This is a genomic window from Streptomyces melanosporofaciens (genome assembly GCF_900105695.1).
Taxonomy (GTDB): Bacteria; Actinomycetota; Actinomycetes; order Streptomycetales; family Streptomycetaceae; genus Streptomyces; species Streptomyces antimycoticus.
The window spans coordinates 3,943,813-4,001,483 of record NZ_FNST01000002.1 but is presented as its reverse complement, the minus strand read 5'-3'; the positions used below and the strand labels follow the sequence as shown (position 1 = coordinate 4,001,483).

General features: G+C 69.8%; 49 protein-coding genes, 4 tRNA genes and 1 pseudogene (1 of these 54 running past the window's edge). 16 read left to right on the top strand and 38 right to left on the bottom strand.

Annotated features, from left to right (window positions below; genetic code table 11):
- Positions 1-278 precede the first annotated feature (278 nt).
- The 16 genes from BLV72_RS19890 to BLV72_RS19810 form a co-directional block, all read right to left on the bottom strand.
- Positions 279-1,409 carry an SRPBCC family protein gene (locus BLV72_RS19890; protein WP_093463848.1) on the bottom strand — a complete coding sequence of 377 codons (1,131 nt, stop codon included), beginning with the start codon at positions 1,407-1,409 and terminating at the stop codon, positions 279-281.
- The gene (locus tag BLV72_RS19885; protein ID WP_244320864.1) at positions 1,402-1,962 is read right to left on the bottom strand and encodes a hypothetical protein; all 561 of its coding nucleotides are present in this window, start codon (positions 1,960-1,962) and stop codon (positions 1,402-1,404) included. The genes BLV72_RS19890 and BLV72_RS19885 overlap by 8 nt, the downstream gene beginning before the upstream one ends.
- Positions 1,963-2,078: 116 nt before the next feature.
- Positions 2,079-3,272 (bottom strand): elongation factor Tu, encoded by a 1,194-nt coding sequence (gene tuf / locus BLV72_RS19880; protein ID WP_037952879.1) that lies wholly within the window; start codon positions 3,270-3,272, stop codon positions 2,079-2,081.
- Positions 3,273-3,499: 227 nt separating this feature from the next.
- Entirely contained in the window at positions 3,500-5,620 is a 2,121-nt protein-coding gene (gene fusA, locus BLV72_RS19875) for an elongation factor G (protein ID WP_059148978.1), read from the bottom strand.
- Between the two features lie 38 nt (positions 5,621-5,658).
- The gene (gene rpsG / locus BLV72_RS19870) at positions 5,659-6,129 is read right to left on the bottom strand and encodes a 30S ribosomal protein S7 (protein WP_014178748.1); all 471 of its coding nucleotides are present in this window, start codon (positions 6,127-6,129) and stop codon (positions 5,659-5,661) included.
- A gap of 2 nt (positions 6,130-6,131) precedes the next feature.
- On the bottom strand, positions 6,132-6,503 hold the full coding sequence (rpsL, locus tag BLV72_RS19865; RefSeq protein WP_014054153.1) for a 30S ribosomal protein S12: 372 nt from the start codon (positions 6,501-6,503) through the stop codon (positions 6,132-6,134).
- A gap of 376 nt (positions 6,504-6,879) precedes the next feature.
- A complete protein-coding gene (locus tag BLV72_RS19860) occupies positions 6,880-10,794 on the bottom strand; it encodes a DNA-directed RNA polymerase subunit beta' (RefSeq protein ID WP_093463845.1) in 3,915 nt (1,304 codons plus the stop codon).
- Positions 10,795-10,892: 98 nt separating this feature from the next.
- A complete protein-coding gene (gene rpoB, locus BLV72_RS19855) occupies positions 10,893-14,375 on the bottom strand; it encodes a DNA-directed RNA polymerase subunit beta (RefSeq protein WP_059148981.1) in 3,483 nt (1,160 codons plus the stop codon).
- A 588-nt stretch (positions 14,376-14,963) separates the two neighbouring features.
- Positions 14,964-15,353, bottom strand: coding sequence for a 50S ribosomal protein L7/L12 (gene rplL, locus BLV72_RS19845; protein WP_037952872.1), 390 nt, complete (start codon positions 15,351-15,353; stop codon positions 14,964-14,966).
- Positions 15,354-15,437: 84 nt separating this feature from the next.
- Positions 15,438-15,998, bottom strand: coding sequence for a 50S ribosomal protein L10 (rplJ, locus tag BLV72_RS19840; RefSeq protein WP_093463844.1), 561 nt, complete (start codon positions 15,996-15,998; stop codon positions 15,438-15,440).
- Positions 15,999-16,272: 274 nt separating this feature from the next.
- Positions 16,273-17,160 (bottom strand): SCO4651 family lipoprotein, encoded by an 888-nt coding sequence (locus BLV72_RS19835; protein WP_463314597.1) that lies wholly within the window; start codon positions 17,158-17,160, stop codon positions 16,273-16,275.
- Positions 17,161-17,309: 149 nt separating this feature from the next.
- Complete coding sequence (gene rplA / locus BLV72_RS19830) at positions 17,310-18,029, bottom strand: 50S ribosomal protein L1 (RefSeq protein WP_059148984.1); 720 nt, start codon at positions 18,027-18,029, stop codon at positions 17,310-17,312.
- 94 nt (positions 18,030-18,123) lie between these two features.
- Positions 18,124-18,558, bottom strand: a complete 435-nt coding sequence (rplK, locus tag BLV72_RS19825; RefSeq protein WP_044571693.1) for a 50S ribosomal protein L11 — start codon at positions 18,556-18,558, stop codon at positions 18,124-18,126.
- Positions 18,559-18,723: 165 nt separating this feature from the next.
- Complete coding sequence (nusG, locus tag BLV72_RS19820) at positions 18,724-19,572, bottom strand: transcription termination/antitermination protein NusG (RefSeq protein WP_093463842.1); 849 nt, start codon at positions 19,570-19,572, stop codon at positions 18,724-18,726.
- An 83-nt stretch (positions 19,573-19,655) separates the two neighbouring features.
- Positions 19,656-19,949 (bottom strand): preprotein translocase subunit SecE, encoded by a 294-nt coding sequence (gene secE / locus BLV72_RS19815; RefSeq protein ID WP_093463841.1) that lies wholly within the window; start codon positions 19,947-19,949, stop codon positions 19,656-19,658.
- Positions 19,950-20,056: 107 nt separating this feature from the next.
- A tRNA-Trp gene (locus BLV72_RS19810) sits at positions 20,057-20,129 on the bottom strand.
- Positions 20,130-20,306: 177 nt separating this feature from the next.
- Here BLV72_RS19810 and BLV72_RS19805 point away from each other — a divergent pair.
- Positions 20,307-21,548, top strand: coding sequence for an aminotransferase class I/II-fold pyridoxal phosphate-dependent enzyme (locus tag BLV72_RS19805; RefSeq protein ID WP_093463839.1), 1,242 nt, complete (start codon positions 20,307-20,309; stop codon positions 21,546-21,548).
- Between the two features lie 132 nt (positions 21,549-21,680).
- On the top strand, positions 21,681-22,712 hold the full coding sequence (locus BLV72_RS19800) for an adenosine deaminase (RefSeq protein ID WP_093463838.1): 1,032 nt from the start codon (positions 21,681-21,683) through the stop codon (positions 22,710-22,712).
- Positions 22,713-22,718: 6 nt separating this feature from the next.
- Here the strand turns inward: BLV72_RS19800 and BLV72_RS19795 are convergent, their stop codons facing one another.
- From BLV72_RS19795 to BLV72_RS19770, 6 genes are all read right to left on the bottom strand, one after another.
- Positions 22,719-23,774 carry a UDP-N-acetylmuramate dehydrogenase gene (locus tag BLV72_RS19795; RefSeq protein ID WP_093463836.1) on the bottom strand — a complete coding sequence of 352 codons (1,056 nt, stop codon included), beginning with the start codon at positions 23,772-23,774 and terminating at the stop codon, positions 22,719-22,721.
- Between the two features lie 164 nt (positions 23,775-23,938).
- Positions 23,939-24,376, bottom strand: a complete 438-nt coding sequence (locus tag BLV72_RS19790) for a MaoC family dehydratase (protein WP_093463835.1) — start codon at positions 24,374-24,376, stop codon at positions 23,939-23,941.
- Complete coding sequence (locus BLV72_RS19785; RefSeq protein ID WP_093463833.1) at positions 24,373-24,843, bottom strand: MaoC family dehydratase N-terminal domain-containing protein; 471 nt, start codon at positions 24,841-24,843, stop codon at positions 24,373-24,375. Before BLV72_RS19785 ends, BLV72_RS19790 begins: the two co-directional genes overlap by 4 nt.
- Before the next feature lie 84 nt (positions 24,844-24,927).
- Entirely contained in the window at positions 24,928-25,092 is a 165-nt protein-coding gene (rpmG, locus tag BLV72_RS19780) for a 50S ribosomal protein L33 (protein WP_009715907.1), read from the bottom strand.
- A gap of 86 nt (positions 25,093-25,178) precedes the next feature.
- Positions 25,179-25,251 (bottom strand) — tRNA-Met (locus BLV72_RS19775).
- Between the two features lie 60 nt (positions 25,252-25,311).
- Positions 25,312-25,384, bottom strand: a tRNA-Thr gene (locus BLV72_RS19770).
- A 324-nt stretch (positions 25,385-25,708) separates the two neighbouring features.
- On the opposite strand from BLV72_RS19770, the pseudogene BLV72_RS19765 reads away from it, so the two are divergent.
- Positions 25,709-26,994, top strand: a pseudogene (locus tag BLV72_RS19765) (amidohydrolase family protein).
- A 24-nt stretch (positions 26,995-27,018) separates the two neighbouring features.
- Complete coding sequence (locus tag BLV72_RS19760; RefSeq protein ID WP_093463832.1) at positions 27,019-27,687, top strand: NAD(P)H-binding protein; 669 nt, start codon at positions 27,019-27,021, stop codon at positions 27,685-27,687.
- 57 nt (positions 27,688-27,744) lie between these two features.
- Here BLV72_RS19760 and BLV72_RS19755 read toward each other — a convergent pair whose 3' ends face one another.
- Both BLV72_RS19755 and BLV72_RS19750 read right to left on the bottom strand, forming a co-directional pair.
- Complete coding sequence (locus tag BLV72_RS19755) at positions 27,745-28,257, bottom strand: DUF3574 domain-containing protein (RefSeq protein WP_244320860.1); 513 nt, start codon at positions 28,255-28,257, stop codon at positions 27,745-27,747.
- Between the two features lie 115 nt (positions 28,258-28,372).
- On the bottom strand, positions 28,373-29,242 hold the full coding sequence (locus tag BLV72_RS19750) for a DUF1206 domain-containing protein (RefSeq protein WP_093463830.1): 870 nt from the start codon (positions 29,240-29,242) through the stop codon (positions 28,373-28,375).
- Between the two features lie 142 nt (positions 29,243-29,384).
- Between BLV72_RS19750 and BLV72_RS19745 the strand changes: the two genes are divergently transcribed.
- A complete protein-coding gene (locus BLV72_RS19745) occupies positions 29,385-30,605 on the top strand; it encodes an amidohydrolase family protein (RefSeq protein WP_093463829.1) in 1,221 nt (406 codons plus the stop codon).
- A gap of 37 nt (positions 30,606-30,642) precedes the next feature.
- On the opposite strand, the gene BLV72_RS19740 is transcribed toward BLV72_RS19745, so the two are convergent.
- On the bottom strand, positions 30,643-31,071 hold the full coding sequence (locus tag BLV72_RS19740; RefSeq protein ID WP_093463827.1) for an MscL family protein: 429 nt from the start codon (positions 31,069-31,071) through the stop codon (positions 30,643-30,645).
- Between the two features lie 374 nt (positions 31,072-31,445).
- Between BLV72_RS19740 and BLV72_RS19735 the strand changes: the two genes are divergently transcribed.
- Entirely contained in the window at positions 31,446-32,960 is a 1,515-nt protein-coding gene (locus BLV72_RS19735) for a glycoside hydrolase family 30 protein (RefSeq protein WP_093463825.1), read from the top strand.
- Between the two features lie 88 nt (positions 32,961-33,048).
- Here the strand turns inward: BLV72_RS19735 and BLV72_RS19730 are convergent.
- Positions 33,049-33,130, bottom strand: a tRNA-Tyr gene (locus BLV72_RS19730).
- Between the two features lie 189 nt (positions 33,131-33,319).
- On the opposite strand from BLV72_RS19730, the gene BLV72_RS19725 reads away from it, so the two are divergent.
- Positions 33,320-33,808, top strand: coding sequence for a YajQ family cyclic di-GMP-binding protein (locus BLV72_RS19725; RefSeq protein ID WP_059148998.1), 489 nt, complete (start codon positions 33,320-33,322; stop codon positions 33,806-33,808).
- A 72-nt stretch (positions 33,809-33,880) separates the two neighbouring features.
- On the opposite strand, the gene BLV72_RS19720 is transcribed toward BLV72_RS19725, so the two are convergent.
- The 12 genes from BLV72_RS19720 to BLV72_RS19665 form a co-directional block, all read right to left on the bottom strand.
- Positions 33,881-34,273 carry a YccF domain-containing protein gene (locus BLV72_RS19720; protein WP_093463824.1) on the bottom strand — a complete coding sequence of 131 codons (393 nt, stop codon included), beginning with the start codon at positions 34,271-34,273 and terminating at the stop codon, positions 33,881-33,883.
- Complete coding sequence (gene htpX / locus BLV72_RS19715; protein WP_078642888.1) at positions 34,270-35,133, bottom strand: zinc metalloprotease HtpX; 864 nt, start codon at positions 35,131-35,133, stop codon at positions 34,270-34,272. Before htpX ends, BLV72_RS19720 begins: the two co-directional genes overlap by 4 nt.
- 243 nt (positions 35,134-35,376) lie before the next feature.
- Positions 35,377-36,936: an NADH-quinone oxidoreductase subunit N gene (locus tag BLV72_RS19710; protein ID WP_093463822.1), complete on the bottom strand. Its 1,560-nt coding sequence runs from the start codon at positions 36,934-36,936 to the stop codon at positions 35,377-35,379.
- Positions 36,933-38,522 carry a complex I subunit 4 family protein gene (locus BLV72_RS19705; protein ID WP_093463821.1) on the bottom strand — a complete coding sequence of 530 codons (1,590 nt, stop codon included), beginning with the start codon at positions 38,520-38,522 and terminating at the stop codon, positions 36,933-36,935. The genes BLV72_RS19710 and BLV72_RS19705 overlap by 4 nt, the downstream gene beginning before the upstream one ends.
- Positions 38,523-38,525: 3 nt before the next feature.
- Positions 38,526-40,544, bottom strand: a complete 2,019-nt coding sequence (locus BLV72_RS19700) for an NADH-quinone oxidoreductase subunit 5 family protein (RefSeq protein ID WP_093463819.1) — start codon at positions 40,542-40,544, stop codon at positions 38,526-38,528.
- Positions 40,541-40,942, bottom strand: coding sequence for an NADH-quinone oxidoreductase subunit NuoK (gene nuoK / locus BLV72_RS19695; RefSeq protein WP_059149004.1), 402 nt, complete (start codon positions 40,940-40,942; stop codon positions 40,541-40,543). The genes BLV72_RS19700 and nuoK overlap by 4 nt, the downstream gene beginning before the upstream one ends.
- The gene (locus tag BLV72_RS19690) at positions 40,942-41,526 is read right to left on the bottom strand and encodes an NADH-quinone oxidoreductase subunit J family protein (protein ID WP_093463818.1); all 585 of its coding nucleotides are present in this window, start codon (positions 41,524-41,526) and stop codon (positions 40,942-40,944) included. The genes nuoK and BLV72_RS19690 overlap by 1 nt, the downstream gene beginning before the upstream one ends.
- Complete coding sequence (locus tag BLV72_RS19685; RefSeq protein WP_093463817.1) at positions 41,523-42,155, bottom strand: NuoI/complex I 23 kDa subunit family protein; 633 nt, start codon at positions 42,153-42,155, stop codon at positions 41,523-41,525. The genes BLV72_RS19690 and BLV72_RS19685 overlap by 4 nt, the downstream gene beginning before the upstream one ends.
- Positions 42,155-43,120 (bottom strand): complex I subunit 1/NuoH family protein, encoded by a 966-nt coding sequence (locus BLV72_RS19680; RefSeq protein ID WP_093463815.1) that lies wholly within the window; start codon positions 43,118-43,120, stop codon positions 42,155-42,157. The genes BLV72_RS19685 and BLV72_RS19680 overlap by 1 nt, the downstream gene beginning before the upstream one ends.
- On the bottom strand, positions 43,117-44,511 hold the full coding sequence (locus tag BLV72_RS19675; protein WP_093463814.1) for an NADH-quinone oxidoreductase subunit C: 1,395 nt from the start codon (positions 44,509-44,511) through the stop codon (positions 43,117-43,119). Before BLV72_RS19675 ends, BLV72_RS19680 begins: the two co-directional genes overlap by 4 nt.
- Entirely contained in the window at positions 44,508-45,182 is a 675-nt protein-coding gene (locus BLV72_RS19670; RefSeq protein ID WP_244320859.1) for an NADH-quinone oxidoreductase subunit B, read from the bottom strand. Before BLV72_RS19670 ends, BLV72_RS19675 begins: the two co-directional genes overlap by 4 nt.
- A complete protein-coding gene (locus tag BLV72_RS19665) occupies positions 45,173-45,595 on the bottom strand; it encodes an NADH-quinone oxidoreductase subunit A (RefSeq protein WP_093463811.1) in 423 nt (140 codons plus the stop codon). Before BLV72_RS19665 ends, BLV72_RS19670 begins: the two co-directional genes overlap by 10 nt.
- A 179-nt stretch (positions 45,596-45,774) precedes the next feature.
- Between BLV72_RS19665 and BLV72_RS19660 the strand changes: the two genes are divergently transcribed.
- The 9 genes from BLV72_RS19660 to BLV72_RS19620 form a co-directional block, all read left to right on the top strand.
- A complete protein-coding gene (locus BLV72_RS19660; RefSeq protein WP_093463809.1) occupies positions 45,775-47,010 on the top strand; it encodes a sensor histidine kinase in 1,236 nt (411 codons plus the stop codon).
- A gap of 265 nt (positions 47,011-47,275) precedes the next feature.
- A complete protein-coding gene (locus BLV72_RS19655; RefSeq protein WP_093463808.1) occupies positions 47,276-48,619 on the top strand; it encodes a sensor histidine kinase in 1,344 nt (447 codons plus the stop codon).
- Between the two features lie 182 nt (positions 48,620-48,801).
- Positions 48,802-49,473, top strand: coding sequence for a response regulator transcription factor (locus BLV72_RS19650; RefSeq protein ID WP_014054096.1), 672 nt, complete (start codon positions 48,802-48,804; stop codon positions 49,471-49,473).
- A gap of 235 nt (positions 49,474-49,708) precedes the next feature.
- A complete protein-coding gene (locus tag BLV72_RS19645) occupies positions 49,709-51,661 on the top strand; it encodes a 2-oxoacid:acceptor oxidoreductase subunit alpha (RefSeq protein WP_093463806.1) in 1,953 nt (650 codons plus the stop codon).
- Complete coding sequence (locus tag BLV72_RS19640) at positions 51,654-52,736, top strand: 2-oxoacid:ferredoxin oxidoreductase subunit beta (RefSeq protein WP_093463805.1); 1,083 nt, start codon at positions 51,654-51,656, stop codon at positions 52,734-52,736. The genes BLV72_RS19645 and BLV72_RS19640 overlap by 8 nt, the downstream gene beginning before the upstream one ends.
- A gap of 132 nt (positions 52,737-52,868) precedes the next feature.
- On the top strand, positions 52,869-54,833 hold the full coding sequence (locus tag BLV72_RS19635; protein WP_093463803.1) for an APC family permease: 1,965 nt from the start codon (positions 52,869-52,871) through the stop codon (positions 54,831-54,833).
- Positions 54,834-54,972: 139 nt separating this feature from the next.
- Entirely contained in the window at positions 54,973-55,830 is an 858-nt protein-coding gene (locus BLV72_RS19630; RefSeq protein ID WP_093463802.1) for an SDR family oxidoreductase, read from the top strand.
- A gap of 137 nt (positions 55,831-55,967) precedes the next feature.
- Positions 55,968-57,101: an EamA family transporter RarD gene (gene rarD, locus BLV72_RS19625; protein ID WP_093463800.1), complete on the top strand. Its 1,134-nt coding sequence runs from the start codon at positions 55,968-55,970 to the stop codon at positions 57,099-57,101.
- A gap of 225 nt (positions 57,102-57,326) precedes the next feature.
- Positions 57,327-57,671 carry the 5' end (the start) of a M28 family metallopeptidase gene (locus tag BLV72_RS19620; protein ID WP_093463798.1) on the top strand. Its footprint extends 597 nt past the window's final position, so the window shows 345 of its 942 coding nt (coding positions 1-345); its start codon is at positions 57,327-57,329; its stop codon lies off the right edge, out of view.

The window sequence follows — 57,671 nt, the reverse complement described above, 5'->3', positions numbered from 1 at the left end:
ATCCCCGATCCGCGTCCGGCCCGCGCCTCCGCGCGACGTCCACGCGGCGCGGGATCGGCTCCAGCCCCCGGCCAGAGGCGTCGTCGCGGCCCTCGTCCCCACCGGCCTGGTGGCAGGGCGACGTGACCCGGCCGCGTCCCCCTGCCTCGCCGGATTCGCGTTCGCCGTCTGGTTTTGCCGATAGCCGTACGACATGACCGGGCCCCACCCGCCGTCTCCGGTCCGGGTGGGGCCCCGTCATATCCGGCCCTGGGCCGGGGGCGCGTTGGTGCGCGCGCTCAGCGCCGGGCCGCGGCGGCACGCCGTCGGGGGCGTGCGGCCTCGGGTTCCTCGACCTCTTCAGGCTCTTCGGACTCCTCGTATGCCTCGGCGTCCTCGGTGTCCTCCGGCTCCTCCTCGTCCTCCTCGAGACCGGATTCCGGCTCGGACCCGGCGTCTTCGGGTTCCTCCTCGTACTCCTCCTCCGGCGCCTCATCCGCATCCGCGGCCGCGCCGTCCTCGTCGTCGTACGCGTCCTCCGCCTCGTCCGCGCGCTCTTCCCCGGCGTCGCCTTCGTCGCCGGACTCGGACCGCGACTCATCGGCTTCTCCCCCGGCCTCGTCCTCGGCGTTGTCGCGCTCTTCCTCCTCCACGGCCGTCTCGTGGTCGCGTACGACCTCGCCGTCCCGGATCTCGCCGCGCCAGCCGTCCGTGGCCTCGCCGCGCATCATGATGAACTTGCGGTAGAGCTTCAGGTCGAGGCGCGCCCGTCGGCCCTGGGCCCGCCAGATGTTGCCGGTCTTCTCGAAGAGGCCCTTGGGGAAGTACTCCAGGACCAACAGCACCCGGGTGAGGTTGTCGCCGAGCGGATGGAAGGTGACGACGCCCTTCACGGTGCCCTTCGCACCCTCGGTGGTCCAGGTGATCCGCTCATCGGGCACCTGCTCGGTGACGTTCGCCCGCCAGCTACGGGTGGACTTGGCGACCTTCACCTTCCAGTTGCTGCTGGTGTCGTCGGCCTTCTCGACGCTGACGACCCCCTTGGCGAAGGTGCTGAACTCCTGGAACTGGGTCCACTGGTCGTACGCCTCGCGGACCGGCACCCCGACGTCGATGTCCTCGACGACCGTCACACTCTTCGACTTGCCGCCTCCGCTCTTCCCCCGGCCCTTGCCGAAGGCACCCTTGACCTTCTCCTTCAGCGATTCCTTGAGTGAATCCTTCAGCTGGGACGAGCCGGCCTTCATCAGCGCCTGCCCCGGCGACTTGCCCTCGGCGAGGGACTGCGCGCCCTTGGCGAGGCCCGTGCCGAGGCCGGAGATCGCATGTGTCGCCCGCGCCTGGACGTAGTTGCGCAGCTCGTCCTTGAGCCGGTCGGTGGCCGGGTTGCCGACGATGTCGTCCTTGAGCTTGCCCAGCGTGTCAGCCATTGCGGCCCCCCGCGGTCCTGGCGGTCTTCTTGGCCCGGGCGGCGCCCGAGGCGGCGGTCTTCTTCGCCTTGCCGGAGTCGGAGGCGGCCGTCTTCTTCGCCGGACGGGCCGGGGCCTTGGCCGCCGCCTTGCGGGCAGGCTTCGGCGGCTTCGGTTTCCGCTTCGGCTCGGAGTCCGCGTCGGCCTCCTCGCGCTCGGCGGGCTCCTCGTCCTCGGCGCGGTCCTCATCCCGGGCGTCCTCGTCCCGGCCGTCCTCGCTCTCACCGCGCAGCAACGCGGTGCGCTCATGCAGCGAATCGGCGAGGCCGCCCACCCGGTCGGACACGGCCTTGGTCGCGGCCTGCCGGGTGGCGTCGACGAGTTCCTGACGCACCTGTCCGTTGAGGCCGCTCAGCAGCGGCATCTCGGCGAGGGACTTCTTCAGCTGCTGCGGATCCAACGTGATCTTCTTACCGGCCAGCAACATGCCCAGCCCGAAGGCGAGTTTCGCCTTCTTGGTGCGCCCGAGGAGGTAGCCTCCCACGACCGCGACCGTGATCTTGCCATTTGTCATCATCTGTTCGCTCCCGAAGTCGAACGCGGCTTCGATGTGGACGGCCGGGTACCCACATACGAAAGAGCCCCACCCGCCAGTGGCGAATGGGGCTCTTTGCTCCGGGGAGCGTCAGGTCACTTGTTGATCTTGGTGACCTGGCCGGCGCCGACGGTCCGGCCACCCTCACGGATGGCGAACTTCAGGCCCTCCTCCATGGCGACCGGCTGGATCAGCTGGACGGACATCTCGGTGTTGTCGCCCGGCATGACCATCTCGGTGCCCTCGGGGAGGGTCACAACGCCCGTCACGTCCGTGGTACGGAAGTAGAACTGCGGACGGTAGTTGTTGAAGAACGGCGTGTGGCGGCCACCCTCGTCCTTGGACAGGATGTACGCCTGGGCCTCGAACTCGGTGTGCGGAGTGACCGAACCCGGCTTGATGATGACCTGGCCGCGCTCGACGTCCTCGCGCTTGATGCCGCGGAGCAGCAGACCGACGTTCTCACCGGCCTGGCCCTCGTCGAGCAGCTTGCGGAACATCTCGATACCGGTGACGGTGGTCGAGGTCTTCTCCTGCTTGATGCCGATGATGTCGACGTTCTCGTTGACCTTCAGCACACCGCGCTCGATACGGCCGGTGACGACCGTACCGCGACCGGTGATGGTGAAGACGTCCTCGATCGGCATCAGGAACGGCTTGTCGACGTCACGCTCGGGCTGCGGGATCGACTCGTCGACGGCCTTCATCAGGTCGAGGACGGACTTGCCCCACTCGGCGTCACCCTCGAGCGCCTTGAGCGCCGAGACCTTGACGACCGGAACGTCGTCGCCCGGGAACTCGTACTCGGAGAGCAGCTCGCGGACCTCGAGCTCGACGAGCTCCAGGATCTCCTCGTCGTCCACCATGTCGGCCTTGTTCAGGGCGACAACGATGTACGGCACGCCGACCTGGCGGGCCAGGAGCACGTGCTCCTTGGTCTGCGGCATCGGGCCGTCGGTGGCGGCGACCACGAGGATGGCGCCGTCCATCTGCGCGGCACCGGTGATCATGTTCTTGATGTAGTCCGCGTGACCGGGGCAGTCAACGTGCGCGTAGTGACGCGACTCGGTCTGGTACTCGACGTGCGCGATGGAGATCGTAATACCGCGCTGGCGCTCCTCAGGAGCCTTGTCGATCTGGTCGAAGGCCGAGGCCTCGTTCAGGTCCGGGTACGCGTCGTGCAGCACCTTGGTGATCGCAGCGGTAAGCGTGGTCTTACCGTGGTCGATGTGACCGATGGTGCCGATGTTGACGTGCGGCTTAGTCCGCTCGAACTTCGCCTTCGCCACTGGGGTCCTCCTGTGGAGTGGTTCTGTAACGCATCCACGCTTTGCGGATGGGTTCAGGTTTTCTTACCGAACCGGCCAGGACCCCGAGGGGGATGCCCTTCGCCGTATTCGTCTGGGGGGCCGGCGCCAAGGGCCCCGTCATGGAACGCGGTGGACGCGCTCCACGACGAATGCCCCGATGCCTTGTGCTTCCAGCCTAAAGGGTGAGGAAAGCGGATGAACCCGCCTTACTCGCCCTTGGCCTTCGCGATGATCTCCTCGGCGACGTTCCGCGGAACCTCGGCGTAGGAGTCGAACTGCATGGAGTAGCTGGCGCGGCCGGACGTCTTGCTGCGCAGGTCGCCCACGTAGCCGAACATCTCCGACAGCGGAACCAGGCCGGTGACCAGCTTGGCGCCGCTCCGGTCCTCCATGGACTGGATCTGCCCGCGACGGGAGTTGATGTCGCCGATCACGTCACCCATGTAGTCCTCGGGCGTGGTGACCTCGACCTTCATCATCGGCTCGAGCAGGGCCGGGCTGGCCTTGCGGGCAGCCTCCTTGAAGGCCATCGAACCGGCGATCTTGAACGCCATCTCGGACGAGTCGACCTCGTGGTAGCCACCGTCGAGCAGGGTGACCTTCACACCGGTCAGCGGGTAGCCCGCGAGCACGCCGAACTCCATGGCCTCCTGGCAGCCCGCGTCCACGGACGGGATGTACTCCCGCGGGATACGGCCACCGGTGACCTTGTTCTCGAACTCGTAGCCGTCGCCCTCGAGCGGCTCCAGCGCGATCTGCACCTTCGCGAACTGGCCGGAACCACCAGTCTGCTTCTTGTGCGTGTAGTCGTACCGCTCGACCGCCTTGCGCAGCGTCTCGCGGTAGGCCACCTGCGGCTTACCGACGTTGGCCTCGACCTTGAACTCGCGGCGCATACGGTCGACCAGCACGTCCAGGTGCAGCTCGCCCATGCCGGAGATGATCGTCTGGCCGGTCTCCTCGTCGGTCTTGACGCGGAAGGACGGGTCCTCCTCGGCAAGCCGCTGGATCGCGACGGCGAGCTTCTCCTGGTCGCCCTTGGACTTCGGCTCGATGGCCACCTCGATGACCGGGGCCGGGAAGTCCATGGACTCCAGGATCACCGGGTTCGACGAGTCGGAGAGGGTCTCACCGGTGGTGGTCTGCTTCAGACCCATGACGGCGACGATGTCGCCGGCACCCACCGAGTCGATCTCCTCACGCTTGTTCGCGTGCATCCGGTAGATCTTGCCGATGCGCTCCTTCTTGCCCTTCACGGAGTTCAGCACCTGGGTGCCGGCGTCCATGCGGCCGGAGTACACACGGATGAAGGTGAGCTTGCCGAGGTGCGGGTCGCTCGCGATCTTGAACGCCAGAGCCGAGAGAGGCTCCTCCTCGGACGGACGACGCTTGATGACCTCGTCCGGGTCCTTGACCGAGTGCCCCTCGATCGCCTCGATGTCGATCGGCGACGGGAGGTACCGGACCACGGCGTCGAGCAGGGGCTGAACACCCTTGTTCTTGAACGCGGTGCCACAGAACACGGGGGTGACGGTGGTGCCGCCGCCCTTGCCGGAGGCGATGGTGATGCGGCGGATCGCCGCGTACAGCTGCTCCACGGTGGGCTCCTCGCCCTCCAGGTACAGCTCCATCATCTCTTCGTCGTTCTCGGCGACGCCCTCGAGCAGCTTGCCGCGCCACTCGTCGGCGGCCTCGGTGTGGGTGTCCGGGATGTCGACGGTGTCGTACATCTCGCCCTTGGTCGCCTCGGCGGACCAGACCAGCGCCTTCATGGTGACGAGGTCGACGACACCCTTGAAGTCGGCCTCGGTGCCGATCGGCAGCTGCATGACCAGCGGCACTGCACCCAGGCGGTCCGTGATCATGTCGACGCAGCGGTGGAACTCGGCACCGGTGCGGTCGAGCTTGTTGACGAAGCAGATACGCGGAACGCCGTAGCGGTCCGCCTGACGCCACACCGTCTCGGACTGCGGCTCCACACCGGCGACGCCATCGAACACGGTCACGGCACCGTCGAGCACGCGCAGCGAACGCTCCACCTCGACGGTGAAGTCGACGTGGCCCGGGGTGTCGATGATGTTGATGGTGTGATCGACGTTCTCAAGCGGCCAGTGACAGGTCGTCGCGGCCGACGTGATCGTGATGCCGCGCTCCTGCTCCTGCTCCATCCAGTCCATGGTGGCGGCGCCATCGTGGACTTCACCGATCTTGTAGCTCACGCCGGTGTAGAACAGAATCCGCTCGGTGGTGGTCGTCTTGCCCGCGTCGATGTGGGCCATGATCCCGATGTTGCGGACCTTGGCCAGGTCAAGTGAAGTGGTGGCCATCTGGCTCAGTCTTCTCTCGGTTCTCGATGGGGTAGCGACTACCAGCGGTAGTGCGCGAAGGCCTTGTTGGACTCGGCCATCTTGTGGGTGTCCTCACGCCGCTTGACGGAGGCGCCCAGACCGTTGCTGGCGTCCAGCAGCTCGTTCATGAGCCGCTCGGTCATGGTCTTCTCACGACGGGCGCGGGAGTAGCCCACGAGCCAGCGCAGGGCGAGGGTGGAGGAGCGGCCGGGACGGACCTCGACCGGCACCTGGTAGGTGGCGCCACCGACACGGCGGGAGCGGACCTCGAGGGTCGGCTTCACGTTCTCCAGCGCGCGCTTGAGCGTGATGACCGGGTCGTTGCCGGACTTCTCGCGCAGGCCCTCCATGGCGCCGTACACGATGCGCTCGGCGGTGGAGCGCTTGCCGTTCAGCAGCACCTTGTTGATGAGGGACGTCACCAGAGGAGAGTTGTAAACCGGGTCGATGATGACCGGGCGCTTCGGGGCGGGACCCTTACGAGGCATTCTTACTTCTCCTTCTTGGCGCCGTAGCGGCTGCGAGCCTGCTTGCGGTTCTTGACGCCCTGCGTGTCGAGGGAGCCGCGGATGATCTTGTAACGAACACCCGGCAGGTCCTTCACACGACCGCCACGCACGAGCACGATGGAGTGCTCCTGCAGGTTGTGCCCCTCACCCGGGACGTAGGCGGTGACCTCGATCCCACTGCTCAGCCGGACACGCGCGACCTTACGGAGCGCCGAGTTCGGCTTCTTCGGCGTCGTGGTGAACACGCGAGTGCATGTCCCACGGCGCTGCGGCGACCCCGCGAGGGCGGGGGTCTTGTTCTTCTCGACCTTGTCCTGGCGGCCCTTGCGGACCAGCTGCTGGATCGTAGGCACCGTTTCTCCGGTTTCTGTGTGCCAGTCTCGGTAAAGCTAACCTGGAGTTCCTCCGACCCACGCGGTCGGGTGTGTCGCGCACCGCAGCCCTCTGCGAAAGTTCGGAGAGTGCGAATTGTTGGTGTCGACACCTCGGCCCCTCGCATGCTGAGGCACCTCCCCGCCGAAGGCTGGGGGCGCACACGCAAGGACCCGGGCACACCCCAGGCACAAGGTCTGAGCGTACCTACCTCATCGACTTCGGTCAAAACAAATGCAGAGGGCCCCGACACGCCGGAAATGGGGTACTCGACTTTCACCCCGGCCGAGCCGTCCGAAAACGCCGCGGGGCGGCCACCCCACCATGGGGGTGACCGCCCTGCGAACGGATCGGGTCTTACTGGTTGTACGGACCGTAGTCGTAGTCCTCCAGCGGAACCGCCTGGCCGGAGCCCGTGCCGAAGGGCGAGTAGTCGATGTCGTCGTAACCGACGGCCGAGTACATCGCGGCCTTCGCCTCCTCGGTCGGCTCGACCCGGATGTTGCGGTAGCGGGACAGACCCGTACCGGCCGGGATGAGCTTACCGATGATCACGTTCTCCTTGAGGCCGATCAGGGAGTCCGACTTGGCGTTGATCGCCGCGTCGGTGAGCACCCGGGTCGTCTCCTGGAAGGACGCCGCCGACAGCCAGGACTCGGTCGCCAGCGAGGCCTTGGTGATACCCATCAGCTGCGGACGGCCGGAGGCCGGGTGGCCGCCTTCCTGGACCACACGACGGTTCTCCGACTCGAAGCGCGAGCGCTCCACGAGCTCGCCCGGCAGCAGCTCCGCGTCGCCGGACTCGATGATCGTCACCCGGCGCAGCATCTGCCGGATGATGATCTCGATGTGCTTGTCGTGGATCGACACACCCTGCGAGTTGTAGACCTTCTGGACCTCGCCCACCAGGTGCACCTGGACGGCGCGCTGGCCGAGGATGCGCAGCACGTCGTGCGGGTTGACGGCACCCACGGTCAGCGGCTGGCCGACGTCGACGCGGTCGCCCTCGCCCACCAGGAGACGGGCTCGCTTGGAGACGCCGAAGGCGGTCTCGTCGGAGCCGTCGTCCGGGGTGACGACGAGCTTCTTGGTCTTCTCGGTCTCCTCGATGCGGACGCGGCCGGCCGCCTCCGAAATCGGGGCGACACCCTTGGGCGTACGGGCCTCGAAGAGCTCGACGACACGCGGCAGACCCTGGGTGATGTCGTCACCGGCCACACCACCGGTGTGGAAGGTACGCATCGTCAGCTGGGTGCCGGGCTCACCGATGGACTGGGCGGCGATGATGCCGACCGCCTCGCCGATGTCCACCAGCTTGCCGGTCGCCAGCGAGCGGCCGTAGCACATGGCGCAGGTGCCGACGGCGGACTCGCAGGTGAGCACCGAACGGGTCTTGACCGTCTCCACGCCGTGGCGGACCAGCTCGTCGATGAGCACATCGCCCAGGTCGGTGCCGGCCGGGGCCAGAACCTTCCCCTCGACGACGATGTCCTCGGCGAGGCAGCGCGCGTACACGCTGGTCTCGACGTCCTCCGCCTTGCGCAGCACGCCGTCCGCACCCTTGGACGCGATCTCGAGCTTGAGGCCACGGTCGGTGCCGCAGTCCTCCTCGCGGATGATCACGTCCTGGGAGACGTCCACCAGACGTCGGGTCAGGTAACCCGAGTCGGCGGTACGCAGGGCGGTGTCGGCGAGACCCTTACGGGCACCGTGGGTGGAGATGAAGTACTCCAGCACGGAGAGACCCTCACGGAACGACGCCTTGATGGGCCGCGGGATGGTCTCGTTCTTCGCGTTGGACACCAGACCACGCATACCGGCGATCTGACGCATCTGCATCATGTTTCCGCGCGCGCCCGAGTCGACCATCATGAAGATCGGGTTGGTCTTCGGGAAGTTCGCGTTCATCGCCTCGGCGACCTCGTTGGTCGCCTTGGTCCAGATCGCGATCAGTTCCTGGGTGCGCTCGTCCTTGGTGATCAGACCACGCTCGTACTGCTTCTGGACCTTCTCGTCCTGCGCCTCGTACCCCTCGATGATGCCCTTCTTGGCCTCGGGCACGACCACGTCGGAGATGGCGACGGTGACACCGGAGCGGGTGGCCCAGTGGAAACCGGCCGCCTTCAGGTTGTCCAGCGTCGCCGCGACGATGACCTTGGGGTAACGCTCGGCGAGGTCGTTGACGATCTCGGAGAGCTGCTTCTTGCCCACCGAGTAGTCGACGAACGGGTAGTCCTCGGGCAGCAGCTCGTTGAAGAGCGCGCGGCCCAGCGTGGTGCGCAGCCGGAAGCTGTCACCGGGCTGCCAGGCCCCTCCCCCGACGCCGTCGTCCCCTGCCTCCGGAACCGGCGGGGTCCAGCCGCGGGGCGGGACGGTGCCGATCGGGAAGCGGATGTCGATCTTCGCCTGGAGCGAGAGCTCCCGGGCGTCGAACGCCATGGTCGCCTCGGCGGCCGAACCGAAGGCCCGGCCCTCGCCCTTGACCTCGCGCTCCTCCTCGTCGGTGGTGAGGAAGAACAGGCCCAGCACCATGTCCTGGGTCGGCATGGTCACCGGCCGGCCGTCGGCCGGCTTGAGGATGTTGTTCGAGGACAGCATCAGGATGCGGGCCTCGGCCTGCGCCTCCGCGGACAGCGGCAGGTGCACGGCCATCTGGTCACCGTCGAAGTCCGCGTTGAACGCGGTGCAGACGAGCGGGTGAATCTGAATGGCCTTGCCCTCGACCAGCTGCGGCTCGAAGGCCTGGATACCGAGACGGTGCAGGGTCGGCGCACGGTTCAGCAGCACCGGGTGCTCGGCGATGACCTCTTCGAGCACGTCGTACACGACCGTGCGGCCGCGCTCGACCATGCGCTTGGCCGACTTGATGTTCTGCGCGTGGTTCAGGTCCACCAGGCGCTTCATCACGAACGGCTTGAAGAGCTCCAGCGCCATGGCCTTGGGCAGACCGCACTGGTGCAGCTTGAGCTGCGGGCCGACGACGATGACCGAACGGGCCGAGTAGTCGACACGCTTACCGAGCAGGTTCTGACGGAACCGGCCCTGCTTACCCTTCAGCATGTCGCTGAGGGACTTCAGCGGACGGTTACCGGGACCGGTCACCGGGCGACCGCGGCGGCCGTTGTCGAACAGCGCGTCGACGGCCTCCTGCAGCATCCGCTTCTCGTTGTTCACGATGATCTCGGGGGCACCGAGGTCAAGGAGACGCTTGAGGCGGTTGTTCCGGTTGATCACACGGCGGTACAGGTCGTTCAGGTCGGAGGTCGCGAAGCGGCCACCGTCCAGCTGCACCATCGGACGCAGGTCCGGCGGGATCACCGGGATGCAGTCCAGCACCATGCCGTTGGGGCTGTTGCGGGTCTGCAGGAAGGCGGAGACGACCTTGAGGCGCTTGAGCGCACGGGTCTTCTTCTGGCCCTTGCCGGTCCGGATGATCTCGCGGAGCTTCTCGGCCTCCTCGTCGAGGTCGAAGGACTCCAGGCGCTTCTGCAGCGCCGCGGCGCCCATGCCGCCCATGAAGTACGTGCCGAAGCGGTCACGCAGCTCGCGGTAGAGCAGCTCGTCGCCCTCCAGGTCCTGGACCTTGAGGTTCTTGAAGCGGTTCCACACCTCGTCGAGACGGTCGATCTCGCGCTGGGCGCGGTCGCGCAGCTGCTTCATCTCACGCTCGGCGCCCTCGCGCACCTTACGGCGCACATCGGCCTTGGCGCCCTCGGCCTCGAGCTCGGCGAGGTCCGCCTCGAGCTTCTTGGCACGGGCCTCCAGGTCGGCGTCGCGGCGCTGCTCGATCTGCTGGCGCTCGACGGAGACATGGGCCTCCAGCGAGGGCAGATCGCGCGTGCGGCGCTCCTCGTCCACCCACGTGATCATGTAGGCGGCGAAGTAGATGACCTTCTCGAGGTCCTTCGGGGCGAGGTCGAGCAGGTAGCCCAGACGGCTGGGCACGCCCTTGAAGTACCAGATGTGGGTGACGGGAGCGGCCAGCTCAATGTGGCCCATCCGCTCACGGCGCACCTTGGCGCGGGTGACCTCGACGCCACAGCGCTCACAGATGATGCCCTTGAAGCGGACGCGCTTGTACTTGCCGCAGTAGCACTCCCAGTCCCGGGTCGGACCGAAGATCTTCTCGCAGAAGAGTCCGTCCTTTTCGGGCTTGAGGGTGCGGTAGTTGATGGTCTCCGGCTTCTTGACCTCACCGTGGGACCACTGACGGATGTCGTCAGCAGTGGCGAGGCCGATCCGCAGCTCGTCGAAGAAGTTGACGTCGAGCACTTGTCGTCAATCCCTCTTTCAGGGTCGTGTCTTCGGGTCTGACTGGGGGTCCGGGGAGAGGCCGGGGCTGAGCGTACGTACCGCCCCGGCCAGACCCGTCAGACCTCTTCGACGCTGCTCGGCTCGCGCCGGGACAGGTCGATACCGAGCTCCTCCGCAGCGCGGAAGACGTCCTCGTCGGTGTCGCGCATCTCGATGGACATGCCGTCGGACGACAGCACCTCCACGTTGAGGCACAGGGACTGCATCTCCTTGATGAGCACCTTGAAGGACTCGGGGATGCCGGGCTCGGGAATGTTCTCGCCCTTGACGATGGCCTCGTAGACCTTCACGCGGCCGGTCACGTCGTCGGACTTGATGGTCAGCAGCTCCTGGAGGGCGTACGCGGCGCCATAAGCCTCCAGCGCCCACACCTCCATTTCGCCGAAGCGCTGGCCACCGAACTGAGCCTTACCACCCAGCGGCTGCTGGGTGATCATCGAGTACGGACCGGTGGACCGGGCGTGCAGCTTGTCGTCCACCAGGTGGTGCAGCTTGAGGATGTACATGTAGCCGACCGAGATCGGCTCCGGGAACGGCTCGCCGGAGCGGCCGTCGAAGAGCCGGGCCTTGCCGGACGACTGGACCAGGCGGTCGCCGTCGCGGTTCGGGATCGTCGAGTCGAAGAGACCGGCGATCTCGTCCTCGCGGGCGCCGTCGAAGACCGGGGTCGCGACGTTGGTGCCGGGCTCGACCTCGTCGGCGCCGATGGCCTGGAGCCGCTGCATCCAGTCCTCGGAGCCCTCGACCTTCCAGCCGCGGGAGGCCAGCCAGCCGAGGTGGATCTCCAGGACCTGTCCCGGGTTCATTCGGGACGGGACACCCAGCGGGTTGAGGATGATGTCGACCGGGGTGCCGTCCTCCAGGAACGGCATGTCCTCGACCGGCAGGATCTTGGAGATGACGCCCTTGTTGCCGTGACGGCCGGCGAGCTTGTCACCATCGGTGATCTTGCGCTTCTGCGCCACGTAGACGCGGACCAGCTGGTTCACGCCCGGCGGCAGCTCGTCGCCCTCTTCGCGGTCGAAGACGCGGACGCCGATGACCTTGCCGATCTCACCGTGCGGCACCTTCAGCGAGGTGTCACGGACCTCACGGGCCTTCTCACCGAAGATGGCGCGCAGCAGCCGCTCCTCCGGGGTCAGCTCGGTCTCACCCTTCGGGGTGACCTTGCCGACCAGGATGTCGCCGGCGACGACCTCGGCACCGATCCGGATGATGCCGCGCTCGTCGAGGTCGGCGAGGACCTCCTCGGAGACGTTCGGGATGTCCCGGGTGATCTCCTCGGGGCCGAGCTTGGTGTCACGGGCGTCGACCTCGTGCTCCTCGATGTGGATCGAGGAGAGGACGTCGTCCTGCACCAGACGCTGGCTGAGGATGATCGCGTCCTCATAGTTGTGGCCCTCCCACGGCATGAACGCCACCAGGAGGTTCTTGCCGAGCGCCATCTCGCCGTCCTCGGTGGACGGGCCGTCGGCCAGCACCTGGCCGGCGATGACCCGCGCACCCTCGTCCACGACGACCTTCTGGTTGAAGGAGGTGCCCTGGTTGGAGCGGGAGAACTTGGCCACCCGGTAGGTGGTGTAGGTGCCGTCGTCGTTGGCCACCGTCACATAGTCGGCGGAGACCTCCTGGACGACACCGTCCTTCTCGGCCTTGATGACGTCGCCGGCGTCGACCGCACAGCGGTACTCCATACCGGTGCCGACCAGCGGGGACTCCGCCTTGATCAGCGGCACGGCCTGACGCATCATGTTCGAGCCCATGAGCGCGCGGTTGGCGTCGTCGTGCTCGAGGAAGGGGATCATCGCGGTCGCGACCGACACCATCTGGCGCGGCGAGACGTCCATGTAGTCGACGTCGTCGCCGGGGATGTAGTCGACCTCGCCGCCACGGCGGCGGACCAGGACGCGGTTCTCGGCGAAGCGCAGGTCGTCCGCGAGCGGGGCGTTGGCCTGCGCGATGACGAAGCGGTCCTCTTCATCGGCGGTCAGGTAGTCGACGTCGTCGGTGACGACACCGTCGACGACCTTGCGGTACGGGGTCTCGATGAAACCGAACGCGTTGACCCGGCCGTACGAGGCGAGCGAGCCGATCAGACCGATGTTCGGGCCTTCGGGCGTCTCGATCGGGCACATGCGGCCGTAGTGCGACGGGTGCACGTCACGGACCTCGAAGCCCGCCCGCTCACGCGAGAGACCACCGGGGCCGAGCGCGTTCAGACGGCGCTTGTGGGTCAGACCCGACAGCGGGTTCGTCTGGTCCATGAACTGCGACAGCTGGCTGGTGCCGAAGAACTCCTTGATGGAGGCGACGACCGGCCGGATGTTGATCAGGGTCTGCGGCGTGATCGCCTCGACGTCCTGAGTCGTCATGCGCTCGCGCACGACGCGCTCCATACGGGCCAGACCCGTGCGGACCTGGTTCTGGATCAGCTCGCCGACGTTACGGATACGGCGGTTGCCGAAGTGGTCGATGTCGTCGGTCTCGACGACCACGGACTGGCCGTTGTCCCCGACGGTCTCGGTCTCACCGGCGTGCAGCTTCACCAGGTACTTGATCGAGGCGATGACGTCCTCGACCGTCAGGACGCCCGCGTCCAGCGGAGCGGCCGAACCCAGCTTCTTGTTGACCTTGTAGCGGCCGACCTTCGCGAGGTCGTAGCGCTTGGGGTTGAAGTAGAGGTTCTCGAGCAGCGTCTGCGCGGCCTCACGCGTGGGGGGCTCGCCCGGACGCAGCTTGCGGTAGATGTCGAGCAGCGCGTCGTCCTGGCCCTGGGTGTGGTCCTTCTCCAGGGTGGCGCGCATCGACTCGTACTCGCCGAACTCCTCCAGGATCTGCTCGGTCGTCCAGCCGAGAGCCTTCAGGAGAACGGTGACGGACTGCTTGCGCTTGCGGTCGATGCGCACACCGACCATGTCGCGCTTGTCGATCTCCATCTCCAGCCAGGCACCCCGGGATGGGATGACCTTGACGGAGAAGATGTCCTTGTCGGACGTCTTGTCGATGGAGGAGTCGAAGTAGACACCCGGCGAGCGGACCAGCTGCGAGACGACGACACGCTCGGTGCCGTTGATGCAGAAGGTGCCCTTGTCGGTCATGAGCGGGAAGTCGCCCATGAAGACCGTCTGGGACTTGATCTCGCCGGTCTCGTTGTTGGTGAACTCGGCCGTGACGAAGAGCGGAGCGGCGTAGGTGAAGTCACGCTCCTTGCACTCGTCGATCGAGTTCTTCGGCGGCTCGAAACGGTGATCACGGAAAGTCAGGGACATCGACCCGGAGAAGTCCTCGATCGGGGAGATCTCCTCGAAGATCTCTTCCAGACCGGACTTGGTGGGGACGTCCTGACCGCTGTCCAGCGCAGCCTCGACGCGAGCCTTCCAGGCGGCATTGCCGAGCAGCCAATCGAAGCTCTCGGTCTGCAGCGCGAGGAGGTTCGGAACCTCGAGAGGCTCCCTGATCTTCGCAAAGGAGATGCGCAGCGGGGCGGTGCTGGCGCCATTGTTCGTATTGGCAGTCGAGGCGTTGCGCGAGGCGGCCAAGAGGGGGTCCTTCCGAGGGCTCGGACTCACTACGCGCGTACCGGTCCTACCGAGAGCCCATGGATGAAATCCCTGGTCAGGGTGTTTCCATCAGTAGTGCTCGAAGGTAGGTATGCCCCTGGTGACGGGCAGGGAGCAGCTAACAGGCAGCGCAAAGGGTCAGTGTAGCCACTTGGCACACTGATGTCCAGCGCCGAGTTTCTGAGACCGGCAGTGCCAATCTCTCCCTCCGGTGAGGGGCGCGCCCCTCGTTGTCTTCATCCGCCCTGTCGGCAGCCCGCGCGCTCGATGCGCATATCGATACTGCCCGCTTCGCCGACGATCCATGCCTCGGACTTTTGGATCGATGTGGCGTCGCGTCCTGAGAATTGCGCGCCGCGTGCCGTTCGTCAAGGCCCCCCACTCCGGCGAGATCGTCACAGGGCGTGGCGACAGGCAACGAAGATCACCCTACCTCCACAACCCCGTAAGACAATGTAGCCGTGACGGGAACGCCGAAGGGCGACCACCCGAACGGGTGATCGCCCTTGGCTGGAACCGGGCCGCGCCGCCGGACGTCCTACGGGCGTGTGGCGGCGGGCCGAGAGGTCACTTGACCTCGACGGAGGCGCCGGCGCCCTTGAGGGACTCGGCGGCCTTGTCGGCCTGCTCCTTGTTGACCTTCTCGAGGACCGGCTTCGGGGTGCCGTCGACGAGGTCCTTGGCCTCCTTCAGACCCAGGGAGGTCAGCTCACGCACGACCTTAATGACCTGGATCTTCTTGTCGCCGGCGCCGGTGAGGATGACGTCGAACTCGTCCTTCTCCTCCTCGGCCGGGGCAGCGGCACCCGGGGCGCCCGGGGCGGCGGCCACGACGGCGGCCGGGGCGGCGGCGGTGACGTCGAACTTCTCCTCGAAGGCCTTCACGAACTCGGAGAGCTCGATGAGGGTCATCTCCTCGAACTGCGCGAGCAGGTCGTCCTGGCTGAGCTTCGCCATGATGGCGGTCCTTCCACTAATTCGGCAGGTGGTGCCGGATGTACATGTCGGCGGGCTTCCCGGCCCGCTGCGACCGGAGCCTGATTACTCGGACTCGGCCTCGGCGGGAGCCGGGGATTCGGCACCGCCCTGCTCGGCCTGCTTCTGCCGGAGCGCCTCGGCGGTCCGGATGAACTTGGACAGCGGGGCCTGGAAGAGCGCGGCAGCCTGGGACTGCTTGGCCTTCATCGCACCCGCCAGCTTGGCGAGCAGCACCTCACGGGACTCGAGGTCCGCGAGCTTCTTGATCTCGTCGGCGGACAGCGCCTTGCCATCAAGGACACCGCCCTTGATGACGAGAGCGGGGTTCTCCTTGGCGAAGTCACGGAGACCCTTCGCCGCCTCGACCGGGTCACCGGTCACGAAGGCGACGGCCGACGAACCCGCGAACAGGTCGTCGAGCTGGTTGATCCCGGCCTCGTTGGCCGCGATCTTGGTCAGCGTGTTCTTCACCACACGGTACTGAACGTTCTCACCGAGCGAACGGCGCAGCTCCTTGAGCTGCGCAACGGTGAGACCGGTGTACGCGGTGACGACAGCCGCGTTGGAGTTGCGGAACTTCTCCCGCATCTCGTCAACGGCTGCGACCTTGTCAGGACTCGCCATGAGCCTCGGCCTCCTTCCGGGTGATGAGGACCGCTTCGGCCTGAAGGAAGGAGACTGGACAATGCGAAAACGCCCCGGCGCAGGCGCTCGGGGCGTAACTCGACCGGCAGGGCTCGCGGCCCGTTCGGGAGTTCAACCACATACACCTACGCAGGTCGCCCGCAGCTAGCGGATCCTTCAGCCACCGAACCCCTTACGGGGGCACAGCGACAACCAGCGGTCTTTGGCTTCTGTAGGAGATTACGCGAACGGGCCGCGGCCAGGCAAATCGGCTCTACTGCTGGAGCATGTCCTGGAAGTCCACGGTGTCCGAGGACGTCGGCTCCTCGACGGTGACGGCGGTGCCGTAGTCCGAGTAGTAGACGGTGGAGTCGTAGGACCCGTTGTTGCTCTGGGCCTGCTCACGCTTCTTGACCAGCAGGTTCTGGTCGTCGACCCACAGGTCGATGGTCTCGGTGTCCATGCCCGAGGTCTCCAGCTGCTTCTGCAGGGCGTCCAGATCCGACTGGCTGAGCTCCTTGGACTGCATCTTGGCGATCTCGGAGACCTTGACCGTGCCGGTGTAGTGCGTGGCCTTGACGCCCTTCACGTTCTCCGAGCCCACGCTCTTGACCTTGCCGGTGGCGAGCAGCAGCTCCACCGAGCGCGACGGGTTGTTGTTCTGCATCTGGTCCTTCAGGAAGGCGCCCGAGGGGCCCGCCTTCTGGGCCAGCACGTCGTAGTCGTACTTCACCCAGTGCTTACCGCTGCCGGCCTGCGCGGCGAACTCGTCGCCCATGTTCAGGAACATCGCGTCCGGGGTGTAGCGCGCGTCCATCGCCTTGCCCTCGATCGGGGAGGAGGCGATGGCACCGCCGCTCTGGGTGATGGACATGTTGGCCCGGATGCCGTTGGCCCAGTCCATGGAGCCGGACATCTGCGAGTTCTGCTCGCCCATCTTGGTGGTGCCCTCGACCTTGGCCGAGTTCTTCTGGTCCGTCCGCTGCGAGGCCAGCTTGAGCGCCGCCAGCGGGCTCATCGCGGACTGGCCGGACTTGTCGCCCGTCTTCTCACCGGCCTTGTCGTCGTCGGACTTCTCGCTCCCGCACGCGGTGAGGCCGACCATGAGAACGACGCTTCCAGCGGCTATAGCCCAACGCGCACCGACATGAGTACCGCGCACGGCTCCCCCTTATTTTTATGTCTCTTTTACGTCTGCAGAGTGACTTTAGCGGAGGGGGCCGACAACGGAAGACGCCGGGCCCCCGCACCTTCGACGCGGTGCGGGGGCCCGGCGGTTGCACACCGTGGTGCGCTGGGTCAAAGGCGGCCTCAGACGGCCTCTTCCTCGACCAGCAGGTTGCGGGTGCGGTTGGCGTCCAGCGGAATGCCGGGGCCCATCGTGGTGGTCAGGGTCGCCTTCTTGATGTAGCGGCCCTTCGCGGCGGACGGCTTGAGACGGTTGATCTCCTCGAGCGCCGCGGCGTAGTTCTCCACCAGCTTGGTCTCGTCGAACGAGAGCTTGCCGATGATGAAGTGCAGGTTGGAGTGCTTGTCGACGCGGAACTCGATCTTGCCGCCCTTGATGTCCGTGACGGCCTTGGCCACGTCCGGGGTGACGGTTCCGGTCTTCGGGTTCGGCATCAGACCACGCGGACCGAGCACCCGGCCGAGGCGGCCGACCTTGCCCATGAGGTCCGGGGTGGCGACGACGGCGTCGAAGTCCAGACGCCCCTTGGACACCTCGTCGATGAGCTCGTCGGAGCCGACGATGTCGGCGCCGGCGGCCTCCGCGGCCGCAGCACGGTCACCGGTCGCGAAGACCAGGACCCGGGCGGTCTTACCGGTGCCGTGCGGCAGGTTCACGGTGCCGCGGACCATCTGGTCGGCCTTGCGCGGGTCGACGCCCAGGCGCATGGCGACCTCGACGGTCGCGTCGAACTTGGTCGCGGAGGTGTCCTTCGCGAGACGGACGGCCTCGAGCGGGGCGTAGTTGCGCTCCCGGTCGATCTTGGCGTCCGCAGCGCGGAGAGTCTTGCTGCGCTTGCTCACTGTTGCTCCTGATGGTGTGGAGTTCGTGGTCCGGGCCAGCGCTTGGCCCTGCCACACGTGGCTGCGGGGGCTGTGGGCCCTCGCCGTGGAGGTGTCAGCCCTCGACCGTGATGCCCATGGAGCGGGCGGTGCCGGCGATGATCTTCTCGGCGGCGTCCAGGTCGTTGGCGTTCAGGTCGGGCATCTTGGTGGTGGCGATCTCACGCACCTGGTCGCGGCTGATCTTGGCGACCTTGGTCTTGTGAGGCTCACCGGAGCCCTTCTCCACGCCCGCGGCCTTGAGGATCAGCTTGGCGGCCGGCGGGGTCTTGGTCACGAAGGTGAAGGAGCGGTCCTCGTAGACCGTGATCTCCACCGGCACGACCATGCCGCGCTGCGACTCGGTCGCGGCGTTGTAGGCCTTGCAGAACTCCATGATGTTGACGCCGTGCTGGCCCAGTGCGGGGCCGACCGGCGGGGCCGGGTTCGCGGCGCCGGCCTGGATCTGGAGCTTGATCAGCCCCGTGACCTTCTTCTTCTTGGGAGGCATGCTCTCTCCGGGTCCTAGTGAGAGGTGGTTCGCCTCCGAACCGGATCATCCGGATGGAGGCATACCGCACAACGATAACGGGTATAGGTGTGCGCCTTAAAACCGAGCAGGTCAGACCGGCCGCGAAAGCCCGTCTGACCTGTTCGGAAGTTCCGTTGAGGAGACTCAGTTCTTCTGGATCTGGTCGAAGCTCAGCTCGACCGGGGTCTCCCGGCCGAAGATCTCCACCAGGCCCTTGACCTTCTTCGAGTCGGCGTTGATCTCGTTGATCGTCGCCTGCAGGGTCGCGAACGGGCCGTCGGTGACCGTGACCGAGTCGCCGACCTCGAAGTCCAGCACCTGGACCTCGACCTTGCGGCTCGGCGCCGGCATGCCGCTCTCCTCGGCGGCGGCCTTGGCGGCCTTCTCCTCGGCCTCGGGAGCGAGCATCTTGACGATCTCGTCCAAGGTCAGCGGGTACGGGTCGTAGGCGTTGCCCACGAAGCCGGTGACACCCGGCGTGTTGCGGACGACACCCCACGACTCGTTGGTCAGGTCCATGCGGACGAGCACATAGCCGGGCAGCTTGTTCTGCCGGACGTTCTTGCGCTCGCCGTTCTTGATCTGGACGATCTCTTCCTCGGGGACCTCGGCCTGATAGATGAAGTCCTCGACGTTCAGCGAGACGGCACGCTGCTCCAGGTTGGCCTTCACGCGCTTCTCGTAGCCCGCGTAGGTGTGGATCACGTACCACTCACCGGGCAGTCCGCGCAGCTCCTGGCGGAGCGCCTCGACCGGGTCGACGACCTCGGTCTCGGCCTCTGCCTCGGCCGCGTCTTCTGCCTCGTCCAGCCCGTCCGGCTCGGCCGCGGGGGCGTCCTCGCCCTCGACACGCAGCGCGTCCTCCTCGGCGGGCACGCCCGCCGCGGCGTCGGCTGCTTCAGCCTGGTCGGAGTCCGCCGCCTCAACGATGTCGAGCTCGTCCTCACGGGACTCGACGGGCTCGGCGGCGTCGTTCAGGTTCGGGTCAGACACTGTGGCTGCTTCTTCCTGGCTTCAAAGGGGTGGAACGTGCGAAAGAGGCGACGCCGGGACGGCGGCCGCCTTTCGCGTGGGTCTCAGCCAAAGACGTACTTGATGGCGTTATTGAACCCATAGTCAATCACGGTCACGATGCCGATCATGATGACGACGAAAACGATCACCACACTGGTGTACGTCGACAGCTGACTGCGGGTGGGCCAGACGACCTTCCGCAGCTCAGCGATGATCTGGCGGTAGAAGAGCGCGAGGCGGCCGAAGGGCCCCTTCTTCGCGCGCTTGCCACCACGGCGACCCCGCTTGGTCGCCACCTCGTCCTCGTCGGGACGACCGCTCTCAGGCGTCGCGGTGGAGCCAAGGGCTTCCGTCACTCGTCCTCACCTGAATCCGGGTCGTGGCCGTGCCGCGTCCGGCCCGGCCGCACAGCGGTGCTTGTCCTTGCGTACGCATGCACGCACCCTGATCAAAGTGCGTGTAGCAGGGCCGGAGGGACTTGAACCCCCAACCGCTGGTTTTGGAGACCAGTGCTCTACCAATTGAGCTACGACCCTTCGCGGCACCACCAACCTACCGCATACATCCGGCTGCACGGAGTGTGCGGTCGGATGCGGCTGTTGATCGGCCAACGACGGTTGAGTGTACGTGCTTGACGGCCGGGCGTCGAACGAGAAGCGCGCGAAGTCTCCGCAAACCCATGTGCCACCCATTTCGCCCGTCTGCGACGATGCATCTATGACCGCTGCTACTCCCCCGTACAGTCCCCGACCGACCGGCGGGTATCGGCCCGGATCGGCTCGATCTCCGAGTCCGCGACCCTCGCCGTCGACGCCAAGGCCAAGGCCCTCAAGGCCGCCGGCCGTCCGGTGATCGGCTTCGGCGCCGGTGAGCCCGACTTCCCCACGCCCGACTACGTCGTCGACGCCGCGGCGGCGGCCTGCCGCGACCCGAAGTACCACCGCTACACGCCGGCCGGCGGGCTCCCCGAGCTCAAGGCCGCGATCGCCGCGAAGACGCTGCGCGACAGCGGGTACGAGGTCGAGGCGGCCCAGGTCCTGGTGACCAACGGCGGCAAGCAGGCGATCTACGAGGCGTTCGCCGCGATCCTGGACCCGGGCGACGAGGTCATCGTCCCCGCGCCCTACTGGACCACCTACCCGGAGTCGATCCGGCTGGCCGGCGGTGTCCCGGTGGATGTCGTCGCCGACGAGACGACCGGCTACCGCGTCTCCGTCGAGCAGCTGGAGGCGGCCCGCACCGAGCACACCAAGGTGCTGCTCTTCGTCTCCCCCTCGAACCCCACCGGTGCGGTTTACAGCCGTGAGCAGATCGAGGAGATCGGCCGCTGGGCCGCCGAGCACGGGCTGTGGGTGCTGACCGACGAGATCTACGAGCACCTGGTCTACGGCGACGCGGAGTTCCACTCGCTGCCGGTCGTGGTGCCCGAGCTGCGCGACAAGTGCATCGTGGTCAACGGTGTCGCGAAGACGTACGCGATGACCGGCTGGCGGGTGGGTTGGGTCATCGGCCCCAAGGACGTCATCAAGGCCGCGACCAACCTGCAGTCGCACGCCACCTCGAATGTGAGCAATGTCGCTCAGGTCGCCGCGCTGACCGCCGTCTCGGGCGACCTGGCCGCCGTGGCCACGATGCGCGAGGCGTTCGACCGCCGCCGCCGCACCATCGTGCGGATGCTGAACGAGATCGACGGCGTCGAGTGCCCGGAGCCGGAGGGCGCCTTCTACGCCTACCCCTCGGTCAAGGGGCTGCTCGGCAGGGAGATCCGCGGCAAGCGGCCGCGGACCAGCGTCGAGCTGGCGGAGCTGATCCTGGAGGAGGCCGAGGTCGCGGTGGTGCCGGGTGAGGCCTTCGGCACCCCGGGCTATCTGCGGCTGTCGTACGCGCTGGGCGACGAGGACCTCGTCGAGGGCGTCTCCCGGCTGCAGAAGCTGCTGGGCGAGGCGAGCGCGTAAGGCGCACGGGTCGCACGCACGTAGGGAACGGGCCGGAATCCGCGGGAGCGGATCCGGCCCTTCCTCATGTGCGCACCTCCCCGTTCGGGGAAAGCGGTACCGGCGGGTCCGGTCGTCGGGCAGTATCTGCAGATGGCACGCGATGTACACCTGCTCCCCAAAGCGCATCTGCATCTTCACTTCACCGGCTCCATGCGCCCCGCGACCCTCCTGGAACTCGCCGACAAGTACGGCGTCCACCTGCCCGAGGCACTGAGCGGCGGTGAGCCGCCGAAGTTGCGGGCCACCGATGAGCGCGGCTGGTTCCGCTTCCAGCGGCTGTACGACATCGCACGATCCTGCCTGCGGGACGCCGACGACATCCGGCGGCTGGTGCGCGAGGCGGCCCAGGAGGACGTGCGGGACGGGGCCCAGTGGCTGGAGATCCAGGTCGACCCCACCTCGTACGCCCCGCGCCTGGGCGGGCTGATCCCGGCGATGGAGGTCATCCTGGACGCGGTCGAGAGCGCCTCCGCGGACACCGGTCTCGGGATCAGGGTGCTGGTCGCCGCCAACCGCATGAAGCATCCGCTGGAGGCGCGCACCCTGGCCCGGCTCGCGGTGCGCTACGCGGACCGCGGCGTGGTCGGCTTCGGCCTCTCCAACGACGAGCGGCGCGGATTCGCCCGCGACTTCGACCGGGCCTTCGCCATCGCCCGGGAGGGCGGGCTGCTCGCGGCGCCGCACGGCGGCGAGCTGTCGGGCGCAAGCAGCGTGCGGGACTGCCTGGACGACCTCGGCGCGGCCCGGGTCGGCCACGGGGTGCGCGCGGCGGAGGATCCACGGCTGCTCGCCAAGCTCGCCGAGCGCCAGGTGACCTGCGAGGTGTGTCCGTCGTCGAACGTGGCGCTCGGCGTCTACGAGAAGCCGGAGGACGTCCCGCTGCGGACGCTGTACGACGCGGGGGTGCCGATGGCGCTGGGGGCGGACGACCCGCTGCTCTTCGGCTCACGGCTGGCGGCGCAGTACGAGCTGGTGCGCGAGCACCACGGCTTCACGGACGCCGAGCTGGCCGAGCTGGCACGTCAGTCGGTGCGCGGGTCGGCCGCGCCGGAGGAGGTCCGGCAGCGGATGCTGACGGGGATCGACGACTGGCTGGCGGGCCCAGACTACTCACGTGAGTAGTCGGGCTCAGAGAGTCACGCCCACCGTCACCGGCTCGTTGACCAGCCGGATCCCGAACGCCCCCTCGACCCCCGCTACCACCTCGCGGGCCAGCGCCAGCAGATCCTCGGTCGTGGCCTCGCCCCGGTTGGTGAGGGCGAGCGTGTGCTTGGTGGAGATCCGGGCCGGGCCGGTGCCGTAGCCCTTGGTGAAGCCCGCCTTGTCGATCAGCCAGGCCGCGGAGGTCTTGATCAGGCCGTCGCCCGCCGGGAAGGCGGGCGCCGCGGTGGCCGGGCCCAGGCGGTCGGCGACGCGGGCCAGGAAGGCGGCGTAGGCGTCCTGGTCAAGCACCGGGTTGGTGAAGAACGACCCCGCGGACCAGGTGTCGTGGTCCTCGGGGTCGAGCACCATGCCTTTGCCCGCGCGCAGTCCCAGGACGGTTTCGCGGACGACGGCGGCCGGCACCCGGTCCCCCACCTCGACGCCGAGCACCCGCGCGGTCTCGGCGTACCGGACGGGCGCGGAGAGGCCGCCCGCGTCCTCCAGCTCGAAGCGGACCCGGAGCACCACATGGCGGTCGGGGTCGGCCTTGAAGCGGCTGTGGCGGTAGGAGAAGGCGCAGTCGGCGTTGGGGATCGTGACGACCTCGTCGGCGCGGCGGTCGTAGGCGATCACCTCGGTGATCGTGGCGGAGACCTCCTGGCCGTAGGCGCCGACGTTCTGTATCGGCGTGGCTCCCGCGGAGCCGGGGATTCCGGCGAGGCATTCGATGCCCGCGAGCCCCGCCCGGACCGTACGGGCCACGGCGTCCGACCAGTTCTCGCCCGCGGCGAGCTCCAGGCGGGTGCCGTCGAGCGTGAAGCCGCTGGTCGCGATCTGCAGGGCGGTGCCGTCGAAGCCCTTGTCGGCGATGACCAGATTGCTGCCGCCGCCGATCACCAGCAGCGGGGTCCCGGCCGCATCGGCCGCCCGGACCGCGGCGATGACCTCGTCGTCGGTCGTGGCCGTGATCAGCCGGTTGGCCGGTCCGCCGAGGCGGAAGGTGGTGAGGGGCGCGAGAGGGGCGTCGTGGAGTTCCTGCACGCGCTCAAGAGTACGGGGGCGCCCCCTGGGGCCCTGGGGTGGCCGCCCCCGGTGTGGGGAGTCCGGGGGCCGACGGGCGGGTGGCCCGTAAAGCGCTCAGACGGGCTTCACACGCGGTGGCGTGCTCTCATCCGCCTGGGGGCCGCTCGGGCGCGGTCGAGGGCTCAGGCGAGCCGTACCACGGCGCGGGCCCGGCCCAGCACCTTCTGGCCGGCGCTGGTCGCCATGATGTCGAGGCGCACCGTACGGGCCTCGTCGTCCAGTTTGGCGGTGACCTTGGCGCCGATCTCGATGAGCGCGCCCTTGTCGTCGTTGGGGACCACGACCGGCCTGGTGAAGCGGACGCCGTACTCGACGAGGGCGCCGGGGTCGCCGGCCCACTCGGTCACCACCCGGGCCGCCTGGGCCATGGTGTAGGCGCCGTGCGCGATGACGTCGGGGAGGCCGACCTCCTTGGCGAACTTCTCGTTCCAGTGGATCGGATTGAAGTCGCCCGACGCGCCCGCGTACCGCACGAGGTCGGCGCGGTTCACCCGGAACTCGCGCATCGGCACCTCGGTGCCGACCTCCACGGTGTCGTACGAGATCTTGGCCGTCGTCATCTGCTCTCCTCCACCTTCGCGTCGGCGGCGCGGGCCACCAGCGTCGTGAACGACGTCGCTACATGATCACCCGCCTTGTCGTGGACCTCGCCGCGGACGGACAGGATGTCGTTGCCGGCCAGCGACTTGATCGAGTCGATGATCGAGGTGACCGAGAGGTGGTCCCCCGCGCGAACCGGGCGGGTGTACTCGAACTGCTGGTCGCCGTGGACCACCCGGCTGTAGTCCAGCCCCAGTTGCGGGTCCTCGACAACCTGCTTCCCGGCCGCCTTGAAGGTGATCGTGAAAATGAACGTCGGCGGGGCGATCACGTCGGGGTAGCCGAGGGCCCTGGCCGCCTCGGGGTCGGTGTAGACCGGATTGGTGTCACCCAGGGACTCGGCGAATTCCCGGATCTTCTCCCGGCCGACCTCGTACGCCGCGGTGGGCGGGTAGGTCCGCCCCACGAAGGACTGGTCGAGCGCCATCGGCGCACACCTCCTGCGATTGAATTACCAACGAAACGAGGCCGCCCCCCGCGAGTGGGGGCGGCCTCGAATGAGAGCTTATTGCTATCGCGTCTCACGGTGCGCGGTGTGCGCGTTGCAACGCGGGCAGTGCTTCTTGATCTCAAGACGATCCGGGTCGTTGCGCCGGTTCTTCTTGGTGATGTAGTTCCGCTCCTTGCACTCCACGCAGGCCAGCGTGATCTTCGGGCGGACGTCGGTGGCAGCCACGTGAGTGCTCCTTGACGAACGGATAAAGGATTAACGCAGAAAGAGTAGCCGATCGAAGGACCGACCCCACAATCGGCTACTGTCAGTAGCGGTGACCGGACTTGAACCGGTGACACAGCGATTATGAGCCGCTTGCTCTACCGACTGAGCTACACCGCTGTGATGCGAGTGACTCCCCGCTCGACTCAGCGTAGCCGAACGGGAAACCTCACACATCAGAGCCCCAATACGGAATCGAACCGTAGACCTTCTCCTTACCATGGAGACGCTCTGCCGACTGAGCTATTGGGGCGAGCGATGAAGACATTACACGGTCGGCCGCCGAAGGTGAAATCCGTATCGACCCCCCGTCACCCTGGGCTCAGGCACCACACCGGTACGACTATTCGGCTCCTCCGCGAAGCCGCCCCCACCGCGTCCTAGGCTTCGGTTCGCACCCGCGTGATCTTGGCTGCGCACGCATCCGACGCGTGCCCGGCGCGTTGCTCGTCGCCTTACCCCTCGCGTGCCCGGCGCGTACCCGTGGCGCCCTGGCGTCACCGCCACCGCACCTCGTCACGCAACCGTCGCGCGCCCCTGTGCGCCCCGCGTACGCCCTGCGAATCCCAGGAGTGCGATGCCCGAGAGCCAGCAGCAGCCGCAGCAGCCTCAGCGGCCGCCCAGCAACGGCGGCGCGGCCCCCGAGCCCACCGCTCTGGTGCTCGGCGGCGTCCGGCTCGCCGACGGGCGCACCGTGGACGTCCGGCTCAGCGGCGGGCGGATCGAGGCCGTGGGCACGGCGGGCAGCCTCGTCCCCGGCACCCGGCTGGACCTCGGCGGCTATCTGCTGCTGCCCGCCCCCGCCGAACCCCACGCCCACTGCGACACCGCCCTTACGGCCGACATGGCGGGCCCGGTCCCGTACGCCCCCGGGACATCCAGCGCCGTACCGTCGAGGCCGCGCTGCTCCAGCTCGGCCACGGGGCGACCGCGCTGCGCACCCATGTCCGCATCGGCGGGGTGCACGGGCTGCGCTCCCTGGAGGCGGTCCTGGAGGCCGGCCGGACCCTGCGCGGGCTCACGGAGCTGAGCGCGGTGGCGGTGCCCCGGGTGCTGACCGGCGCCGCCGGGGCGGACGGTCTGGCGATGCTGCGGGACGCGGTGGGGATGGGCGCGTCGGTCATCGGCGGCTGCCCCGACCTCGACCCGGACCCGACCGGCCACGCCGAGGCCGTCCTCGACCTCGCCGCCCGCCATGGCTGCGCCGTCGATCTGCACACGGACGGTGACGACCCGGCCCGCCTCGCCCGGCTCGCGGCGATGGCCGGGGGCCTGCGGCCGGGGGTCACCATCGGCCCCTGCGGCGGGCTGTCCCGGCTGCCCCTGGAGAGCGCGGGGAGGATCGCCGAGCGGCTGGCGGCGGCCGGGGTGACCGTCGTCTGCCTCCCCCAGGGCGACTGCGCCGGGCTGGAGCACCACGGCAGGCGCGGAGCGCTCACCTGCGCCTGCGCGCCGGTGCGGCTGCTGCGCGCCGCGGGCGTCCGGGTGGCCGCGGGCAGCGGGGCGCTGCGGGACGCGGTCAATCCGGTGGGCCGGGGCGATCCCCTGGAGGCCGCCTTTCTGCTGGCGTCCCGGGGCGAGCTGCGGCCGGAGGAGGCGTACGAGGCGGTGTGCGGGCGGGCGCGGGCCGCGATGGGGCTCGCCGAGGTGCGGGTGGAGGCCGGTTTCCCGGCGGAGCTGCTCGCGGTACGCGGGGACGGGCTCGCGGGGGTGCTCTCGCTCGCGTACAGCAGGGTCGTGGTGCACCGGGGCCGGGTGGTGGCCCGTACCAGCGCGGTGCGGGAGTACTGCGACTCGGCGGCCGCGGTGGCGCTGGATCTGCCCCGGCAGGCGCGGTCGCAGAGCGGCGGCGAGCAACAGTAGGCCGCACGGCGTACGGTCGGGATCATGCGCATTGTCATCGCTGGTGGACATGGACAGATCGCACTGCGGCTGGAGCAGTTGCTCACCGCGCGCGGAGACGAAGTGGCGGGCATCATCCGCAAGCCGGAACAGGCGGGCGACCTGCTGGCGTCGGGCACCGAACCCGTCGTCTGCGACCTCGAGTCGGCCTCGCTGGAGGACGTGGTCAAGCATCTGGAGAACGCGGACGCGGCCGTCTTCGCGGCCGGCGCGGGCCCCGGCAGTGGTGCCGCCCGTAAGGACACCGTCGACCACCGGTCCGCGGTGCTCTTCGCTGACGCGGCCGAACGGGCGGGGGCCCGGCGGTTCCTGATCGTCTCCTCGACGGGTGCGTCCCACGAGCCGCCACCGGACACCGACCCGGTCTTCGCCGCCTATCTGCGCGCCAAGGCCGCGGCGGACGACGACATCCGCGCCCGGGACGGCCTCGACTGGACCGTGCTGCGCCCGGGCCGGCTGACGAACGACCCGGGCACCGGCCGGGTGAAGCTGGCCGACCGCACGGGCCGGGCCGAGATCACCCGCGACGATGTGGCGGCGGTCCTGGCGGCCCTCCTGGACGAGCCCCGTACGGCGGGCCGCACGCTGGAGCTGATCAACGGCGACGCGTCGGTGGCGGACGCGGTGGCGGCGGTCGCCGCCGAGCGGGGCTGAGGCGCGGGAGCGGCCGGGGTGGCCGGTAGCCGGTGAGCCGGTTGCCGGCCCGACGGTTCAGAAGTCCACCCGGGCCGGGGCGTCGGCCCGGGCCACGGACTCCTGGGCGTACTGCCGCTCGTACGCCGTCCGGATCCGTTCGATCCGCGGGTCCTGCGTCGGGGCCTCGGACGTCGGGTAGAGCAGGATCACCTCGTACGAGCGCTCCCGCTCGATCGTCCCGTTCTGGTCCCGCCACTGCCCCCGGCCGTCGTGGATCGTCAGACCGGCGGGGAAGCGCGGGGTGATCTGCCGGTCCACGAAGGCCAGAAACTCCTTCTCGGTGACGGGCGGCCCGCCGTCGGGGCGCTCGGTGCCGAAGAAGAGCCGGGTCTCGACGTAGGGCTTGCCCCGGTCCACGGCGCCGCCTGAGGTCGCGGCGGCGGGCGGGTCGTCCAGCGCGGCGTACGCGGCGACGGGGGTGGCGGCGGCGAGGGCGAAGGCCGCCCCGAGGGCGGCTATACGGGCGCGCGGCTTCATGGTCCGCACGCGGGGCCGCACGGTCGGCACGATGGGCTCGATGGTCGGCATCGTCCGATGGTCCCGGCGCCCGGAACCCCGGGGAAGACCGCCTTACGGGGCGCATCCGTGCGAGACGCGCGAGGCGCGGGGGCCGGGCCAAGGGGTACGTGAACAAGAATCGCGCTCAGACCCGGCGCCACCGGGCCATCGCGAACGAGAAGACCCCGAAGAGCGCCAGCCCCAGCGCCACCGCCCTCAGCAGCCACGGCCCCGCCGCCGTCCCGGCGAAGGTCCGCAGCGTGTCGTCGATGCCCTTCGCCTTGTCCGGGTCGTAGCGCACGGCGGCCGAGAGCGCGAAGCCGCCCGCCACCGCGAACACGGCCCCGCGGGCCACCCCGCCGCAGACCCCCAGCGCCTCCACGGCCCGCCGCGTCCGCCGGGACATCGCGCCCAGCTTGAGGTACTTGCGGAAGCCGCGCCGCAGCGCCCGTACGGCGATCCACACCCCGGCCGCGGCCACCGCGGCCCCGGCGGCGGCCACCAGCCACCGGCCGTACGGCAGGTCGAGCGCGCGGGCCGTCACGTCCTGGGACTGCCGGTCGCTGGAGCCGCTGCCCTGCTCGCCGGTGGCGAAGGAGAGCACGGAGTACGCGACGACGCCGTAGAAGACCGCGCGGGCCGCCCCGGCCAGCCGCTTGCGTGCCGCGCCCCCGTCCGGCCCCGCGGCCCCGAAGACCGCCTCGGACAGCCGCCACAGCGCCATGCAGACCAGCCCGATGCCAACCGCCCAGACCAGCGCCGCGCCGAACGGCTGCTGAGCGAGGACCTGGAGGGCCCCGCCCCGGTCGGCCTGCTCGCCGCGGTCGCCCAGGGCTATGCGCAGCGCCAGGGCGCCGATGAGCAGATAGAGCACCCCCCGGGTGGCCAGCCCCCAGCGGGCCGCCGCCTCGATGGCCCGGTTGCCCGCCTCGCGTGGGGTACGTGTGCGCGTTGCCGAACCCAGTCCGCGTGCGATCGACGATGCGTTCACCGTTTCCTCCCGGTTGTCGCACATCGTGTGCCCTGGACGTAGGCGCGGAAACGGGACTTTCTCTTGTTGGTTGAAGCGATCCGCCCTACTCTGCCGCCAGAATCTGACGGCCCGTCAGATCGAATGGAGCACAGGATCACCACGAGAAGACCGGGGAGATGGCGAGATGACCGACGAGACGAACGGCACGACCGAGCTGCCTCGGGTCATCAGCGTCGATGACCATGTGATCGAGCCCGCGCACCTCTTCGAGACCTGGCTCCCGGCCAAGTACCGGGACCGCGGCCCCAAGCCGCTGACGGCCGGGATCGGCGAACTCGCCTACGTCGGCGGCAAGTACAAGTTCACCACCGACCCGGACGGCCAGCTCACCGACTGGTGGAGTTACGAGGGCGATCTCTTCCCCTACAAGCGGATCATCGCCGCCGTCGGCTTCTCCCGCGACGAGATGACCCTCGACGGCATCACCCGCGAGCAGATGCGCCGCGGCTGCTGGGACCCCAAGGACCGCCTCGCCGACATGGACCTCAACCATGTCGAGGCGTCACTGTGCTTCCCGACCTTCCCCCGCTTCTGCGGCCAGACCTTCGCCGAAGCGAACGACAAGGAGGTCGGGCTGGCCTGCGTCCGCGCGTACAACGACTGGATGGTCGAGGAGTGGTGCGGCGACAGCGGCGGCCGCCTCATCCCGCTCTGCCTGATCCCCCTGTGGGACGTCGACCTCGCCGTCCAGGAGATCCGCCGCAACGCTGCCCGCGGCGTGCGCGCGGTGACCTTCAGCGAGATCCCCACCTACCTCGGGCTCCCCAGCATCCACAGCGGCTACTGGGACCCCTTCTTCGCCGAGTGCGAGGCCACGGGGACGGTCGTGTGCATGCACATCGGCTCCTCGTCCCAGATGCCCGCCGCCTCCCCCGACGCGCCGCCGGCCGTCCAGGCGGCCTTGAGCTTCAACAACGCCATGGCCTCGATGATGGACTTCCTCTTCAGCGGCGTCCTGGTCTCCTTCCCGCGCCTCAAGCTGGCCTACGCGGAGGGCCAGATGGGCTGGATTCCCTACGCCCTGGAGCGCGCCGACGACGTCTGGGAGGAGCACCGCGCCTGGGGCGGCGTCCGCGATCTCATCCCCGAACCGCCGTCCACGTACTACTACCGGCAGATCTACTGCTGCTTCTTCCGCGACAAGCACGGGGTCGCCTCGCTGGACACGATCGGCGTGGACAACGCCACCTTCGAGACCGACTACCCCCACGTCGACTCCACCTGGCCGGACACCCGCCGCATCGCCGCCGAGCATGTCGCCGGGCTCTCCCCCGAGGTCACGTACAAGATCCTCCGCGGCAACGCGATCCGCATGCTGGAGCTGGACCTCGACGGGGCGCGGTAGGCGGGGCGGGCGGCCAGGCGGCTGATCGACCCGGCGGCTACTCCATGCGTGGCTGGTCGGAGCCGCAGTAACGGCACTTGCGCGCCGCCTCGGGGATGTCGTCGGCGAGGCATTCCGGGCAGGTCTTGACCGGGCCCGGCTCGCCGAAGACCTCCGCGCCCCGGCGGGCCTGGGTGTACTTGTACGGCATGACGATCAGGAAGTAGATGACGGCCATGAAGATGATGAAGTAGATCAGGGCGCCGATGAACGACCCGATGTTGATGTAGGTCGCGTTGTTCCCCTCCTGGCCGAGCTGCCAGCCGAGCCCGACCGCCTTGCCGCCCTGGAGCCGGGCGATGATCGGGTTGATCACGGAGTCGGTGAACGCCTTGATCAGCGTCGAGAACGCCAGCGCCGTGACCAGGCCGATGGCGATAACAATGACATCACCGCGCATGAGGAAGTTCTTGAAGCCCCTGAGCACGATCCGCCCTCTCTGTCCTGATACGGGGGAATCACCACCCTAGGGGCGGTCCCACGGCGCCCAGGGCGCGCCACGACGACGGCCGCCCGTACGGCGGCAGGGGACGCACTTAATCCACGCCATGAGATAAGTCGTCCGCGAGGCTTGACGCCCGGCGGCGCGCCTCGGATCATCACAGTCACCGAGCACCGTGAACACACCGGTGTCTCGCTGTTCAGCCGCACCGCTGCTCAGCCGCTCAGCCGCTCAGCCGCACCGCTGCTCCGCCGCTCCGTTGCCGTGAACACACCGGTGACCGGAGTTCCCCCCATTCCTTCCCTCCGGCCGTGACCACACCGGCCCGAGCCTGCCCGCACAGGAAAGGCACCGGTTCCATGAGATCCCTCAGATCCGTGAGTTCCCCCCGCACGACGCGCACCGCCCTGGTGAGCGCCCTGGCCGCGGTCGCCGTGACCGTCGGCCCATGGCTGACCTCCCCGGCCGACGCCACGACCGCCGAGGCCGGCTCGGCCAAAGCCGGCGAGACCGTCAACGTCTATCTGACCACCACCTCCGGCTCCGACGGCCGCACCGTCGTGAAGGGCCTGGAGCAGCAGGCGCCCACCCGGTTCGGCTCGGGCGGGGGTGGCAGCGTCACCGTCGACGAGTCCAGGACGTACCAGGAGTTCTCGGGCGCCGGGGCGTCGTTCACGGACACCGCCGCATGGCTGTTGGGCAGCAGCGGCGCGCTGAGCCAGAGCACCCGCGACGAGGTGATGCGCAAGCTCTTCTCGCCCACGGACGGCATCGGGGTGAGCTTTCTGCGCAACCCGCTCGGCGGCTCCGACCTGGCCCGCTTCGGCTACACCTTCGACGATGTGCCGGCCGGGCAGACCGACCCCGGCCTCACCAGGTTCTCCATCAACCACGACCTGGCCGACGTCCTGCCGCTGACCAAGCAGGCCAAGCAGCTCAACCCGGCCCTGAAGGTCATGGCCTCGCCCTGGACCGCCCCGGCCTGGATGAAGGACAACGACCAGCTCAACCAGGGCTGGCTGGAGGCGCAGTACTACGGCACGTACGCGAACTACTTCGTGAAGTACATCCAGGAGTACCAGAGCCGGGGTGTGCCGATCGACTATGTGACCGTCCAGAACGAGCCCACCTGCTGCCCCGGCTACCCCTCGATGCAGTGGAACGGCTCCGGGCTCAACTACTTCACCAAGAGTGAGCTGCTGCCCAAACTGGCGAACGCGGGCCTGAAGACCAAGGTGCTCGCCCTCGACTGGAACTGGGATCAGTGGGCGGGCTTCGGCGCGCCCGTCGTGGACGACGCCGCCATCCGCAACCACCCGAACTTCGGCGGCATCGCCTGGCACGGCTACGGCGGCGACGTCGGCCAGCAGACGACCGTCCACAACCAGTACCCGAACGTGGACGCCTTCGACACCGAGCACTCCGGCGGCACCTGGATCGCCAATCAGCAGCAGGAGGACATGCACAACCTGATCGACTACACCCGCAACTGGGGCAAGAGCTGGATCAAGTGGAGCCTCGCCGTCGACCAGAACAAGGGCCCGCACAACGGCGGCTGCGGCACCTGCACCGGCCTGGTCACCGTGCACAACGGCGACGGCCAGAGCGGGCGGGTCGACTACACCGTCGAGTACTACACGATGGGCCACCTCACGAAGTTCGTGAAGCCCGGAGCCCGCCGCATCGACTCCAGCGCCAGTTCCACGGTGCCGAACGTGGCCTGGAAGAACCCGGACGGCTCCAAGGCGCTGATCGCCTACAACGACACCGGCAGCCAGCAGACCCTGAAGGTCAACTGGGGCAGCCAGTCCTTCAGCTACCAGCTCCCCGCCCGGGCCTCCGCCACCTTCACCTGGACCGGCACCCAGTCCTAGGCCCGGCGCGAGGCCGCGCCCCGCTCCCCCCTGACACAGCAAACGGCCCCTGGCTGCGTTTCCGCAGTTCAGGGGCCGTTTTCCACTGTGGCGGCGCCAGGATTCGAACCTGGGTAGGCTAAGCCGACGGATTTACAGTCCGCTCCCATTGGCCACTCGGGCACACCGCCTGGGATGTGGCCAGGTGCCCCGCTCTCGCGGTGCTGCTCCCTGGCAACGACGTAAACAATACCTGATGCGCGGGGGTGCTTCGCCACCCGGTTGATCGCCTCTGGATCATGGCCGAGATCGCTAGGCTGGCTGGAGCGGTCCGCTGGGCCGTGCCACTGACGGATCTACGTACGAGGAGCCAACTCAAGATGGCCGACTCCAGTTTCGACATCGTCTCGAAGGTCGAGCGGCAGGAGGTCGACAACGCTCTGAACCAGGCGAGCCGCGAGATCTCCCAGCGCTACGACTTCAAAAACGTCGGCGCCTCGATCGAGTGGTCGGGCGAGCGGATCGAGATGCGAGCCAACTCCGAGGAGCGGGTCAAGGCGATCCTCGACGTCTTCCAGTCCAAGCTGGTCAAGCGCGGGATCTCGCTGAAGGCCCTGGACGCGGGCGAGCCGCAGGCGTCGGGCAAGGAGTACAAGATCTTCGCCTCGCTGCAGGAGGGGATCTCGCAGGAGAACGCGAAGAAGGTCGCCAAGATCATCCGCGATGAGGGGCCCAAGGGCGTCAAGGCGCAGGTGCAGGGCGAGGAGCTGCGGGTGACCTCCAAGAGCCGGGATGACCTGCAGGCCGTGATCGCCCTGCTCAAGGGCAAGGACCTGGACTTCGCGGTGCAGTTCGTGAACTACCGGTAGGCGGCACTCGGACCGGTGCGGCAGGGGCGGTGCGGCGTGGCCGTGCCGCCCCTGGCGTTGTCTGCGGGCAGGTCAGCGGTGGCCGAAGGGCTGGTCGGTGGGGACGATGTCGACGCCGAGGGGGGCCAGGGAGATCGGGATGAGCTTGAAGTTGGCCAGGCCCAGCGGGATGCCGATGATCGTGATGCAGAGGGCGATGCCGGTGAGCAGATGGCCGAGCGCCAGCCACCAGCCCGCGAGGATGAGCCACAGGACGTTGCCGACGCAGGAGGGGGCTCCGGCGCCGGGGCGGGGGACGGCGGTGCGGCCGAAGGGCCACAGGGCGAAGCCGGCGATGCGCCAGGAGGCGAACGCGAGGGGGATGCCGATGATCGTGAGGAAGAGGAGCACCCCGGCGAAGACGTAGAGGATCGCCATCCAGAGGCCGGCGAAGAGCAGCCAGATGAGGTTCAGGAGGGTTTTCACGGCTGGTGTCCTGCCATCTGCTCGAGTCGGGCGATGCGCTCCCGCATGGGCGGGTGGGTGGAGAAGAGCTTGGCCATGCCCTCACCGGCCCGGAACGGGTTGGCGATCATCAGGTGGCTGGCGGTCTCCAGGCGGGGCTCGGGCGGCAGCGGAAGCTGCTTCGTACCCGCTTCCAGTTTGCGCAGGGCGCTGGCGAGGGCCAAGGGGTCGCCGGTGAGCTGGGCTCCGGAGGCGTCGGCCTCGTATTCGCGGGAGCGGCTCACGGCGAGCTGGATGATGGAGGCGGCGAGCGGGCCGAGCAGCATGATCAGCAGCATGCCGACGAAACCGGGGCCCTCGTCGTCGTCGGACCGGCCCATGGGGATCAGCCAGGCGAAGTTCACCAGGAACATGACGACGCTGGCGAGCGCGCCCGCGATCGAGGAGATCAGGATGTCGCGGTTGTAGACATGGCTGAGCTCATGGCCGAGGACCCCGCGCAGCTCGCGCTCGTCCAGCAGCCGCAGAATGCCGTCGGTGCAGCAGACCGCCGCGTTACGCGGGTTGCGGCCGGTCGCGAAGGCGTTGGGGGCCTCGGTCGGGGAGATGTAGAGACGGGGCATCGGCTGGCGCGCGGCCGTGGAGAGCTCGCGCACCATGCGGTACAGGCCGGGTGCCTCGAACTCGCTGACGGGGCGGGCGCGCATCGCGCGCAGGGCCAGCTTGTCACTGTTCCAGTAGGCGTACGCGTTGGTCCCGAGTGCGACGACGACCGCGATGATCAGCCCGGTACGGCCGAAGAGACTGCCGATGAGGATGATGATCGCGGACAGACCACCGAGGAGTACGGCGGTCTTCAGCCCGTTGTGCCGGCGGTGCACTGTGTGCCCTCCCGTTGTGCCGCAGGGGAACGCTTTGCCTGGTGTCTCCACCTTCCAGTGGACCTTCCTGAAAAAGTCAACGCCAGGCGAAGGGCACCAGTTCCCTTGTGCACACGGGTGCGGGCGCGCGGCCGGTGTTGAGGCCGATGGCGGCCGTGAGGCGGACGCGGGCGCGCGGCGGCGGTTACAGCGTCGCGGGAGCGGTTACAGCGTCGCGGGAGCGGTACAGCGTCGCGGGAGCGGTTACAGCAGGCTCTCCGAGGCGAACCGCAGGACGAGCTGCGGGGCGCCGGAGAGGGCGATGCCGACGACCGCGGTGAGGCCGATGGCGGCCGTAAGGGGAACGGCGCGCGGGCGGACGGCGGCCGCCCCGGCCGCGGGTGCGGGCTCCGCCCCGGCGGCGGGCTCGGGGGCGCGGAAGAGCACCGCCGTCCACTGGAGGTAGTAGTAGAGCGCCACGACCACGTTGAGCGCCATCACCACCGCGAGCCAGCCCAGCCCCGCGTCCACGGCCGCCGAGAAGACGGTCACCTTCGCGAAGAGCCCGATGACGCCTGGGGGCAGCCCGGCGAGGCACAGCAGGAAGAAGGCCAGGGCCAGGGCGGCGGCCGGGCGGGCCGCGTACAGCCCGCGGTAGTCGGTGAGGCGGTTGGCCGGGCTCGTACGGGCCACCAGGGCGGCCACGGCGAAGGCGCCGAGGTTCACGGCCGCGTACATCAGGGCGTACGCGACGGTGGAGCCGATGGCGCGGGAGGCGTCCTTGCCGGAGTCGGCGTAGCCGGCCGCGGCGATCGGGACCAGCAGATAGCCCGCCTGGGCGACGGAGGACCAGGCGAGCAGGCGTACGGCGCTGAAGGCGCGCTCCGGGCGCTGGCGCAGCGCCGCGGCGTTCCCCGCGGTCATGGTGAGAGCGGCCAGGACGGCGACGGCCGGGCCCCACACATCGGCGTACGAGGGGAAGGCGAGGACGGTCACCAGGATGAGGCCGGAGAACCCGACCGCCTTACCGACGACGGACAGATACGCCGCGACGGGCACGGGGGCGCCGACGTAGGTGTCGGGCACCCAGAAGTGGAAGGGCACGGCGGCGGTCTTGAACGCGAAGCCCACCAGGGTGAGCACCACCCCCGCCTGGGCGAGCGTGTCGAGCCGCGGGTCGACGTGGGTGAGTGCGTCGGCGACCCGGGACAGATGGAGGCTGCCGGTGGCGGCGTAGACGAAGCTGACGCCGAGCAGCATCACGGCGGTCGCGGTGACCGAGGAGAGGAAGAACTTCAGCGCGGCCTCGGAGGACAGGCGGTCGCCGCGGCGCAGGCCCACGAGGGCGAAGGCCGGGAGCGAGGCGACTTCGAGGGCGATGACCAGGGTCGCCAGATCGCGGGAGGCGGGCAGCAGGGCCGCTCCGGCGGCCGAGGACAGCAGCAGGAACCAGAATTCGCCCGCGGGAAGTTTGAGGTCGTCGAGGGCGCTGAAGGACAGCAGCCCGGTGAGCAGCGCCCCGCCGAGCACGAGGAACTGGATGACGAGGGCGAAGGTGTCGGCCGTATAGCTGCAGGCGTGGTTGCCCGTGGTCAGGCAGAAGGTGGAGCGTTCGCCGTCCAGCAGCGGCAGCAGGGCGAGCGCGGCCAGGCCCAGTCCCGCTATCGCGCCCCAGCCCAGCAGATGCTTCCTGCGCTCGGGCAGGAAGAGGTCCGCGACGAGGACGGCGAGGCCGGCCAGGGCCGCGATGGTGGGCGGTGCGACGGCGAGCCAGTCGACGGACTGGACGAGGCTGGTGGCCAGGCTCGTGGCGTTCGCAGTCATCGGTTGCCTCCCGCGAGGAGCTGCTGCACGGCCGGGTCGGTGAGGCCGAGGAGGGCCGCGGGCCACAGTCCGGCGAGGACGGTGAGGGCCACCAGGGGGCTCCAGGCGGCGAATTCATGGCCGTGGACATCGGCGAGGGCGGGCCGCTCGGGCTCGGTCCCGGTGCGGGGCTCGATCGGATGGTCGCCCATGCAGACGCGCCGTACGACGATGAGCATGTAGGCGGCGGTGAGCAGGGTGCCGAGGCCGGCGAACGCCATATAGGTGAGATATGCCGGGCGGCTGAGCCCGTCGGCGGGGTCGAAGGCGCCGAACATGGCGAGCATCTCGCCCCAGAACCCGGCGAGTCCGGGCAGCCCCAGGGAGGCCACGGCGCCGAAGGCGAGCAGTCCGCCCAGGCGGGGCGCCCTGCCGTACAGGGCGGCGCCGCTGGTGCCCGCGAGCTGGTCGAGGTCGGTGGTGCCGGAGCGGTCCTTGAGGGCGCCGACGAGGAAGAAGAGCAGCCCGGTGATCAGGCCGTGGGCGATGTTGGCGAAGAGCGCGCCGTTCACCCCGGTGGGGGTGAGGGTCGCGATGCCCAGCAGCACGAAGCCCATATGGCCGACGGAGGAGTAGGCGATCAGGCGCTTGAGGTCGCCCCTGGCGCCGGTGCGGGCCAGGGCGAGGCAGGCGAGCGATCCGTAGATGATGCCGACCACGGCGAACGCGGCGAGGTAGGGCGCGTAGGTGTGGGCCGCCCCGGGGGTCATCGGCAGCACGATGCGGACCAGCCCGTAGGTGCCCATCTTGAGCAGCACGCCCGCCAGCAGCACCGAGCCGACGGTGGGGGCGGCGGTGTGGGCGTCGGGCAGCCAGCTGTGCAGCGGCCACATGGGCGCCTTGACGGCAAGTCCGACGATGATGGCGAGGGCCGCGATCAGCTGGGTGGTGTGGCTGAGCCCGGCGCCTTTGTCCGTGGCGAGTGCCACCATGTCGAAGGTGCCGCCCCCCAGCCCGACGAGGAGGAGGCCGAGCAGCATGACGACGGAGCCGAGCAGCGTGTAGAGGATGAACCGCCAGGCGGCGCGCTCCCGTTCGCCGCTGCCCCACCGGTTGATGAGGAAGTACATCGGGATGAGGACCATCTCGAACGCCAGGAAGAACAGCATCAGGTCCAGCACCGCGAAGCTGGCCAGGGTGCCGGACTCCAGGAGCAGCAGCAGCGCGACGAAGGCCTTGGGGGACGGCCCGGAGGGCCGGTTGAAGTAGGCGTAGAGCGCGCTGAGGAAGGTCAGCAGCGCGGTCAGCACGAGCAGCGGCAGCGAGACGCCATCCACGCCGAGGTGGATGCGGATGTCCAGCGCCGGGATCCAGCCGATGTCCGTCTGAGCCTGCATCCTGGCCGGGTGGTCGTGGTCGAAACCGGCGGCCAGGGCGATGGCGGCGGCGAGCACCACTCCGGTGACGGTCACGCCGTGGCGCAGTACGGCCTGGTCCGGCCCGCGGCCGCGCAGCCCGGGCGGGGCCGGGAGCAGGGCGGCGGCGCTGCCGAGCAGGGGGAGCACGACCAGGGCGGCGAGGAGGAGTTGCTGGACGGTGTGGTTCACGGGTCAGGCTCCCGCTGCGACGAGGACGGCGGCCACGGCCAGGACGAGGGAGCCCGCGAGCAGCGCGCCGAGGTAGGTCTGCACATTGCCGGTCTGGGCGCGGCGGACGGCCGCGCCGAGCAGGCGGGGCGCACCGCCCGCGCCGCGTACGTACGTCTCGACGACCTCGCGGTCGAGGAAGCGGACGAGCCGGGCGGCGGCCCGCACGGGCCGGACGAACAGAGCGCCGTAGACGGCGTCGAGGTGGAAGCCGACGGCCGCGTGGCGGTGCAGCGGGCCCAGGAGCAGCCGCCCGGGGTCGGCGGGGTCGCTGGCGCCCGCGATGGAGCCGTAGGCCGCCTCGTGGGTGGCGATGGCCTCGGCCTCGGAGACGGCGTCGGCGGCTTCGGGGTGGGCGGCCACCGCGCCGAGCGGGACGCGGGCGGCCCGGGCCGAGCGGTGCCGCCAGGCGCCGTACATGACGAGGACGCCGACCAGGGCCAGCCCGGTGCCGAGGACGGAGGTGGTGAGGGTCGGGGTGAGCGTTTCGCCGTCGAACCAGTCGGGCAGCGTGCCGTAGGCGAGGCCGAGGGCGGCCGTGGGGATGAACAGCACCCACAGGACGACGTTCATGGCCACCGGCTGCTTGCCGTGGTCGGGGACGGGCTCGCCCCGGCCGCGGAAGGCGAGCAGCCACAGCCGGGCCGCGTATCCGGCGGTGAGGAGCGCGGTAAGGAGCCCGGCGAGGAGGACGGTCCAGCCGACGCCCGTCGGGACGCCGGGGGTGTGGCCGGTCGCCGCGTGCTCGGCGGTGCCGAGGACGGCCTCCTTGGAGAAGAAGCCCGCGAAGGGCGGGATGGCGGCGAGCGCGAGCAGCGCGACCGTCATCGTCCAGAAGGCGTCGGGGATGCGCCGGGAGAGGCCGCTCATCCGGGACATGGCGGCGAGGGAGTTGCTGCCCGCGGCGTGGATCACCACGCCCGCGCCGAGGAAGAGCAGCGCCTTGAACGCGCCGTGGGTGATGAGGTGGAAGACGGCGGCGCCGCGGTCGTCGACGGCCAGCGCGCCCGTCATATAGCCGAGTTGGCCGACGGTCGAGTAGGCGAGGACGCGTTTGATGTCGTCCTGGGCGAGCGCGGCCAGTGCCGAGCCGACCATCGTCACGGCCGCCATGGCGGCCAGTACGGCGAGCGCGGCGGCGGAGGAGGCGAAGACGGGCAGCAGCCGGGCGACGACGAAGACACCGGCGGCGACCATGGTGGCCGCGTGGATCAGCGCGGAGACCGGGGTGGGGCCGGCCATCGCGTCCGGCAGCCAGGTGTGCAGCGGGAACTGCGCGGACTTGCCCGCGACCCCGGCCAGCAGCAGCAGCGCGATCAGGGTGGGGTGGTCCAGCGGCACCCCGGCGGTCTCGGAGGTCAGCCGGGTGTGGATCTCGCTGATGCGGAACGTGCCGGTGTCGCCCGCGAGCGCGAAGATGCCGATCAGGAACGGGACGTCGCCGAGCTTGGTGACCAGGAACGCCTTCAGGGACGCCGAGCGGGCGGCCGCGGTCTCCCAGTAGTGGCCCACCAGGAAGTACGAGCAGATGCCCATGATCTCCCAGCCGACGAGCAGCACGATCAGGTCGTCGGCGTAGACGACCAGGAGCATCGCGGCGGTGAAGAGGGAGACGAGCGCGGCGTAGGAGGGGTAGCGGGGGTCGTCCCGCAGATAGCCGGTCGAGTAGATCTGCACACAGCAGGCGACGACGGCGACGAGGACCGCGACCAGGGCGGCGAAGCCGTCGACCTGAAGGGCGAGGTCGATGGGGACCGAGCCGGTGTCGGCGAGCCGGGTCGCGGCGGTGAGCGGGGCCGTACCGCCGCCCGCTCCTCCGCCCTGCCGTACGGCGACGAGCACGGCGAGCCCGGCCGCGGCGAGAGTCGGCAGCACCGCGAGGGGGCGGACGAAGCCGGGGGCGCGGCGGCCCAGCAGAAGCCCGGCGGCGGCGCCGAGGAAGGGCAGGAGGGGGACGAGAACGGCGGCGGTCGTGGTCGTCACGCGGTCTGCCTCCGGGCGCGTCGTGCCTGGTCGGCGTCGTTGTCAGTGGGGGCTGCCATGCTGTCGTCCATCGGGTCCTGGCCGTCCGACGGGGGGTCGGCCAGGTCCCGGAGCTTGTCGACGTCGGCGGTGCCGCGGTTGCGGTGGACGAGGAGGACGATGGCGAGGCCGATGCCGATCTCGGCGGCGGCGATGGCGATGGTGAAGAGGGTCAGGGCCTGGCCCGCGTGCAGGGTGTCGCGGAGCCAGACGTCGAAGGCGACGAGGTTGAGGTTGACGGCGTTGAGCATCAGCTCGACCGACATCAGCACCAGGATCGCGTTGCGGCGGGCGAGGACGCCGTACAGGCCGGTGCAGAAGAGGAGGACGGCGAGCACGGCGGGGTAGGCGAGATGCATCAGCGCTTCTCCTTGCCGCTCAGGGCGTCCCGCGGTTCGGCGGTCCTACGGGACAGGACGATCGCGCCCACGAGCGCGGCGAGGAGCAGCACGGACAGCGCCTCGAACGGCAGCACCCAGTGGCGGAAGAGGCTATCGCCGGAGACGGCGGTGGAGCCCTGGACGCCCTTGTCGAGCTCGATCCAGGTGGTCCGGAAGGCGTCCACGACCACCCACACCAGGACGCCCGCGGCGGCCACGGCCACCGCGAGCGCGGCCGCGCGGTTGCCCGAATCGGCGTCCGGGGAGGGGCCGATGGGCGCCTTGGTGAGCATCAGCCCGAAGAGGAGGAGGACGACGACGGAGCCGACGTAGATCAGCACCTGCACCCAGGCGATGAACTCCGCCGTGAGCAGGAGGTACTCCACGGCGATGCCGCCGAGCGCCACCACCAGCCAGAGGGCGGCGTGCACCAGTTGCTTGGTGGTGACGGTGAGGACGGCCGCGCCGAGGGTCGCGACGCCCACCAGCAGGAAGGCGATCTCGACGCCGGTCGGCGACAGGAACCCGTGGCCGGTGGCGGCCAGGTGAACCGCGGGACTCACGTGGCGGCTCCGTTTCCGTCGGATCCGTCGGTGGCGTTGGTGCCGTTGGTGCCGTTGGTGCCGTCGCTCGCGTCGGAGGTGCGCTCCGCCTCGGCGGCGGCCGCTGCCTCCGCGGCGGCGAGCTTGTCGGCGGCCTTACGGGCGGCGCCGATCTCCTTGGGCTCCTCCGCGCGCGGGTCCAGCGCGGGCGGCGCGGGCACCGTCCACATCCACTCGCGGAGCTTGTCCCGCTCATGGGTGAGATCGCGGATGTCCTCCTCCGCGTACTCGAACTCCGGCGACCAGAAGAGCGCGTCGAAAGGACACACCTCGATGCAGATACCGCAGTACATGCACAGGGCGAAGTCGATCGCGAACCGGTCCAGCACATTGCGGCTGCGCTCGCGCCCGCCCGGGGCGGCCGGGGGAACGGTCTCCTTGTGCGAGTCGATATAGATGCACCAGTCCGGGCATTCGCGGGCGCACAGCATGCAGACCGTGCAGTTCTCCTCGAACAGCCCGATCACCCCGCGGGTGCGGGGCGGCAGCTCGGGCTGCGCGTCCGGATACTGCGCGGTGTGCGACTTCCGGGTCATCGTGCGGAGGGTGACGGCCAGGCCCTTGGCCAGGCCGGATCCGGGGATGCCCATCAGGAGATCACCACCTTGACGACGCCGGTGAGGGCGATCTGGGCCAGTGAGAGCGGAATGAGGCAGGTCCAGGCGAACCGCTGAAGCTGGTCCTCGCGCAGCCGCGGATAGCTGACCCGCAGCCAGATCACGACGAAGGCGAGGACGGCCGTCTTCAGCAGCGTCCACAGCCAGCCAAGGCCGTCGGAGAACGGACCGTGCCAGCCACCGAGGAACAGGACGGTGGTCAGCCCGCACAGGATGACGATGCCCGCGTACTCGGCGAGCAGGAAGAGCGCGAACCGCAGCCCGGTGTACTCGGTGTACGCACCGAAGATGATCTCGGAGTCGGCGACCGGCGCGTCGAACGGCGGGCGCTGCAGCTCGGCGAGACCGGCGGTGAAGAACACCACCCCGCCGACGATCTGCCACGGCACCCACCACCACTCGAACGCCGCGAGGATGCCGGGCAGCGAGACCGTGCCCGCCGCCATCGCCACGGAGGCGGCGGTGAGCAGCATCGGCAGCTCGTACGCCATGAGCTGGGCGGCCGTGCGCAGGCCCCCGAGGAGGGAGAACTTGTTCGCCGAGGCCCAGCCCGCCATCAGCGAACCCAGCACCCCGACGCCCATCACGGCGAGCACGAAGAAGATGCCCGCGTCCACGACCTGGCCGACGGCGCCCTCGGCGGGGCCGACCGGGATCGCGACGAGGACGAGGAGATACGGCAGCAGGGCGACGGCGGGCGCGAGCTGGAAGATCCGCCGGTCGGCGCCGGTGGGTACGACGTCTTCCTTCTGCGCGAACTTCACCCCGTCCGCGACCAGCTGGGCCCACCCGTGGAACCCGCCCGCGTACATCGGCCCGAGGCGGCCCTGCATATGGGCCATGACCTTGTGCTCGGTCTGCCCCACGAGCAGGGGCAGTACGAGAAAGGCGAGCAGGAGGGCGAGCAGTCGCAGCGCGACGTCGAGGACGTCGTTCACGCGGTGCCTCCTGGCTGGTCGTCGGAGTTGGTGTCGGGGGCGTCAGGGGTGTCGGGCGTCTCGGAGGCGGAACCGGGTTTCTCGCCGCCGCGTCCGTCTCCGTCCGCCTCGGCCTCCGGTGCTTTCGGCGCCTCCGGCTCGCGCGGGGACTCGGCATCCTCGTCCCGCGCGGGGCGCGCATGATGCCAGGGGGCATCGGACGAGCGGGTTCGCGGCGCGGGGCGGCGGGGGTGCGCCGGGGACACGGATGCGGGCGACTCGGCCCCGGCGGCGTCATCGACCGCGGGGGCGTCATCAGCCGCGGGGGCTTCGGGCGCCAGTGGCTCGGCGGCGGCCGAGGGCTCATCGGCCGTGGCCCGCCGACTGGCGGCGGCGTCCGGGGCCGAGGCTTCCGCCGTCGGCTCCGCACCCGCCGAACGCTGGCTCGCGGACCCCTCGGCGGCGGTACGCGAGCGCCGCGCCGGACGCTCACCCGGACTCGGGGCCTCCGCACCCGCCGGACGCTCGGCCGCCGGAGTCTGGGCCTCCGCCGTCGGCTCCGCACCGGCCGGGCGCTGGCTCGCGGAGCCGGCCGTCGCGGTGCGGGTGCGGCGGGCGGGGCGGTCGCCCGCGGCGGCGCCTGCCGTGCGGGCGCCGCGGGCCGGACGGGCCGGGGCAGGGGGTAGCTGGCCCTTGAGAGGGCCCCACTCGTTGGGGTCGGGGACGCCCGGCGGCAGCATCTGCCGGCGCTTGGGGCCGTGGCCGGTGCCCGACTCCCCCGGCTCCTTCGCGCCCGGCCACGCCTTCACGACCCGGGCCGCCAGCACGAAGTCCTTGCGCAGCGGATGCCCCTCGAAGCCGTCGGGGAGCAGCAGCGGCGCGAGACCGGGGTGGCCGGTGAAGCCGATGCCGAACATCTCGTGGGTCTCGCGCTCATGCCAGGCCGCCCCGGCATAGACGCCGGTCGCGGTCGGCAGCGCGGCCGCATCGTGCGGCACGGTGGTGCGTACCAGCAGACCGCGTACCGCGCGCCCCGCCGCACCCGCGCCTCCGCCCCCACCGAGGGCGACGACGTACGCGGCCACCCGGAAGCCGGTGCCCGGCTCGTCGACCGCGCTCAGCCAGTCGAAGTAGGTGCAGCCGAGGGTGTCGCGGGCCGTCTCCAGCGACGCGATCCAGGAGTCGGCGGGGACGTCGACGGTGAGCAGGTCGTACGCCTCCTCCGCCGTGGCGCCCTCGCCGAACAGCTCGATGGCGGAACGCGGCAGCCAGCCCACGGGCGGCGCGGCCACCGCAGCGGGCTCCGCCTCCGCGGGCTCCGCCACCTCCGCGAGCTCGACCTCCGCGGTCTCCGCCGCCCCGGTCCGCTCCGGCGTCTCGTTGGGCTCGTTCGGCTCGTTCGGCTCGGTCATGTCGTGTCTTCCCGCCCCGGAGGCGTGACCAGCCCGCTGCGCAGCGCGGCCGCGGACGGGCGGCCCGCCGCCGTGGACGCGGCGCCTCCGCGCCCCTGCCCGGAATCGGCATAGCGCTCGCCCAGCGACTCGCGCGCGATCTTCTCCTGGAGCTTGAGGATGCCCTGCAGCAGCGCCTCGGGCCGGGGCGGACAGCCGGGGACGTAGACGTCGACGGGGATGATCTGGTCGACGCCCTTCGTCACGGCGTACGAGTCCCAGTAGGGCCCGCCGCAGTTCGAGCAGGCCCCGAAGGAGATCACGTACTTCGGCTCCGGCATCTGCTCGTACAGCCGCTTGACCGCGGGCGCCATCTTGTCCGTGACCGTGCCGGAGACGACCATCAGGTCGGCCTGGCGCGGCCCCGGCGCGAAGGGGATCACGCCGAGCCGGATGAAGTCGTGGCGGGCCATCGACGCGGCGATGAATTCGATCGCGCAGCAGGCGAGCCCGAAGTTGAAGACCCACAGGCTGTAGCGGCGGCCCCAGTTCAGGACGACCTTCATCGGCTCGGGAGCCAGCCGGGCCAGCGTGCCGAGACGGCGCGGCTCCGGCAGGTCCACCGGAGCGGAGGCGGGGACCGGCGCGGCGGCCGGTGTCGGTGTCGGCGTGGGGTTCGGTGTCACGTCCACTCCAGGACGCCCTTCTTCCATGCGTACAGCAGACCTACGGCGAGGAACCCGAGGAAGATGAACATCTCCACCAGCGTGGCGGCCCCGAAGCCGGGTGCCGCGAAGACCGTCGCCCACGGGAACAAGAAGATCGAGTCCACCGCGAAAATCACATACAGAAAAGCGTAGACGTAGTAACGGACCTGGGTGTGGGCCCAGCCCTCGCCCACGGGGTCCACTCCGCACTCGTAGGTCAGCAGCTTCTCGGGCGTCGGCACCACGGGCCGCAGCAGTCGCCCGGCCCCGAAGGCCACGGCGACGAAGATCACGCCGATCGCCGCCAGCAGTCCGACCACCGTATAGCCCTGGAAGTAGCCGTCCGCGAGCTGGACGCCGGCGCCACTCGTGGTGTGTACGGTCGTCGCCTCCGGCACGTCCGCCCCTCGCTCCCTGGTCTCGTGGTCCCTGCCCGCTCCTCGTCGACCTCGCGTGTTCGACGATCCGTACGGACGGGAAGTCTAGGCCCTGCCGCCGCCCGCCCGGGCGGCCCGTCCGCCATGCGGTAGGGCTAGCCCCATGGCGGTCCCCCGCCGGGCCGGGCAGTCTTGCTGCCATGACCTCCAGTTCCCCCGTCCACGGCCCCGACGGCGGCGGCAGCCGTGGCCGCGGCGACGAGCGGCTGCCGCGGCCGCCCGCGTTCGCCTTTCCCGCGCAGACCTGGAAGGAGATCGCCTATCTCCTGGCCAATCTGCCGGTGGGCATCGTCTGCTTCGTCCTCACCCTGGTCTGGCTGGCCGTGGGCCTGGGACTGTCCGTCACGGTGGTGGGGCTGCCGCTGCTGGCCCTGGGGCTCCGCTTCAGCCGGCTCCTCGGCCGGTTCGAGCGGAACCGCGCCAGGGCGCTGCTCTCGGTGCACGTCGATGAGCCCAGCCCCCTGCCGTACCGGCCGGGCAGTGGCTTCCTCAGCCGGCTGTGGACGAGTCTGCGGGACCCGGTGGGCTGGCGCGCCACGCTGTACGCCCTGATCCGGCTGCCGTGGGCGGTGGTCACCTTCGCGCTCACCCTGACCTCGCTGTTCGTCGCCTGGCCGGTGCTGCCGTGGATCGCCCGGGGGCTGACGCATGCGGATCGGGCGATGGTGCGCGGGCTGCTGTTCCCCTCCGATGAGCTGGAGCGGCGGATCGCCGAGCTGGAGTCGGACCGGGGCACGGTGGTCGACACCGCCGCCGCGGACCTGCGCCGGATCGAGCGGGACCTCCACGACGGCGCCCAGGCCCGGCTGGTCGCCCTCGCCATGGGGCTCGGTCTGGCGAAGGAGAAGCTGGAGGAGGACCCGGAAGCCGCCGCCAAGATGGTCGACGAGGCCCACGGCGAGGTGAAGCTCGCCCTCCAGGAACTGCGCGACCTCGCCCGCGGCATCCATCCCGCGATCCTCACCGACCGCGGCCTGGGCCCCGCCCTCTCCGCGCTCTCGGCCCGCTGCACCGTCCCCGTCACGGTGACGGTCGAGCTGCCCGAACGCCCGGCGCCCGCGATCGAGGGAATCGCCTACTTCACCGTCTCCGAACTGCTCCAGAACATCAGCAAGCACAGCGGCGCCCGCACCGCCGAGGTCGACCTGTGGCGCACCGAGGACCGGCTGCTGATCCAGGTACGGGACGACGGGCACGGCGGGGCGACCACCGACGGGGGCACGGGGCTCGCGGGGCTGACGGAGCGGCTGGGCTCGGTCGACGGGCTGTTCGCGGTGGACTCGCCGCCCGGTGGGCCGACCTCCGTGACCGCCGAGCTGCCCTGGCGCCACCGGACGGGGTCGGCGGCGGGCACGGCGGTGGCGCATTCCCGGTAAGGCGCCTGACGCCGGAGTGCGGAACCGGCCCCCCGGAGGGCAGAGCCGGCCCCCCAGAGAGCGCAGAGCCAGTCCCCCGGCAAGGCGTCTGCACACCCCCGGAAGGTAGGGCTAACCCCCCGGTGAAGAGGCCGATCCGCCCGATGGTCGGGCCGACCTCGCTCCGGGACTCTGGGTGTACGCAGCGAACGCGACCCACCCCGCTGACCCACCCCGGATCGCGTGACCCGACAGGCCCCCAGGCCCCCGGAGGACGGACGAGACAATGGCCACCGCATATCGACCCTACGAGCCGGGGACCGAGCCCCGTGGCCATCTGGTGCCCGCGGCGCTGAAGGCGCCGTTCCAGGCCCGGGTCTGGCGTGAGTTCCTCTATCTCGTGATCAGCCTGCCGATGGCCGTCCTCACCTTCGTCTACACGATCACGATGCTCGCGCTCGGCGCCGGGCTGCTGATCACCTTCCTCGGCGTCCCGGTGCTCGGCGCCGCCCTCGCGGGCTGCCGGGCGCTCGGCGTCGTCGAGCGGGCCCGCGCCCGTGCGCTGCTGCGGCTGGAGGTGGCCGAGCCCGAGCCCGTCCTCGGCCGCAAGGGCGGCCGCGGGGGCAAGCGCGGGCCGGTCGCCTGGGTGGGCGCGCTGCTCAGGAGCGGCACCTCCTGGCGTCATGTGATCTACGCGCTGATCCATCTGCCGTGGGCGCTCTTCTCCTTCACCTTCGCGATCGCCTTCACCAGCTACGGCTGGGGCTTCGCGACCTACCCGCTGTGGCGCTGGGTCTTCCCCCGGTATGTGGACGAGCCGGGCCTGCAGATCTTCGGGGACGACCACGGGCGCGCGTTCTATCTGGACACCCCGTTCGAGATCGCCGCGACCTGTGTCGTGGGTGTGCTGGTCCTGCTGCTGACCCCGTGGGTGATGCGGGCGCTGACCTCGGTCGACCGGATCATGGTGGCCGGGCTGCTCGGTCCGTCCCGGCTGGCGAGCCGGGTCTGGGAGCTGGAGTCGGACCGGGGCACGGTGGTCGACACCGCCGCCGCGGACCTGCGCCGGATCGAGCGCGATCTCCACGACGGCGCCCAGGCCCGGCTGGTCGCCCTCGCCATGGATCTGGGCCTGGCGAAGGAGAAGCTGGACGAGGACCCGGAAGCCGCCGCCAAGATGGTCGACGAGGCCCACGGCGAGGTGAAGCTCGCCCTCCAGGAACTGCGCGACCTCGCCCGCGGCATCCACCCCGCGATCCTCACCGACCGCGGCCTGGGCCCCGCCCTCTCCGCCCTCTCGGCCCGCTGCACCGTCCCCGTCACGGTGACGGTCGAGCTGCCCGAACGCCCGGCGCCCGCGATCGAGGGAATCGCCTACTTCACCGTCTCCGAACTGCTCCAGAACATCAGCAAGCACAGCGGCGCCCGCACCGCCGAGGTGGATGTCTGGCGCACCGATGACCGGGTGCTGCTGCAGATCACGGACGACGGGCGGGGCGGGGCCGGCACCTCCGCCGGTTCGGGTCTGGCGGGACTGGCCGAGCGGATCGACGCGGTGGACGGGGTCCTCGTCGTCGACTCCCCGCCGGGCGGCCCGACCACCGTGACCGCCGAGCTCCCCTGGCGCTGAGGGCGCGCACGACCGCACCGGCCGACGCTGAGGGCGCACGACCGCACCGGCCGACGCTGAGGGCGCACGACCCCACCTGTCGTACACGTCCGGTTCTGCGCGACGCGGGCGGCCCAACCCTGGGATGCTGGTCCCCACGGAACAAGTGAAACGGGGGCCGAGTGAAACGGGGGCCGAGCATCGTGCCGGACAGAGTACGGGTGGTCATCGCCGAGGATTCGGTACTGCTCCGGGAGGGGCTGACCCGGCTGCTGACCGACCGGGGCCATGAGGTGGTCGCGGGCGTCGGGGACGCGGAAGCGCTGATCAAATCGGTGCGGGAGCTGGCCGACGAGGGCGTGCTGCCGGATGTGGTGGTGGCCGACGTACGGATGCCGCCCACGCACACCGACGAGGGGGTCCGGGCGGCCATCCGGCTCCGCCGTGACCATCCGGGCCTGGGGGTGCTGGTTCTGTCGCAGTACGTGGAGGAGCAGTACGCCACGGAGCTGCTGGCCGGGAACAGCCGGGGCATCGGCTATCTGCTCAAGGACCGGGTGGCCGAGGTGCGCGAGTTCGTGGACGCGGTGGTGCGGGTCGCCGAGGGCGGTACGGCGCTCGACCCCGAGGTGGTCGCCCAGCTACTGGGCCGCAGCCGCAAGCAGGATGTACTGGCCGGGCTCACCCCCAGGGAGCGGGAGGTCCTGGGGCTGATGGCCGAGGGGCGGACCAATTCGGCCATCGCCCGGCAGCTCGTGGTGAGCGATGGCGCGGTCGAGAAGCACGTGAGCAACATCTTCTTGAAGCTGGGCCTGTCGCCGAGTGACGGGGATCACCGTCGGGTGCTCGCCGTCCTCACGTATCTCAATTCCTGAAAGCAGACTTTCGCGGGCCAAAGCGGGGCCAAAGGCTGAACGGGGGATCACCGGAAATGGCAGCACGGGGGATGGGACAGACCATGCCAAACCATGACATATATGGTTCTTCTTTGGGCGTCCACCATGTGATCCGGCCAAGGAAGGCCACCCTTACCGACGTACGATGGTCATGGGACAACAACCGGTCGGCACCGACTGTCCAGGAGCGCCGCCTCAAGGGAGGTCCGAAGCAGTGACCAGCCAGGTCAGCAGCCCGGCCGAGCAGGCCGAACCAGCCGATCAGCAGGGCGGGCAGACGCCCGCCGGGGGGCAGCGAACAGCAGAGGGCGGTAAAGAGGTCCGCCGCCTGGACCGGGTGATCATCCGGTTCGCGGGTGACTCGGGTGACGGTATGCAGCTCACGGGTGACCGGTTCACCTCGGAGACGGCGTCATTCGGAAACGACCTGTCGACCCTGCCGAACTTCCCGGCGGAGATCCGTGCCCCCGCAGGCACCCTGCCCGGAGTGTCGAGCTTCCAGCTCCACTTCGCCGATCACGACATCCTCACACCGGGTGACGCGCCGAACGTACTGGTGGCGATGAACCCGGCCGCACTGAAGGCCAACCTCCCCGATGTGCCGCGCGGGGCGGAAATCATCGTCAACACCGACGAGTTCACCAAGCGCCCCATGGCCAAGGTCGGCTATGACCAAAGCCCCCTGGAGGACGGCTCGCTGGACGGCTATCACGTCCACCCGGTGCCGCTCACCACGCTGACCATCGAGGCGCTGAAGGAATTCGGCCTGTCCCGCAAGGAGGCCGAGCGCAGCAAGAACATGTTCGCGCTCGGGCTGCTGTCGTGGATGTACCACCGGCCGACCGAGGGCACCGAGAAGTTCCTGCGGCAGAAGTTCGCGAAGAAGCCGCAGATCGCCGAGGCGAACGTGGCGGCCTTCCGGGCGGGCTGGAACTTCGGCGAGACCACCGAGGACTTCGCGGTCTCCTACGAGGTCGCCCCGGCCACCCGGGCCTTCCCCACCGGCACCTACCGGAACATCTCCGGAAACCTGGCGCTGTCGTACGGACTGATCGCGGCCTCCCGCCAGGCAGATCTGCCGCTGTTCCTGGGGTCGTATCCGATCACCCCGGCCTCGGACATCCTGCATGAGCTGTCCAAGCACAAGAACTTCGGTGTGCGCACCTTCCAGGCCGAGGACGAGATCGCCGGGATCGGCGCCGCGCTGGGCGCGGCCTTCGGCGGCTCCCTCGCCGTGACCACCACCTCCGGCCCGGGCGTGGCGCTCAAGTCGGAGACCATCGGGCTCGCGGTGTCGCTGGAGCTGCCGCTACTGGTGATCGACATCCAGCGCGGCGGCCCCTCCACCGGGCTGCCCACCAAGACCGAGCAGGCCGATCTGCTGCAGGCCATGTACGGGCGCAACGGCGAGGCCCCGGTGCCGATCGTGGCCCCGAAGACCCCGGCCGACTGCTTCGACGCCGCGCTCGACGCCGCCCGGATCGCCCTGACCTACCGCACTCCGGTCTTCCTGCTGTCGGACGGCTATCTGGCCAACGGCTCGGAGCCCTGGCGGGTGCCGGACGTCGACGAGCTGCCCGACCTCCGCGTCCAGTTCGCGACCGGGACCAACCATGTGCTGGCCGACGGCACCGAGGTCTTCTGGCCGTACAAGCGCGACCCGCAGACCCTGGCCCGCCCCTGGGCCGTGCCGGGAACGCCCGGTCTGGAGCACCGGATCGGCGGCATCGAGAAGCAGGACGGCTCGGGGAACATCTCCTACGACCCGGCCAACCACGAGCACATGGTCCGCATCCGCCAGGCCAAGGTGGACGGCATCACCGTGCCGGACATCGAGGTGGACGACCCGACCGGCGACGCCCGCACCCTGGTCCTGGGGTGGGGGTCGACGTACGGCCCGATCACCGCCGCGGTGCGCCGCGTCCGCACCGCGGGCGACCGGATCGCCCAGGCCCATCTGCGCCATCTCAACCCCTTCCCCGCCAACCTCGGCAAGGTGCTGGAGGGTTACGAGAAGGTGGTGGTACCGGAGATGAACCTGGGTCAGCTGGCGACGCTGCTGCGCGCCCGCTATCTGGTCGACGCCCGCTCCTTCACCCAGGTCCGCGGGCTGCCCTTCAAGGCCGAACAGCTCGCCACCGCCCTCAAGGAGGCCATCGATGACTGACACCCTCGCCGAGGGCGCGGCATCGGCTCGAAGCGCGCTCTCCCTGGTGCCCAAGAGCGACACCAAGCAGACGATGAAGGACTTCAAGTCCGACCAGGAGGTCCGCTGGTGCCCCGGCTGCGGTGACTACGCGATCCTCGCCGCCGTCCAGGGCTTCATGCCCGAACTGGGCCTGGCGAAGGAGAACATCGTCTTCGTCTCCGGCATCGGCTGCTCCTCGCGCTTCCCGTACTACATGAACACCTACGGGATGCACTCCATCCACGGCCGTGCCCCGGCCATCGCCACCGGTCTGGCCGCCTCGCGGCAGGATCTGTCGGTGTGGGTGGTCACCGGTGACGGCGACGCGCTGTCGATCGGCGGCAACCACCTGATCCACGCACTGCGCCGCAATGTGAACCTGAAGATCCTGCTCTTCAACAACCGCATCTACGGCCTGACCAAGGGTCAGTACAGCCCCACCTCCGAGGTCGGCAAGATCACCAAGTCGACCCCGATGGGCTCCCTGGACGCGCCGTTCAACCCGCTGTCGCTCGCGCTCGGCGCCGAGGCGGGCTTCGTGGCCCGCACCGTCGACTCCGACCGCAAGCACCTCACCGAGGTGCTGCGGCAGGCGGCGGCCCATCCGGGCACCGCGCTGGTGGAGATCTACCAGAACTGCAACATCTTCAACGACGGCGCCTTCGAGGCACTGAAGGACAAGGAGCAGGCCCAGGAGGCCGTGATCCGGCTGGAGCACGGGCAGCCGATCCGCTTCGGCGTCGACCAGGCCAAGGGCGTCATCCGCAATCAGAGCACCGGCGACCTCGAAGTGGTCACCGTCACCCCTTCGATCGAGCACCAGGTGCTGGTGCACGACGCCCACGCCACCTCGCCCACCACGGCGTTCGCGCTGACCCGGCTCGCCGACGCCGACACGCTCCACCACACCCCCATCGGGGTGCTGCGCGATGTGGACCGCCCGGTCTACGACACCCAGATGTCCCACCAGCTCGACAACGCCGTGGAGCTGAAGGGCAAGGGCGACCTCGGCGCGCTGCTCGCGGGCGGCGACACCTGGACCGTCGTGGGCTGACCCCCACGGGCCCCGCCCCGCCGACGGGCACCTTCGTACCGTCGGCGGGCACATTCGTACATACGGGCACAGGCGGGTGCCCGGCCGGAGCGTCTGACCACGCCCCGGCCGGGCACCCGCTCTGCTATCCGCATGGCCGACCCCGCCGCCCCGATCCAGCCGCCCGACCGCCCCGCCTACCGCCTCAAGCGGCTGCTGCTCGGCCCGCCCCTGGTCACCGAGCGGATCCGGCGCGAGAAGCTGGGCAACCCGGCAGCGCTGGGCGTGCTGGCCTCCGACTGCATCTCGTCGACGGCGTACGGCAGCGAGGAGATGCTGCGGGTGCTGGTGCCGGTCATCGGGGTCGCGGCGTTCTCCCTGATCCTCCCGGTGACCGGGGCGATTCTGCTGGTGCTGCTGCTGGTCACGCTCTGCTACAGCGATGTGGTGATGATCTACACCCGGGCGGGCGGCTCCTATGTGGTGGCGCGGGAGAACTTCGGCCCGGACATCGCCCAGATCGCCTCGGTGGCGCTGCTGGTGGACTACATCGTCACCGTCGCGGTCCAGGTCTCGGCTGGCACCAACGCGATCATCTCTTTCGCCCATCTGGTCGGCGGCACCTGGACCGGTATCGACCATCTCCAACTGCCCCTCAGCGCCCTGGTGATCCTGATCCTCGCCTACGGCAATCTGCGCGGACTGCGCGAGGCCGGGCGGGTCTTCATGGTGCCCGCCTATCTGTTCATCGTCGCCATCGGCCTGATGCTGGTGGTCGGCGTGGTCCGCGGGCTCACCGGGCGGCTTCCGCACGCCGATGTGCACGCCGCGGGCGCCGTCCACCTCGGTACCCCGGACGGCGGCTGGCTCTACGGCGCCTCGCTCTTCATCGTGCTGCGCTCGTTCGCCAACGGCGGCTCCTCGCTGACCGGCCTGGAGGCGATCTCCAACAGCGTCTCGGTCTTCCGCGATCCCAAGGGCCACAACGCCCGCCGCACGCTGATCACGATGAGCTGCATCCTGGGCACGCTGGTCCTCGGGGTCTCCGCCCTCGCCCACTTCACCCACGCCATCCCGTACCGGGACGGCACCCCGACCGTCCTCGCACAGGAGGCCCATCTGGTCTTCGGCGACGGGGCGGTGGGCGCCTTGGGGCTGGCGTTCGTCCAGCTGGCGACCGCGCTCATCCTCTACACGGGCGCCAACACGCCGTTCACCGGCTTCCCCTTCCTGGCCAGCTTCGTGGCCGAGGACCGCTTTCTGCCCCGGCAGCTCACCCGGCGCGGCCACCGGCTGGCCTTCTCCAACGGGATCATCGCGCTGGCCGTGGTGGCGCTGGCGCTGCTGGTGGTCACCGAGGCCAATGTGGACCGGCTGGTGGCGCTGTACGCGATCGGGGTCTTCACCGCCTTCACCATGGCCGGGGCCGGGCTCACCGCCTATCACCTGCGGCGGCGGGAGCCGGGCCGGGGCTGGAAGATCGCGGTCAACCTCACCACCGCGGCCGTCTCCGCCGCCGTGGTGCTGATCTTCGGAATCACCAAGTTCACCGAGGGCGCCTGGCTGGTCGTGGTGGTCTTCCCGCTGGGGGTCTGGGCGCTGATCCGGATCAACCGCGAGTACCGCGCGGAGGCGGCCGCCCTGGAGGCGGTGCCGCGTCCGGGGGACGACGTTCCGCGCTGGCGACGCCATGTCGTCTTCGTCCTTGCGGACAGCATCGACCTCGCGACGGTCAAGGCGCTGCGCTACGCCCATGAGCTGCGGCCCGACGAGGTCCGCGCGGTGCACTTCATGGTGGACGAGAGCCATGCCCGCCGGCTGATGGCGCGATGGGAGGCCACGGCGGGGGTGACGGTGGCGTTGGAGGTCGTGGCCTGCCCGGACCGGCGGCTGCGCCATGCGGTGATGGAGCTGGCGGCCCGTACCACCGAGGACGGGCAGACCGCGCTGACTCTGCTGGTGCCGCGCCGCACCTACGCCTCCCCGCTGGGCAAGCTGCTGCACCGGGGCACGGCGGAGTCGCTGGCGAAGGCGCTGGAGTACCTGCCGGGTGTCGCGGTGACGATCCTGCCGTTCGCGGTCAGCCTCGCGGCACGGGAGAGCGAGGTCCCGGAGTGACGCGGATCCGGTCCCGGACCCCGACCGTGACACGGCCCCGGTCCCGGAAGAACACACTTACTTAACCGGAAGTACCTTTCTATTGGTTAGCGCTTCCCTTAAGGTGGGTGTTCCGATCCCGAACAGGAGAGTCACACCTATGAGCATTGTCGTCACCGGAGCCACCGGCCACCTCGGCCGACTCGTCGTCGAGGGGCTGCTGGAGAAGGTTCCCGCCGACCAGATCACCGCGGTCGTGCGCGACACCGCGAAGGCCGCCGACTTCGCCGACCGCGGTGTACGGCTGCATGAGGCCGACTACAACCGGCCCGAGACCCTCGCCGGCGCCTTCGCCGCGGGCGACAAGGTGCTGCTGATATCCGGCAGCGAGGTCGGGCAGCGCGGTCCGCAGCACCAGGCCGTTATAGACGCCGCCAAGGAGGCCGGTGTCGCGCTGCTCGCCTACACCAGCGTGCTGGGCGGCCCGGCCGCCGACTTCACCCTGGCCGACGAGCACCACGTCACCGAGAAGGCGGTCACCGACTCCGGTCTGCCGTACGTCCTGCTGCGCAACGGCTGGTACCACGAGAACTACACCGAGAACCTCGCCCCGGTCCTGGAGCACGGCGCCGTCGTGGGCGCCGCGGGCGAGGGCCGGGTCGCCTCCGCCTCGCGCGCCGACTACGCCGCGGCCGCCGTCGCCGTCCTGACCGGTGAGGGCCACGAGGGCACGGCGTACGAGCTGTCCGGCGACACCGCCTGGAGCTTCGCCGAGTACGCCGCCGTGATCGCGGAGCAGACCGGCAAGGAGATCGTCTACGGCGCCGTCTCCCCGGCCGAGTACCAGACCATCCTCACCGGCGCGGGCGTCCCCGAGCCGCTCGCCGTGATCCTCTCCGACGTCGAGGGGGCCATCGAGCGCGGCCGGCTGGCCGCCACTCCGGGCGATCTGTCCCGGCTCATCGGCCGCCCGACCACGCCCATCGCGGACTCGGTCGCGGCCGCACTGAAGGGCTGACCGGCCCCGTACGCACCACGTCCCGCCTGTCATGACCGTATCCCGATACGGGAATGACAGGCGGGCCTCACCAGCGCTACCTTCGGACCCTCGGAACGGGCCCGCCCTGGGCTCGCCATGCCGTCGGGGAGGGTGCCGTGACGCCGCAGGACCAGCAGGACCGCGCCGATCGCTCCGGTCTCCTCTACGGCTTCGCGGCATACGCCTTCTGGGGGCTGGTGCCGCTCTTCTGGCCGCTGTTGGAGCCCGCCGGCGCGGTGGAGATCCTCGCCCACCGGATGGTGTGGTCGCTGGCGGCCGTCGGTCTGGTGCTGCTGGCGCTGCGCCGCTGGAGCTGGATACGGCCGCTGCTGCGGGAGCCCCGGCGGCTGGGCATGATCGCGCTCGCCGCGACCGTGATCTCGATCAACTGGGGCCTGTACATCTGGGGCGTCAACAGCGGCCACGTGGTGGAGGCCGCGCTCGGATACTTCATCAACCCGCTGGTCAGCATCGCCTTCGGGGTGCTGCTGCTGCGTGAGCGGCTGCGGCCCGCGCAGTGGGCGGCGGTCGGCGTCGGAGCGGTGGCCGTGGCCGTGCTGGCGGTGGGTTACGGCAAGCTGCCGTGGATCGCGCTCACCCTCGCCTTCAGCTTCGCGACGTACAGCCTGGCCAAGAAGCGGGTCGGGCTGGACGGGCTGGAGTCGCTGGCCGCCGAGACCGCCGTACAGTTCCTGCCCGCGCTGGGCTTCTTGATCTGGCTCGGGGCGCGCGGCGACAGCACGTTCGCGAGCGAGGGCGCCGGACATGCGGCGCTGCTGGCGAGCTGTGGCTTCGTCACGGCGCTGCCGCTCATCTGCTTCGGGGCCTCGGCCGTGCGGCTGCCGCTGTCGACGATCGGGATGCTGCAGTACGTGGCGCCGACCTTCCAGTTCGCCCTCGGCATCACCGTCTTCCACGAGACGATGCCACCCGAACGGTGGGCAGGCTTCGCCCTCGTCTGGCTCGCCCTCGCGCTGCTCACCTGGGACGCGCTGCGCACCGCCCGGCGGGCGCGGCGGGAGCTGGCCGACGCCGCCGCGCGGGCGGCCGCGCTGTCGGCGACAGTGGAGGCCGGTGTCGTTCCGGAGGCTGGTCTCGTTCCCGAAGCCGGTGTCGTCCCCGAAGCCGGTCTCGTCCCCGAAGCCGGTCTCGTTCCGGAGACGGTCATAGCGGACGTCGCCGCATCGGATATCGCCGTATCGGATGCCGCCGCGCCCGACGCCCGGCCGGGATCGATATCCGGCGGGTGATGTCCGGTTCCCGCCCTTGACGCGGAGTCAGCCACACCCGGAGCATCAGCCTCGCGTCATCACCGCTTCAGCGAACCGCGGGTTCGCCGCTCCATCGCCCCCACGGGCACGTGCACCACACAGCGTCACGTCATTCCGTCCTGTCCCCGTTCGGAACCGGAGCCCCCCATGTCGTCATGCGCTGAGCGCCGCCCCCGAAGATCCCTGATACGCCGGACGGCCGCCATGGCCGCCGCCGGTACGGCCGTCGCCGCCCTGGTGTCGGCCGCCCCCGCCACCTCCGCCGCCGCATCGGCCCGGCCCGCGGCGGACTCCCGTACCGCCCTCGCGGCGCCGGACATCTCCGTGGCCAATGTGAAGGCCCATCTGACCCAGCTCCAGTCGATCGCCACCGCCAACGGCGGCAACCGCGCCCATGGCCGCCCCGGCTACAAGGCGTCGCTCGACTACATCAAGGGCAAGCTGGACGCCGCCGGATACACCACCACCGTGCAGCAGTTCACCTCCAGCGGTTCCACCGGCTACAACCTCATCGCCGACTGGCCCGGCGGCGACACCAACAACGTGGTG

Excerpts from the sequence above, each read along its gene's own strand:
- BLV72_RS19890 (WP_093463848.1), bottom strand. The coding sequence starts at position 1,409 with ATGGCTGACACGCTGGGCAAGCTCAAGGACGACATCGTCGGCAACCCG.
- BLV72_RS19885 (WP_244320864.1), bottom strand. The coding sequence starts at position 1,962 with ATGACAAATGGCAAGATCACGGTCGCGGTCGTGGGAGGCTACCTCCTC.
- fusA (WP_059148978.1), bottom strand. The coding sequence starts at position 5,620 with ATGGCCACCACTTCACTTGACCTGGCCAAGGTCCGCAACATCGGGATC.
- rpsG (WP_014178748.1), bottom strand. The coding sequence starts at position 6,129 with ATGCCTCGTAAGGGTCCCGCCCCGAAGCGCCCGGTCATCATCGACCCG.
- rplL (WP_037952872.1), bottom strand. The coding sequence starts at position 15,353 with ATGGCGAAGCTCAGCCAGGACGACCTGCTCGCGCAGTTCGAGGAGATG.
- rplJ (WP_093463844.1), bottom strand. The coding sequence starts at position 15,998 with ATGGCGAGTCCTGACAAGGTCGCAGCCGTTGACGAGATGCGGGAGAAG.
- rplK (WP_044571693.1), bottom strand. The coding sequence starts at position 18,558 with ATGCCTCCCAAGAAGAAGAAGGTCACGGGGCTGATCAAGCTCCAGATC.
- BLV72_RS19800 (WP_093463838.1), top strand. The coding sequence starts at position 21,681 with ATGGCACGCGATGTACACCTGCTCCCCAAAGCGCATCTGCATCTTCAC.
- BLV72_RS19790 (WP_093463835.1), bottom strand. The coding sequence starts at position 24,376 with ATGACGACGGCCAAGATCTCGTACGACACCGTGGAGGTCGGCACCGAG.
- BLV72_RS19785 (WP_093463833.1), bottom strand. The coding sequence starts at position 24,843 with ATGGCGCTCGACCAGTCCTTCGTGGGGCGGACCTACCCGCCCACCGCG.
- BLV72_RS19760 (WP_093463832.1), top strand. The coding sequence starts at position 27,019 with ATGCGCATTGTCATCGCTGGTGGACATGGACAGATCGCACTGCGGCTG.
- BLV72_RS19755 (WP_244320860.1), bottom strand. The coding sequence starts at position 28,257 with ATGCCGACCATCGAGCCCATCGTGCCGACCGTGCGGCCCCGCGTGCGG.
- BLV72_RS19750 (WP_093463830.1), bottom strand. The coding sequence starts at position 29,242 with ATGTGCGACAACCGGGAGGAAACGGTGAACGCATCGTCGATCGCACGC.
- BLV72_RS19745 (WP_093463829.1), top strand. The coding sequence starts at position 29,385 with ATGACCGACGAGACGAACGGCACGACCGAGCTGCCTCGGGTCATCAGC.
- BLV72_RS19735 (WP_093463825.1), top strand. The coding sequence starts at position 31,446 with ATGAGATCCCTCAGATCCGTGAGTTCCCCCCGCACGACGCGCACCGCC.
- BLV72_RS19725 (WP_059148998.1), top strand. The coding sequence starts at position 33,320 with ATGGCCGACTCCAGTTTCGACATCGTCTCGAAGGTCGAGCGGCAGGAG.
- BLV72_RS19710 (WP_093463822.1), bottom strand. The coding sequence starts at position 36,936 with ATGACTGCGAACGCCACGAGCCTGGCCACCAGCCTCGTCCAGTCCGTC.
- nuoK (WP_059149004.1), bottom strand. The coding sequence starts at position 40,942 with ATGCATCTCGCCTACCCCGCCGTGCTCGCCGTCCTCCTCTTCTGCACC.
- BLV72_RS19685 (WP_093463817.1), bottom strand. The coding sequence starts at position 42,155 with ATGGGCATCCCCGGATCCGGCCTGGCCAAGGGCCTGGCCGTCACCCTC.
- BLV72_RS19675 (WP_093463814.1), bottom strand. The coding sequence starts at position 44,511 with ATGACCGAGCCGAACGAGCCGAACGAGCCCAACGAGACGCCGGAGCGG.
- BLV72_RS19660 (WP_093463809.1), top strand. The coding sequence starts at position 45,775 with ATGACCTCCAGTTCCCCCGTCCACGGCCCCGACGGCGGCGGCAGCCGT.
- BLV72_RS19655 (WP_093463808.1), top strand. The coding sequence starts at position 47,276 with ATGGCCACCGCATATCGACCCTACGAGCCGGGGACCGAGCCCCGTGGC.
- BLV72_RS19640 (WP_093463805.1), top strand. The coding sequence starts at position 51,654 with ATGACTGACACCCTCGCCGAGGGCGCGGCATCGGCTCGAAGCGCGCTC.
- BLV72_RS19635 (WP_093463803.1), top strand. The coding sequence starts at position 52,869 with ATGGCCGACCCCGCCGCCCCGATCCAGCCGCCCGACCGCCCCGCCTAC.
- BLV72_RS19630 (WP_093463802.1), top strand. The coding sequence starts at position 54,973 with ATGAGCATTGTCGTCACCGGAGCCACCGGCCACCTCGGCCGACTCGTC.